The organism is Cryobacterium sp. M91 (genome assembly GCF_002929615.1).
Classification (GTDB): domain Bacteria; phylum Actinomycetota; class Actinomycetes; order Actinomycetales; family Microbacteriaceae; genus Cryobacterium; species Cryobacterium levicorallinum.
Window position 1 is genome coordinate 170,486 of record NZ_PJJT01000091.1, and the last position, 57,671, is coordinate 228,156.

51 protein-coding genes, 2 pseudogenes and 1 riboswitch (2 of these 54 running past the window's edge) are annotated in these 57,671 nt (G+C 65.3%); of the genes and pseudogenes, 21 read left to right on the forward strand and 32 right to left on the reverse strand.

The window, feature by feature from the left end:
* The 4 genes from CXY80_RS18125 to CXY80_RS20490 all read right to left on the reverse strand — a co-directional run.
* Positions 1-354, reverse strand: partial view of a class I SAM-dependent methyltransferase gene (locus CXY80_RS18125; RefSeq protein ID WP_092448891.1) — the 5' portion only. It extends 345 nt beyond the left edge of the window; only the first 354 of its 699 coding nucleotides appear in the window; it begins with the start codon at positions 352-354; its stop codon lies off the left edge, out of view.
* Positions 355-1,569 (reverse strand): type III polyketide synthase, encoded by a 1,215-nt coding sequence (locus CXY80_RS18130; RefSeq protein ID WP_104133298.1) that lies wholly within the window; start codon positions 1,567-1,569, stop codon positions 355-357.
* Positions 1,570-1,744: 175 nt separating this feature from the next.
* The gene (locus CXY80_RS18135) at positions 1,745-2,650 is read right to left on the reverse strand and encodes a phosphatase PAP2 family protein (RefSeq protein WP_158251704.1); all 906 of its coding nucleotides are present in this window, start codon (positions 2,648-2,650) and stop codon (positions 1,745-1,747) included.
* Positions 2,651-2,806: 156 nt separating this feature from the next.
* Positions 2,807-3,406: a zinc-binding dehydrogenase gene (locus CXY80_RS20490; RefSeq protein ID WP_104133392.1), complete on the reverse strand. Its 600-nt coding sequence runs from the start codon at positions 3,404-3,406 to the stop codon at positions 2,807-2,809.
* On the opposite strand from CXY80_RS20490, the gene CXY80_RS18145 reads away from it, so the two are divergent.
* Positions 3,368-4,306 (forward strand): phosphodiesterase, encoded by a 939-nt coding sequence (locus CXY80_RS18145; RefSeq protein WP_104133300.1) that lies wholly within the window; start codon positions 3,368-3,370, stop codon positions 4,304-4,306. The two genes, CXY80_RS20490 and CXY80_RS18145, sit on opposite strands and share 39 nt — an antisense overlap.
* Here the strand turns inward: CXY80_RS18145 and CXY80_RS18150 are convergent.
* The 6 genes and pseudogenes from CXY80_RS18150 to CXY80_RS18170 all read right to left on the reverse strand — a co-directional run bounded on the left by CXY80_RS18150 (position 4,236) and on the right by CXY80_RS18170 (position 10,610).
* Positions 4,236-6,044, reverse strand: coding sequence for a stealth family protein (locus CXY80_RS18150; RefSeq protein WP_092448895.1), 1,809 nt, complete (start codon positions 6,042-6,044; stop codon positions 4,236-4,238). The genes CXY80_RS18145 and CXY80_RS18150 overlap by 71 nt on opposite strands.
* Before the next feature lie 288 nt (positions 6,045-6,332).
* On the reverse strand, positions 6,333-6,566 hold the full coding sequence (locus CXY80_RS20865; protein WP_369828725.1) for a DUF1761 domain-containing protein: 234 nt from the start codon (positions 6,564-6,566) through the stop codon (positions 6,333-6,335).
* Between the two features lie 59 nt (positions 6,567-6,625).
* Positions 6,626-6,760: pseudogene (locus CXY80_RS20870) on the reverse strand (DUF1761 family protein); the annotation flags it as partial.
* A 52-nt stretch (positions 6,761-6,812) separates the two neighbouring features.
* On the reverse strand, positions 6,813-8,939 hold the full coding sequence (locus tag CXY80_RS18160) for a thioredoxin domain-containing protein (protein WP_104133301.1): 2,127 nt from the start codon (positions 8,937-8,939) through the stop codon (positions 6,813-6,815).
* Positions 8,940-8,981: 42 nt separating this feature from the next.
* Positions 8,982-9,647 (reverse strand): nicotinamide riboside transporter PnuC, encoded by a 666-nt coding sequence (gene pnuC, locus CXY80_RS18165; RefSeq protein ID WP_092448898.1) that lies wholly within the window; start codon positions 9,645-9,647, stop codon positions 8,982-8,984.
* A 129-nt stretch (positions 9,648-9,776) separates the two neighbouring features.
* The gene (locus tag CXY80_RS18170) at positions 9,777-10,610 is read right to left on the reverse strand and encodes an aldo/keto reductase (protein WP_104133302.1); all 834 of its coding nucleotides are present in this window, start codon (positions 10,608-10,610) and stop codon (positions 9,777-9,779) included.
* A gap of 133 nt (positions 10,611-10,743) precedes the next feature.
* On the opposite strand from CXY80_RS18170, the gene hrpA reads away from it, so the two are divergent.
* Entirely contained in the window at positions 10,744-14,823 is a 4,080-nt protein-coding gene (gene hrpA / locus CXY80_RS20360) for an ATP-dependent RNA helicase HrpA (RefSeq protein WP_233195451.1), read from the forward strand.
* 261 nt (positions 14,824-15,084) lie between these two features.
* On the opposite strand, the gene CXY80_RS18185 is transcribed toward hrpA, so the two are convergent.
* The 3 genes from CXY80_RS18185 to CXY80_RS18195 are packed head-to-tail and all read right to left on the reverse strand — an operon-like array spanning position 15,085 to position 17,793.
* Positions 15,085-15,861, reverse strand: a complete 777-nt coding sequence (locus CXY80_RS18185) for an amino acid ABC transporter ATP-binding protein (protein WP_092448900.1) — start codon at positions 15,859-15,861, stop codon at positions 15,085-15,087.
* A complete protein-coding gene (locus tag CXY80_RS18190; RefSeq protein ID WP_104133303.1) occupies positions 15,861-16,880 on the reverse strand; it encodes an amino acid ABC transporter permease in 1,020 nt (339 codons plus the stop codon). The genes CXY80_RS18185 and CXY80_RS18190 overlap by 1 nt, the downstream gene beginning before the upstream one ends.
* Before the next feature lie 19 nt (positions 16,881-16,899).
* Positions 16,900-17,793, reverse strand: a complete 894-nt coding sequence (locus CXY80_RS18195; protein ID WP_104133304.1) for an ABC transporter substrate-binding protein — start codon at positions 17,791-17,793, stop codon at positions 16,900-16,902.
* Positions 17,794-17,953: 160 nt separating this feature from the next.
* Here CXY80_RS18195 and CXY80_RS18200 point away from each other — a divergent pair, with 160 nt between their 5' ends.
* On the forward strand, positions 17,954-18,466 hold the full coding sequence (locus tag CXY80_RS18200) for a GNAT family N-acetyltransferase (protein ID WP_199182291.1): 513 nt from the start codon (positions 17,954-17,956) through the stop codon (positions 18,464-18,466).
* Positions 18,467-18,694: 228 nt separating this feature from the next.
* On the opposite strand, the pseudogene CXY80_RS20365 reads toward CXY80_RS18200, so the two are convergent.
* The 6 genes and pseudogenes from CXY80_RS20365 to CXY80_RS18230 all read right to left on the reverse strand — a co-directional run.
* Positions 18,695-18,832 (reverse strand): annotated as a pseudogene (locus CXY80_RS20365) (pyridoxal-phosphate dependent enzyme); the annotation flags it as partial.
* 179 nt (positions 18,833-19,011) lie between these two features.
* Positions 19,012-20,052, reverse strand: a complete 1,041-nt coding sequence (locus CXY80_RS18210; RefSeq protein WP_104133306.1) for an iron-siderophore ABC transporter substrate-binding protein — start codon at positions 20,050-20,052, stop codon at positions 19,012-19,014.
* A 30-nt stretch (positions 20,053-20,082) separates the two neighbouring features.
* Positions 20,083-20,988, reverse strand: a complete 906-nt coding sequence (locus CXY80_RS18215) for an ABC transporter ATP-binding protein (protein WP_104133307.1) — start codon at positions 20,986-20,988, stop codon at positions 20,083-20,085.
* Positions 20,988-22,064 (reverse strand): iron chelate uptake ABC transporter family permease subunit, encoded by a 1,077-nt coding sequence (locus tag CXY80_RS18220; RefSeq protein WP_104133308.1) that lies wholly within the window; start codon positions 22,062-22,064, stop codon positions 20,988-20,990. The genes CXY80_RS18215 and CXY80_RS18220 overlap by 1 nt, the downstream gene beginning before the upstream one ends.
* Complete coding sequence (locus CXY80_RS18225) at positions 22,064-23,116, reverse strand: iron ABC transporter permease (RefSeq protein WP_104133309.1); 1,053 nt, start codon at positions 23,114-23,116, stop codon at positions 22,064-22,066. The genes CXY80_RS18220 and CXY80_RS18225 overlap by 1 nt, the downstream gene beginning before the upstream one ends.
* A complete protein-coding gene (locus CXY80_RS18230) occupies positions 23,113-24,081 on the reverse strand; it encodes a siderophore-interacting protein (protein WP_104133310.1) in 969 nt (322 codons plus the stop codon). The genes CXY80_RS18225 and CXY80_RS18230 overlap by 4 nt, the downstream gene beginning before the upstream one ends.
* Positions 24,082-24,184: 103 nt before the next feature.
* Between CXY80_RS18230 and CXY80_RS18235 the strand changes: the two genes are divergently transcribed.
* Positions 24,185-25,393 (forward strand): MFS transporter, encoded by a 1,209-nt coding sequence (locus tag CXY80_RS18235; protein WP_104133311.1) that lies wholly within the window; start codon positions 24,185-24,187, stop codon positions 25,391-25,393.
* A 9-nt stretch (positions 25,394-25,402) separates the two neighbouring features.
* A complete protein-coding gene (locus CXY80_RS18240) occupies positions 25,403-26,218 on the forward strand; it encodes an aldo/keto reductase (protein ID WP_104133312.1) in 816 nt (271 codons plus the stop codon).
* 23 nt (positions 26,219-26,241) lie between these two features.
* On the opposite strand, the gene CXY80_RS18245 is transcribed toward CXY80_RS18240, so the two are convergent.
* From CXY80_RS18245 to CXY80_RS18285, 9 genes are all read right to left on the reverse strand, one after another.
* On the reverse strand, positions 26,242-27,228 hold the full coding sequence (locus CXY80_RS18245; RefSeq protein WP_092448912.1) for an aldo/keto reductase: 987 nt from the start codon (positions 27,226-27,228) through the stop codon (positions 26,242-26,244).
* A 467-nt stretch (positions 27,229-27,695) separates the two neighbouring features.
* Complete coding sequence (locus CXY80_RS18250) at positions 27,696-29,000, reverse strand: thymidine phosphorylase (protein ID WP_092448913.1); 1,305 nt, start codon at positions 28,998-29,000, stop codon at positions 27,696-27,698.
* 67 nt (positions 29,001-29,067) lie between these two features.
* Entirely contained in the window at positions 29,068-29,481 is a 414-nt protein-coding gene (locus CXY80_RS18255; RefSeq protein ID WP_104133395.1) for a cytidine deaminase, read from the reverse strand.
* Positions 29,482-29,486: 5 nt separating this feature from the next.
* Positions 29,487-30,779 (reverse strand): ABC transporter permease, encoded by a 1,293-nt coding sequence (locus CXY80_RS18260; protein WP_104133313.1) that lies wholly within the window; start codon positions 30,777-30,779, stop codon positions 29,487-29,489.
* A complete protein-coding gene (locus tag CXY80_RS18265; protein ID WP_233195452.1) occupies positions 30,776-32,047 on the reverse strand; it encodes an ABC transporter permease in 1,272 nt (423 codons plus the stop codon). The genes CXY80_RS18260 and CXY80_RS18265 overlap by 4 nt, the downstream gene beginning before the upstream one ends.
* The gene (locus CXY80_RS18270) at positions 32,044-33,564 is read right to left on the reverse strand and encodes an ABC transporter ATP-binding protein (RefSeq protein ID WP_092448915.1); all 1,521 of its coding nucleotides are present in this window, start codon (positions 33,562-33,564) and stop codon (positions 32,044-32,046) included. The genes CXY80_RS18265 and CXY80_RS18270 overlap by 4 nt, the downstream gene beginning before the upstream one ends.
* Positions 33,565-33,662: 98 nt before the next feature.
* Entirely contained in the window at positions 33,663-34,769 is a 1,107-nt protein-coding gene (locus tag CXY80_RS18275) for a BMP family protein (protein WP_092448916.1), read from the reverse strand.
* Positions 34,770-34,910: 141 nt separating this feature from the next.
* Positions 34,911-35,972 (reverse strand): BMP family protein, encoded by a 1,062-nt coding sequence (locus CXY80_RS18280; protein WP_104133314.1) that lies wholly within the window; start codon positions 35,970-35,972, stop codon positions 34,911-34,913.
* Positions 35,973-36,016: 44 nt separating this feature from the next.
* Positions 36,017-37,138: a mannose-1-phosphate guanylyltransferase gene (locus tag CXY80_RS18285; RefSeq protein ID WP_104133315.1), complete on the reverse strand. Its 1,122-nt coding sequence runs from the start codon at positions 37,136-37,138 to the stop codon at positions 36,017-36,019.
* Between the two features lie 82 nt (positions 37,139-37,220).
* On the opposite strand from CXY80_RS18285, the gene CXY80_RS18290 reads away from it, so the two are divergent.
* The 9 genes from CXY80_RS18290 (at position 37,221) to CXY80_RS18330 (ending at position 45,779) form a co-directional block, all read left to right on the forward strand.
* On the forward strand, positions 37,221-38,393 hold the full coding sequence (locus tag CXY80_RS18290) for a glycosyltransferase family 1 protein (RefSeq protein WP_104133316.1): 1,173 nt from the start codon (positions 37,221-37,223) through the stop codon (positions 38,391-38,393).
* 110 nt (positions 38,394-38,503) lie between these two features.
* Complete coding sequence (gene sdhC / locus CXY80_RS18295; RefSeq protein WP_092448920.1) at positions 38,504-38,917, forward strand: succinate dehydrogenase, cytochrome b556 subunit; 414 nt, start codon at positions 38,504-38,506, stop codon at positions 38,915-38,917.
* 12 nt (positions 38,918-38,929) lie between these two features.
* Positions 38,930-39,382, forward strand: a complete 453-nt coding sequence (locus tag CXY80_RS18300; RefSeq protein WP_092448921.1) for a succinate dehydrogenase hydrophobic membrane anchor subunit — start codon at positions 38,930-38,932, stop codon at positions 39,380-39,382.
* A 17-nt stretch (positions 39,383-39,399) separates the two neighbouring features.
* Positions 39,400-41,220, forward strand: coding sequence for a succinate dehydrogenase flavoprotein subunit (gene sdhA, locus CXY80_RS18305; RefSeq protein ID WP_092448922.1), 1,821 nt, complete (start codon positions 39,400-39,402; stop codon positions 41,218-41,220).
* Positions 41,220-41,981, forward strand: coding sequence for a succinate dehydrogenase iron-sulfur subunit (locus CXY80_RS18310; protein ID WP_092448923.1), 762 nt, complete (start codon positions 41,220-41,222; stop codon positions 41,979-41,981). The genes sdhA and CXY80_RS18310 overlap by 1 nt, the downstream gene beginning before the upstream one ends.
* Positions 41,982-42,046: 65 nt before the next feature.
* On the forward strand, positions 42,047-43,120 hold the full coding sequence (locus CXY80_RS18315) for a YihY/virulence factor BrkB family protein (protein WP_134495349.1): 1,074 nt from the start codon (positions 42,047-42,049) through the stop codon (positions 43,118-43,120).
* 9 nt (positions 43,121-43,129) lie between these two features.
* A complete protein-coding gene (locus tag CXY80_RS18320; RefSeq protein WP_092448925.1) occupies positions 43,130-43,987 on the forward strand; it encodes an exodeoxyribonuclease III in 858 nt (285 codons plus the stop codon).
* On the forward strand, positions 43,984-44,988 hold the full coding sequence (trpS, locus tag CXY80_RS18325; protein WP_104133317.1) for a tryptophan--tRNA ligase: 1,005 nt from the start codon (positions 43,984-43,986) through the stop codon (positions 44,986-44,988). Before CXY80_RS18320 ends, trpS begins: the two co-directional genes overlap by 4 nt.
* 95 nt (positions 44,989-45,083) lie before the next feature.
* Complete coding sequence (locus CXY80_RS18330) at positions 45,084-45,779, forward strand: HAD family hydrolase (RefSeq protein WP_233195453.1); 696 nt, start codon at positions 45,084-45,086, stop codon at positions 45,777-45,779.
* 68 nt (positions 45,780-45,847) lie between these two features.
* Here the strand turns inward: CXY80_RS18330 and glpK are convergent, their stop codons facing one another.
* The 3 genes from glpK to CXY80_RS18345 form a co-directional block, all read right to left on the reverse strand.
* Complete coding sequence (glpK, locus tag CXY80_RS18335) at positions 45,848-47,362, reverse strand: glycerol kinase GlpK (protein WP_104133318.1); 1,515 nt, start codon at positions 47,360-47,362, stop codon at positions 45,848-45,850.
* A 71-nt stretch (positions 47,363-47,433) separates the two neighbouring features.
* Complete coding sequence (locus tag CXY80_RS18340) at positions 47,434-48,168, reverse strand: MIP/aquaporin family protein (RefSeq protein ID WP_092448983.1); 735 nt, start codon at positions 48,166-48,168, stop codon at positions 47,434-47,436.
* Positions 48,169-48,357: 189 nt separating this feature from the next.
* Positions 48,358-50,100: a glycerol-3-phosphate dehydrogenase/oxidase gene (locus tag CXY80_RS18345; RefSeq protein WP_092448929.1), complete on the reverse strand. Its 1,743-nt coding sequence runs from the start codon at positions 50,098-50,100 to the stop codon at positions 48,358-48,360.
* 111 nt (positions 50,101-50,211) lie between these two features.
* Here CXY80_RS18345 and CXY80_RS18350 point away from each other — a divergent pair, with 111 nt between their 5' ends.
* The 7 genes from CXY80_RS18350 (at position 50,212) to CXY80_RS18380 (ending at position 56,848) form a co-directional block, all read left to right on the forward strand.
* Positions 50,212-51,186 carry a sugar-binding transcriptional regulator gene (locus tag CXY80_RS18350; protein ID WP_255411870.1) on the forward strand — a complete coding sequence of 325 codons (975 nt, stop codon included), beginning with the start codon at positions 50,212-50,214 and terminating at the stop codon, positions 51,184-51,186.
* Positions 51,187-51,261: 75 nt separating this feature from the next.
* Positions 51,262-51,399, forward strand: a riboswitch (FMN riboswitch).
* 87 nt (positions 51,400-51,486) lie between these two features.
* Entirely contained in the window at positions 51,487-52,518 is a 1,032-nt protein-coding gene (gene ribD / locus CXY80_RS18355; protein ID WP_233195454.1) for a bifunctional diaminohydroxyphosphoribosylaminopyrimidine deaminase/5-amino-6-(5-phosphoribosylamino)uracil reductase RibD, read from the forward strand.
* 7 nt (positions 52,519-52,525) lie between these two features.
* Positions 52,526-53,176 carry a riboflavin synthase gene (locus tag CXY80_RS18360; RefSeq protein WP_092448930.1) on the forward strand — a complete coding sequence of 217 codons (651 nt, stop codon included), beginning with the start codon at positions 52,526-52,528 and terminating at the stop codon, positions 53,174-53,176.
* Positions 53,173-54,432 carry a GTP cyclohydrolase II gene (gene ribA / locus CXY80_RS18365; protein ID WP_092448931.1) on the forward strand — a complete coding sequence of 420 codons (1,260 nt, stop codon included), beginning with the start codon at positions 53,173-53,175 and terminating at the stop codon, positions 54,430-54,432. Before CXY80_RS18360 ends, ribA begins: the two co-directional genes overlap by 4 nt.
* Positions 54,432-54,899, forward strand: a complete 468-nt coding sequence (gene ribH / locus CXY80_RS18370; protein WP_104133319.1) for a 6,7-dimethyl-8-ribityllumazine synthase — start codon at positions 54,432-54,434, stop codon at positions 54,897-54,899. The genes ribA and ribH overlap by 1 nt, the downstream gene beginning before the upstream one ends.
* Before the next feature lie 34 nt (positions 54,900-54,933).
* Complete coding sequence (locus tag CXY80_RS18375) at positions 54,934-55,290, forward strand: hypothetical protein (protein ID WP_104133320.1); 357 nt, start codon at positions 54,934-54,936, stop codon at positions 55,288-55,290.
* 205 nt (positions 55,291-55,495) lie between these two features.
* Positions 55,496-56,848, forward strand: coding sequence for an MFS transporter (locus CXY80_RS18380; RefSeq protein ID WP_104133321.1), 1,353 nt, complete (start codon positions 55,496-55,498; stop codon positions 56,846-56,848).
* 54 nt (positions 56,849-56,902) lie between these two features.
* Here the strand turns inward: CXY80_RS18380 and CXY80_RS18385 are convergent, their stop codons facing one another.
* Positions 56,903-57,671, reverse strand: the 3' portion of a protein-coding gene (locus CXY80_RS18385; RefSeq protein WP_104133322.1) for an ABC transporter permease. 74 nt of this gene lie beyond the right edge of the window; the window shows 769 of its 843 coding nt (coding positions 75-843); its start codon lies beyond the right edge, outside the window; its stop codon occupies positions 56,903-56,905.

Genomic DNA, 57,671 nt, shown 5'->3' on the forward strand with positions numbered 1-57,671 from the left:
CGCCCGCCGAAAAGTCAGCCCGGCAATCTTCGGCTGCGACGTCGCGAACACGTGCGCGCGGGCATCCGGGTCGATGCCGGTCACCCTCAGCCGCAGGCCGTCACGCACCGCCCAGCCGGCCAGCGCCCGCGACACATCGCCGCCGCCCGATCCGACATCGAGCAGCGTCAGTTCGGTCGTGGTTGACAGGGCGGGGCGGATGCTGCGGCGATAGATCCCCCACCAGCCCGAGACGACCGCATTGACCACCCGAAAATCCTGATAGGTGCGGGTGAGCATGGTCGGGTCACAGAGCGGGGAATCCATGATCTCCACCGCGTCGTGGGCGCGCACGCGCAGGGAGGGAAGGACCATTCAGCCCTCGATCACGGTCATCAGGCCGGACTCCACGGTGAGTCCGGGGCCGAACGCCATGGCGCAGACCCGCTCGCCGTCGGCCGTGGCCGGACCGTCCAGAATAGCCTTCATCACGAACAAAATGGTCGCGCTGCTCATATTGCCGTTGGTGCGCAGCGTCTGGCGCGAAGGCAGCAGCTGGTCGGGGCGCAGCTCGAGCTTCGCCTCGGTCTTGTCGAGAATGCTGCGGCCGCCGGGGTGGATCGCCCAATGCTCGATCACCGAACTGAGCGAGGCGGGGGGCGCGAGGGTGAGCACTGCCGCGCCCAGAGTCGAGCCGACGGCATCCGCTTCGAGGGAAGCAGTGGCTGCGAGCTGCCCGGTGATCGACACATCGCGGGCGAACAGTGGGGCGAGCGCGCCCTCGATGTGCTCGTCGATGATGTGCGGAACGTAGGTGCTCAGAATCATCTCGAAGCCCTCGTCGCCGATTTTCCAGGCCATGTCGCCCTCGCCGACCGGCGTGATCACCGTTTCGAACAGGTCGAGGCCCAAGGCCTTCTCGCCCGCGAGCGGGGCCCGCGCGCTGACGATGCCGGCGGCCGCGCCGTCGGAGAATAGCGAGGAGGCAACGATGGTATCTGGATCGCTCGAGGTACGCAGGTGCAGCGAGCAGAGTTCGGCGCTGACCACCAGCACGACCGCGTTCGGGTCGGCCTCAACGAACTGCTTCGCGATGCGGAGGGCCGGCATCGCTGCGTAGCAGCCCATGAATCCCAGGTGATAGCGCTGCGTGCTGGCGTTCAGGCCAAGCTCCCGCACGAGCATATAGTCGGGGCCGGGCGCGTAGAATCCGGTGCAGGAAACGGTGACAACGTGCGTTATGTCTTCGGGACGAATGTCGGGGCAGGCGGCGAGCGCCCGGCGGCCGGCCTCGACGAACAGTTTGGTGGCCTCTTCGATGTAGAGCTCGTTGCGCACCCGGGTGCTCGGCATGAGCAGCAGCTGTTTGTGCGCGTCGAAGAACTGCGGTTCGGTCGAATCGTTGTCGAGGGTCAGCTCGGCGATCACGGTATGTCGCGTCTCGATACCCGACACGTTGAAACTGGTGCTGACCAGCCGTTGAGCTAGTCGGCTAAGTCCGGGCTGGGCGGCGAAGATATCGCGCACCTGCTCTTGGATCAGAATCGTCGGGGGTACTACGGTCTGGAGCGCTCTCAGCGTGACGGCCATAAATCAGTGTTGCACGCGACTTCTGTTCCGTACAGCCCTAGTGCGCCGAAAAATCGGCCCGCCACAGCTTTTCGGGGGCGCCAGGCCACAGAATTCCCAGCTGCAGTGCATAACTGCGGAGATTGTCGGAACACCCTCTGCGTCAAGCTGGTTGTGAACGGGCAGCGAGCGAAATCTACGGAAGGCGGGCGAACAGCCGCGTTCCGCTGAGCGCAAGCAGCAGGCCTGCGGTAACGATGGCCGCGACGCCACCGAAATAGGCGACGACGGTGTTCAGCGTTCCGACGCTGTCGAACAGGCTGCTGTTCACCACGAGGGTAGCGACAAAGGCCAGCACGGAGACAGCACCGAAGCCGACCGACAGCCAGCGAATAACGCGAATGGTGGATCGGCGCAGGCCGATGAAGGCGGGCCACCGTGAGCTGGAGCCGTCGCCGGCGGCGCGGGGCAGCGCCCCGACCCGCGGCCAGGCCAGCACGGCACCGGCCAGGCAGCCCCAGAAGGCAACCCAGAGCAGCCCGGCAATCACGTCACTGGGCCGATGCCACTGGTTGGCGAGCGTTGCGACCCCGGCCAGCACGGCGAAGGCGGTGCCCCAGCCGGCGACTATTGGCCGGGTGCGCGGGCTCGCCACCAGAAACACCACGAGAGCGGATGCCGCCGCCACCGTCGTATGCCCCGACGGGAAAGAGTTTCCGGCGTAGCCCTCGACGGCCAGATCGGGGCGGGCCAGGATGCCGTACTTGAGCAGCTGCGCGGTCGCCGTCGCTGCCCCGGCCGCCACCAGGGCGACGAGCAGGGTGCGCCAGTTGCGGCGCACGAGCGCGATGATCGCGGTCAGTACGACGCCGAACACCACGGCCACATCGGGCACAGAGTCGAGCACCCGACCGGTGAACGGGGTGATGCTGCGGCGGCCGAATTCGGCGCCGTTATAGGCGAGCTGGTCGGCCTCCTGGCCGGCATGGCCCCGCACGAAAAATAGGTAGAGACCGACGAATACGAGCGCGATCAGCGCGGCTCCGGCGAGGTAGCCATACGCCCCCTGTAGCGGAGCGTTCGGTTTGAATCTGGTGCGCACGGTCAAGCATGCCACAACCGGCTGGGAGCCCGAGCGGGTCGGCCTGGAGCGGCCACGTCTCCGGAACAAATCGCAGACCAGCCAGCGCGCCGCGCCGGCGAGCCCCTTTCCCGGCCAGGAACGGCCGGACCGCGGCCCCGAGCACCCGGGACTCGCCTACCGGGTCGCGAGCACGACCTTGCCGCGCAGGTGCCGGGCCATCAGGTGACGGTAGGCGCCCTGCACCTGCTCGAGCGGGAACACCCGGTCGATCGGCAGCACGATCTCCCCGCTCGCGATCAGCGCGGAGAGGGCACGGAGGTCATCAATATCCGCGGCCTGTCCGCCCACCTCGGTGATGCCGGCGCCAGCCCGGTGGCCACGCGCGGCGATCGTGTTGATCCGACCGCCGGGAACGCCCAGCTCGAGTGCCGCATCGATGGTCGCTGCGCCTTTGCAGTCGAGGGCGGCAGTCACAACCGGCGCGGCTGCTCGTCGTGCACGATGCTCAGAACGCTGGGCCACCAAATTCCTCAATGCGTACGTATCGAGCCATGCGGCCAGCCTCGGGTACGGATCCTGAGCACGATTCAATGACGGCACTTGCCCATTTACCCCGACCGATGCAGGATTAAGGTGTGGCGTACACCGGTTGTTCAAGTACATCTGATCGAATAGGTCCAAACATCGTGAAAGCGCGCCGGCAAAGCGCGTCCGCGACAAACGAATGGACGCTCCGTGAGCTTTCGAACGGCTGAATACCCCCAGCCGGATCATTTCCTGTTACACCTGAGCGACACCCACCTGCTGGCGGGGGGCTCGAAACTCTATGGCAGCGTCAACGTTGAAGCCCACCTGGCCGAGCTGTTCGCCGAGGTCGAGGCCTCCGGAGCCCAGCCAGAGGCCATCGTCGTCACCGGTGATCTCGCCGACAAGGGTGAGCCCGGCGCCTACCAGCTGCTGCGTCAGATCGTGGAGCCGGTCGCTGAGCGTCTCGGCGCCCGAATCGTCTGGGTCATGGGCAACCACGACAATCGCTCGGCTTTTCGCATCGAACTGTTCGGTGAGGTGGCCAGCGACGCGCCGATCGACCGGTCCTACGACCTCAACGGCCTGCGCCTGATCACCCTCGACACCTCGGTGCCCGGTCACCACTACGGAACAGTGACCGACCAACAGCTGCAGTGGCTCGCTGAAGAGCTGCGCGTACCGGCCCCCGACGGCACGATTCTGGCGATGCATCACCCGCCCATTCCGAGCGTGCTCGACCTGGCCACCGCCGTCGAGCTGCGCGACCAGGACCGTCTGGCCGACGTGCTGCGCGGCACCGATGTGCGCAGCATCATTGCCGGCCACCTGCACTATTCATCGATGGCCATGTTCGCCGGCATCCCCGTGTCGGTAGCGTCGGCAACCTGCTACACGCAAGACCTCAACGTTCCCATCGGCGGAACCCTCGGGCGCGATGGCGCCCGAGCGTTCAACCTGGTGCACGTCTACCCCGGCACGGTTTTGCACTCAGTTGTTCCGCTCGGCCACTACCCAACGCTCGACTACGTGGATGCCGCCGAAAGCGCGCGTCGTCTGCACGCTTCCGGCGTCGAGATTACGCCGTCGGAAACTCTGCCTGCACTGCGTGAGCCGCCAATGACACGGCCGATTCCGGTTCTGCGCTAGCGGCTAGGCTGGTCCGCTCCCACGGTGCCACGATCGGAAAGTACAGGTTCAGAAACGCAGTTACCGCGTCCCGGCGCACATCGGGCGTGATTTCCGGGTGGCTCCCATCATTGAGACAGAACATGTCCTGATCGCGGTGCTTGCGCAAATGGTTCATCTGCCGCAGGGCGATGCGCAGGGTCGTCTCGACGTAGAGCGAGCGCACCTGGGTCTGCGCAACCGCACGGCCGGTCATCAATGCGTAGTAGTGATACAGCGAATTGGTGACCGAGATGTCGGTCGCCGAGCGGAACCGGCTGGCTGCCGTGCGGCTGAAGTCCTCGGGAAACTCCCGCTCCAACTCAAGCAGCACGCTTTTGCGCATAGGCGCCGGCGTGTGCTCAAGGTGGCGGGTAGTGACTTTGCCGAAGCGGCCACGAAGCAGGGCACGGTTTACCCGTGCGGCGTTCTCAAACCCGCTGCGCGTCGGGTCGTTCTCGCCTAGACCGATTCGAGTGGCTGCTTCCACAAACTTGGTCACGCCGCCCGGCGAGAAGAACAGCTCGGGCCCGACCGGACGGCCGAAGAACATGTCATCGTTCGAATACAGAAAGTGCTCCGCAAGCCCCGGAATGTGCTGCAGCTGGCTTTCCACGGCGTGCGAATTGTGGATGGGCAGCACGCTCGTGTCGACGAAGAAATCTTCGCTGCGCATGATCGTCACGCGCGGATGCTCAGCGAGCCACTCCGGTGCCGGAGAATCGGTCGCGATGAAAATACGACGAATCCACGGGGCGAACATGTAAACACTGCGGAGGGCGTACTTGAGCTCGTCGATCTGTCGAAAACGGGCATCCGAATCGTCGCCCTCGCCAACGACATAGGCCTGCATGCGCTTGGCACGTTCCCGCTGAAACTCGTCGCTCGAGCCGTCGACCCAGCTGAATACGAGATCGATGTCAAATGTGACGTCACTCGCCAGGTCGTCGAACATGTTCTGCAGGGTCAGCCAGGTGCGCCCGTACAGGTCGATCGTCGTTTCGCGGGCCTCGGAGCGCGGCAGCCGGGTGCGCATGAGTGCGTTCTCGACCGGCGCGATGATTTCGTCTTCACCGAAACGCCACAATTCGAGCTGAAACGCGGTCTGAGCCCCGTAGCGCAGGCGTCCAATCGGTTCGATCCGCGGGCGGTAGACCCGAAAAACCGACGACTTGCGTAACACCGTAAGAGCGCCGTCGGCGAGGAGAAATTGCTGGTTCACGTTGCCGCCCTGCGGCTTGGCGTAGAAGGGCTCATTGGCGAACGCCTCGCTAAGCACCTGGGTGATTTCCTTGCGACGCTTGCGGTCAACAGCGATGACCGGACGGTTGTGGTCGCCGCGCACGAGCAGAAAGTCGATTCCACCGCGGGTGAGGGCGTCGTAGACGGCGACGAGGTCTTTGACCATGGACTCGTGTGGCGTGTAGTGGCCATTGATCAACGCGATCTCGCCCTTGCGCACGACTACGTCATCCCGGTTGAAGCGGCGGGTGCGGGCATCCGGTGTGATCAACACCAATTCGGGCTCGTTGCTCAGGGAAAGAGTCGGGATCAAGCCGGTGTTCGTTGGCGGTTCGGGTTCGTTCGAGTCGTAGCCGACGGAGTCGGGGCGAAAAGCGTCGGTATCAAAAATGTCACCGCCGGAGGAATCGGGGTAACCGACTTTTGGGGATTCCGTGCGCGCATCCGGTTGTGCGTCTGGAATATCGAGTGTCGCCATGGTCCTCCTTGAAAAAGTGGAGCACTCAAACACGGGGCAATTCGAGCCTGTCCCGGGGAGTGCGGCCGAAAAAGCCGGCATGAACGCTGCTCTGCCTGTGTCTCGAACAGCTGATTCGCAGGAAACATGGTGCCGCCGAGATTCTCGATGAGCGACCAGCGGCCGGTGACACGCAGGGGCGTTCCCCCAGTGTACGTCTCCGATGCCGGTAGTTTGCTGCACCCGCGCAACGGCGGGCGGGGCTCAAAAACGGATGCCGCGGCATCCGTTTCGCACAGTCGGTGCGCGTTAGAGAGCGGAGATGCCGAACAAGCCGATGAGCAAAGCCATGAGCAGAATGGTCACGAGTTCGTGGGTCAGGTTGAGCCCGGTGAGGCCGGTCGGGCGGCGGTCGAAGGCGTCGTGGGTGACCATGCGAGCTGCGGTGAATCCGACCCAGAGGATGAACCCGGTGAGCAGGGTATTGAACAGAAAGTCGCCGCCGTAGAAGTTCTGAGCGATCGCTTCGGCGCCGGCCAGCATGAGGCGATGACGAAGCTGACGATGACCGTGATGATAATAGCGCCGGTGCCGCTGCCCTTCATGCTTTCCTGGGTGTGTCCGACGGCTTTCATCCAGTACCGGCCGAAGACCACGCGGGTGTACCAGATCAAGCCGACGACCATGCTCGATGCGGTGGCCAGGAGCACAGCCCAGATGTTGATTTCGGGAACCATGAGGGATCCTTTCGGCTGGTCCTGAACGTGGGGCGTAGGCGGTATCCCGATGTTAGTGCTTGTGTGGCCCGCCCAATTGTTGCTGTTCAGCGGCAATTTTGGCCAGAAGCGCGGCGGTGGCGTCGATCGGCGGCAGTTGAGCCGGGTCGGTGACCGGCAGTTGGCAGACGAAGTCGCGGCAGAAGTACGCGGTGGGCTGGCCGGTCTGCGCTGTTCGAGCGGCAAAGAGGTCGAATCCCGCGTCGTCGAAGGCGCAGGCCTGCGATTCGGTCACGGCGACGACTACGCCAGCCGGATGGCGCCGGGCGAGGTCGAGCAGGGTGGGGTTGAGGCCGGTGGCGCCGTGGGCGGTGGCGTCAGGGTTGGTGGGGTTGGTGGGGTCGGGGTTGGTGGGGTCGGCGCGGACTCCGTCTGGCTCGTCTGGCTCGTCTGGCTCGTCTGGCTCGACGATGACGAGCTGCTGGATCGGGGCGTTGAGCTCGTCGAAGAGGCGCAGCGCGGCGCCGAAAGCGAGCGGACGCTGCGGAGCGAGGGTGGCGACCAGGCTGAGTCCGGCCGCCGCGGCTCGGCGGTAGCGGTCGTCGCCGGTGAGCTGGTGGAGTAGTACGGCCGCGTCGACCGTGGCGGATAGTCCGGAGGGGTAGGCGCCCTCCGACGGGTCAATGGCGCTGACCAGGCCCTGCGCGGTGAGTACGGTATCCGAGCCGTGCGGCGGGCGAAAAGCGGGGCTCGATGCCGTCGTGCTGACACCGGGGTCGGTCACTGCACCGGCCCGATCAGCAGCGTCGGTGGTGTCCGATAGCGTTCTGTCGAGCAGGTGACGAGCCTGGGTGGCGTATGTGACGTCACCGGTGACGAGAGCAAGTTCAAGGAGTCCCCGTGAGTACATGCCGTAGTCCTCCAACGTGGCCTTCGCATCCGAGGAACGTTCGCCGGAGGCTGATCCGCTGACGGAGGCCCGTACCAGCGTGCCATCAGCGCGCTCGTGGTGCACGCGCAGATAGTCGGCCGCGCGGCGGGCGGCGGCGATCAGGTCGGGCTGGTCGAAGGCGAAGCCGGCTCGGGCCAGTGCTTGGATGGCGAGGCCGTTCCAGCCGGTGAGTACCTTCTCGTCGCGGGCTGGCGGGGTCTGCCGGAGGCGGTCGCTCGCTTCGAGGGCGTAGTAGCCGCCCTCGACGCGCTGGCCGTCGACTGCGCTCTCCGAATCCTGGGCACTCGCGAAACCGCCGCTCGGCAGCTGCATCACGTCGCAGAGAAAGCGTGCGATTCCCTCGGCGACGTGGCGTGCCCACGGCGCTTCGGTGAGCATCCAGGCGCGGGTGTAGAGGCCGAGCAGTTGAGCGTTGTCGTAGAGCATGCGTTCGTAGTGCGGATCGCTCCAATCGCGATTGACGGCGTACCGAAAGAAGCCGCCCTCGATCGGGTCCCGCAGGGGTGACGCTCCCATGAGTTTGAGCGTGCGCACGGCGAGCTCGGGGCCTGGGTCGTCGATCCCACCGTGCCCGAGCAGAAAGGAGAGTGCCGGCGCCACCGGAAACTTCGGCGCGCCGCCGAAGCCGCCGAACGAAGCGTCCTCGTAGGCGACCAGTTCGGCCACCGCCTGGTCGAGCCGGTCGGCATCGGGTCCAGCGCCGGGCCCGCCGCCGGACGCGGAGCCGACTCCCGCGGCCAGGTCACGCGCCGACTCGGCGAGCATCTCTGCGACCCGAGCCGCGCCCGCCGTCAGGTCCGCGCGGCGCGTGAGCCAAGCATCCGTCACCGCGGTCAGTACGTCGCGAAATGACGGATGCCCCGGCTGCCCGACCGGCGGAAAGTAGGTTCCGGCATGAAAGGCCCGGCCGTCGGGCGTGACGAACACGTTGAGCGGCCAGCCGAGCCCATCGATAAACGCGCTTGCCGCGGCCAGGTAGCTCGCGTCGACGTCCGGGTGCTCCTCACGGTCGACCTTGATGCTCACGAAGTGGGCGTTGAGGTACTCCGCGATGGCCGGGTCGCTGAAGCTCTCCCTGGCCATGACATGACACCAATGGCAGGTGGAATAGCCGATCGAGACGAGCACCGGAACGTCCCGCTCGCGCGCTTCGGCGAAGGCCTGCTCGCCCCAGCCGAACCACTCCACCGGGTTGTCAGCGTGACTGCGGAGGTAGGGACTGATGGCGTCGGCGAGGTGATTGGGCATGTTCCATTCTGCTCCCGCTTGCCCAATTCCAGCGATACGGGCCTAAACGACGCCGAGCAGTGCACTCCGGCGGCGTTGTACCCGCACCCAGACGATGAACCCGATGATGGTGAATGCCCCGTAGAACAGATACAGCACGGCGGACGCATAGTAGCCGGCGCTGATCAGCAGCGGCACCCCGACTACGTCGACGGCCACCCAGATCAGCCAGAACTCGGTCCACCCCTTGGCCATACCGTAGGTCGCGAGCAGCGAACCGGTGAAGATCCAGGCATCTGCCCAGACCGGTTCGAACGAGCCGAGCGCACGAAAAATCGGGGTGAGCACGAGGGTGCCGGCGATCAGCCCAGCGGCGAGCAGAATGCGGGTGCGGTTGCCAGCCCAGTGCGGGGCGACGGCAACGTGCACGGCGGAATTGCGGCTGCGCTGCCACTGCACCCAGCCGAAGATCGACACGACGATGAACATGATCTGACGCCCGGCCTGCCCAAGCAGGTTGACCGGGTTCGGCGTCCCGAACACGGCGCCGAGGAACACTGTGAACAACAGCACGTTGCCGACGATCCCGACCGGCCAGGCCCAGATCTTGCGGCGCATGCCCCCGACGGCGCTCGCAATTCCGAAGGCGTTGCCGATGACCTCGCGCCAGAGAATGGTCTGGGTGCCAAGCTGCAGCTGCGCGTCGAATAGCCATTCAATAGGATTCATGGGTTCTTTCTGCGGGGCGGCGCGCAACCGCGCTCAAGGGAGCACAGCACACCCCAATGTACGCCGTTGCACACCCGTGGCCCCACAGACCGTCGATCGCCGGGGCCACGCATAAGCGGATGCTGCGGGCTAGTTCACCTCGTTGGGGTGAGCCGAGACTCGGCCGGCGCGCTCGAGCGCGGAGATCATGGTCACCTCGGTGTGGGTCAGTTCGAAGTCGAACACGTCGAAGTTCTCCGTCATGCGCGCGAGGCGGTTCGACTTGGGGAACAGAATGTTGCCGATCTGCAGGTGCCAGCGAATGACGACCTGCGCTGGCGACTTGCCGTGCGCGTCGGCAGCATCCGCTATCACCTGCTCGTCGAACAGGGGGTACTTGCCCTGGCCGAGCGGGCCCCAGGCTTCAATGTTGATGCCGTTTTCGCGAGCGAAAGCGATGACCTCCGGCTGCTGGTGTGCCGGGTGCAGCTCGATCTGGTTGACGGCGGGCACGATGCTGGTCTCGTGCAGCAGCCGGTCGAGGTGCGGCACCAGAAAGTTGGACACGCCGATGGAACGGGCACGGCCCGACTCCTGAATCTTTTCGAGGGCCTTCCAGCTCTCGACAAACTTGTCGTTGGCCGGAGCCGGCCAGTGAATGAGGTACAGGTCGACGTAGTCGAGGCCGAGCTTCTCGAGGCTCTCCTCGAAAGCGTCAAAGGCTGATTGGGTGCCCTGACGGTCGTTCCACAATTTGGTTGTGATGAACAGCTCGGAACGGTCGATGGCCGAAGCGGCGAGTGCCTTGCCCACACCCTCCTCGTTACCGTAGATGGCAGCGGTGTCGATGTGGCGGTACCCGACCGACAGCGCGTCGGCCACAATGCGGGTGGTTTCGTCGGGCTCGACCTTGAACACGCCGAAACCGAGCTGAGGAATCGTGTGGCCGTCGTTGAGGGTGATGGTGGGAACAGATTTCGTCATCGCCCCAGCCTATAAGCCGGGGTCCTCGACACTCTCTCCCAACCCCCAATGTTCACTGACCGCGAAAGCGCCCGCGCTGGCCAGCACGGGCACTTTCACGTCGCGGGTGGGGGCGAAGTAATATTGAGACTTCATGGAAACGCTCAATATCACCTTCCCGCCCGAACTGCCGGTCAGCCAGCGCCGGGAGGACATCGCCCGCGCGATTCGCGACAACCAGGTCGTGATCGTCGCCGGATCGACCGGGTCGGGCAAGACCACCCAGCTGCCCAAGATCTGCCTCGAGCTCGGCCGCAAGAACATCGGCCACACCCAGCCGCGCCGGCTCGCCGCGCGCACCATTGCCGAGCGCATTGCCGAGGAGCTCGGCCAGGAGGTCGGGCAGCTCGTCGGCTACCAGGTGCGGTTCACCGACAAAGTCGGCGCGGATACCCGCATTAAGTTGATGACCGACGGCATCCTCTTGAATGAAATTCACCGCGACCGGATGCTGCGCAAGTACGACACGATCATCATCGACGAGGCGCATGAGCGCAGCCTCAATATTGACTTTCTGCTCGGGTATTTGCGGCAGTTGCTGCCCAAGCGACCCGATCTCAAACTCATCATCACCTCGGCGACGATCGACCCGGCCAGTTTCGCGAAGCATTTCGCGGCCGCCGACGGTACCCCGGCGCCCGTCGTCGAGGTGTCAGGGCGCACCTTCCCGGTGGAGATTCGCTACCGCCCGCTCGTGGCCGAGCCCGGCATCGACGACGACGACGATGACGACACGACGGATGCCGCTCCCCCGGTTGACCGCGACTACATCGAGGGCATCACCACGGCTCTCGACGAGCTCGAGCGGGAGTCGAATGGTGACGTGCTGGTCTTCCTTTCCGGCGAGACCGAGATTCGCGACGCCGCCGACGCGCTGCAGGGCAAGTACGCCTCCTCGGCCAGCCGCAATCCCACCGAGGTGCTGCCGCTGTACGGCCGGTTGTCGTCGGCGGACCAGCACCGGGTGTTCCAGCCGTCGACCGTGGCCGGGGTCAAACGACGCATCGTGCTCGCGACCAACGTGGCCGAGACCAGTCTGACGGTGCCGGGCATCCGTTATGTGATCGACGCCGGAACGGCGCGGATCAGCCGCTACAGCGTGCGGTCCAAGGTGCAGCGGTTGCCGATCGAAGCGATCTCGCAGGCCTCTGGCAACCAGCGCAGCGGCCGCAGCGGCCGCACCAGCGACGGTATTGCGATTCGGTTATATTCCGAAGAAGACTATATGCGCCGCCCGGAATATACCGAGCCGGAGATTCTGCGCACGAACCTCGCCGCGGTCATTCTGCAGATGATCTCGCTCGGCCTCGGCGATATTGCCTCGTTCCCGTTTCTCACCCCGCCGGACAGCCGCAATATCAAGGACGGCCTCGACCTGCTCGCCGAACTAGGCGCCATCGAGGCGGAGGGTACCGGTCGCACCAAGAGCGGTCGCCGCCCGGTTGAAACGGATGCCGCCCCCGCCGCCGGCCCGGCCACCCCGCGCCTGACCCGCATCGGCCAGCAGCTCGCGCAGCTGCCGATCGATCCGCGCTTTGGCCGCATGGTGATCGAGTCGAAAACGCAGGGCACCAGTAGGGAAGTCATGGCGATCGTCGCCGGGCTGACCATTCAGGATCCGCGGGAGCGCCCACTCGAACGGCGCGCGCAAGCCGACCAGTTTCACGCTCGGTTCGCCGACCCGACGAGCGACTTTCTCAGCCTGCTCAACCTTTGGAACTACCTCGAGAAGCAACAGTCCGAACTCGGCTCGAGCGCCTTCCGTCGACTGTGCAAGAACGAGTACCTGAACTACCTGCGGGTGCGCGAATGGCAAGACGTCTTGCGCCAGTTGCGCCAGCTCGCCAAGCCGCTCGGCCTGCACCTCGGTGAACCGAGCGCCAACCCCGACGGCGTGCACCGATCGCTGCTGGCCGGGCTGCTCTCGCACATCGGGCTGAAGGACGTCGCCAAGAAGGACTACGTCGGCGCCAGACAGCAGCGCTTCGTGCTGTTTCCCGGCTCAACCCTGGCCAAGAAGCAGCCGAACGCGGTGATGAGCGCCGAACTGGTCGAAACCAGCCGGTTGTTCGCCCGCATGAACGCGGTCGTCGACCCAGCCTGGGCCGAACCGCTCGCCGGCAACCTGTGCAAGCGCAGCTACTCCGAACCGCACTGGGAGATGAAGCAGGGCGCCGCCGTCGTCTACGAACGGGTCACCCTGTACGGCGTACCGATCGTGGCCCGCCGCCGGGTGCAGTTCTCCCGGATCGACCCGGCGTATGCCCGCGAGCTGTTCATTCGGCACGCGCTGGTCGAGGGCGAGTGGGACCGCGCGTCTGGACCGCAGTCTGCTTCGGCCGAGAAGGAAGCGGATCGCGGCTCCCGCGGACCATCCCGCAACGAACGCGTCAGCATCGCAACCGACGGCGGCGACGCCAGCGGTGGGCGCGGCGCTGGCCGCGCACCCGCCGTTGGCTCGAGCGCCAGCCGCGGCGGACGGCCCGGCCAGACGGGCGACCCCGGCATGTGGGCGTTCGAACGGGCCAATGCTCGGCTGCGGGAGGAACTGGCCGAGTTGGAGGAGCGCACCCGGCGCCGGGACATCCTCTTTGATGATGAAGCGGTGTTCGACTTCTATCAGCGTCGCATTCCGGCCGACGTGTCGTCGACCAAGAGCTTCGAGGGCTGGTGGCGCACTGCCCGGTTCGACACCCCCGACCTCCTGACCATGACCGCCGACGCGCTCGTCGCCGAGGACTCCCCCGAGATCGACGAGGGACTCTTTCCGCCGAGCTGGCAGCAGGGTGACCAGCGTCTGACCCTCGGCTACCGTTTCGAACCCGGCGAAGAAGACGACGGCGTGACCGTGCGCATTCCGCTCGCGCTGCTCGCCCGCCTCTCGCCGAACGGTTTCGACTGGCAGGTGCCCGGCCTCCGCGCCGAGCTCGTGACCGCCATGATCAAGTCGCTGCCGAAAAGCATCCGGCGCAATGTCGTACCCGCCGCCGACTGGGCTGCTCGGCTGCTCGGCGAGCTGCCGAGCGAGCCCGGAATCGTGGAGGCACTGCCGACGCCGGTGCCGCAAGGCTCGTTCGCCGAGACGCTCGCCGCGCTGATTCAGAAGCTCACCTATGTGCCGGTTTCCGCGCGCGACTTCGAGCTGGGCCGGGTTCCGTCGCACCTGCGCATGACCTTCGTCGTCACCGACGAACGTGGGCGCACGGTCGCCGCCGACAAGGACCTCGCCGACCTGCAACGGCGGCTCGGTACCCGCGTTCGGGAGAGCGTCGCGAAGGCGACGAGCGCCGCGGCTCCCAGCAACGCGATCGAGCGCGGCGGCATCACCACCTGGGACCTCGGCGAGCTCCCGCGCTTTCTCGACACGAAGCAGGGTGACAACACGATTCGCGGGTATCCGACGCTGGTCGATGATGGGGCATCCGTTTCTATTCGCATGATGAGCACCGAGCTGGAGCAGGCGCGCGCGCTGCCCCGCGGGGTGCGCCGGCTGCTGCTGCTGGCGACGCCGTCGCCGGCCGCGTATGTGCAGCAACATCTGACCGCCGCCGAGAAGCTTTCGCTCGCGACCAGCCCGTATAAGAGCACGCAAGCCCTGTTCGAGGATTGCCTCGCCGCCGCGGTCGACGACGTGCTGTTTCGGGTGCGACCCGACGGCCAGGTGTTCATGAAGGCCGAGTTCGACACCATTCGCGACCGGGTCTCCGGCGTCGTGATGGACTCCATGTTCGAAACGGTCGGCCTGGTCGCCCGCATTCTGACCGCTCATCGACAGGCCGACAAGGCGCTCAAGGCCGCGACCAGCATGGCCTTACTGCCCGGAATCAGCGATGCCCGCCAACAGCTGACGGTGCTGGTCTACCCAGGATTCGCCAGCGAGACCGGCCTGGCCCAACTGCGGCACCTGCCGCGCTACCTCAGCGGAATCAGCGCCCGGGTGCCGAAACTGGTTGACAACCCGAGCCGTGACCGGGTCTGGATGAACGAGACCCAGGCCGCGACCACGCGGTTCGAGAACGCCGGCGGCACGATGCCGCTCAAAGCGGATGCCGCGGCGCCGGTCCTGCGCGCCCGCTGGATGATCGAGGAGCTGCGCATCAGCCTGTTCGCGCAGGAGCTGAAGGCTGCGGAGTCCGTCTCGCTGCAGCGGATTCAGAAGGTGCTCGCCGGGTAGTTTGCCGCTACGGCCGTATTCTGCTGCCCGGGCCCACCTTACGGAACCGGGCCCATGATCTACCATGGGCCTACTTTCCGGGCCCGGGCCCGGGAGGCAATGGAAGCGAAGCCGACGGGTAGCGGCACTGTCCGGCCCCACGCGTGTGACTATCGAAGTGCACGCACCGGTAACTTTCTGCCGCTTGGGCCCACCTTACGGAACCGGGCCCATGATCCATCATGGGCCCGGTTTCCGGGCCCGGAAAGGAGAGAGCGGGGGCTAGAGGACCTTGGAGAGGAAGGCCTGGGTGCGGTGGTGCTGGGGGTTGGCGAGCACCTCGGTGGGGATGCCGCTCTCGACGACGACTCCGCCGTCCATGAAGACGAGCGAGTCGGCGACCTCGCGGGCGAAGCCCATCTCGTGGGTGACCACGATCATGGTCATGCCATCGCGGGCCAGGCCCTGCATGACGTCGAGCACCTCACCGACGAGCTCGGGGTCGAGCGCGCTGGTCGGCTCGTCGAACAGCATGAGTTTGGGCTCCATCGCGAGGGCACGGGCGATCGCGACCCGCTGCTGCTGGCCGCCGGAGAGGTGCGCGGGGTAATAGTCGGCCCGTTCGGCAAGCCCGACCCGGGCCAGCAGGGCGCGGGCGTTGGCCTCGACCCCGGCCCTGGACAGGCCCTTGACCCGGATCGGCGCTTCCATCACGTTTTGCAGCGCGGTCATGTGCGGAAACAGGTTGAAGCGCTGGAACACCATACCGATATCCCGGCGCTGCCGAGCGGCCTCCTTGGGGCGCATCTCGTAGAGCTTGTGGTTGGCCTCGCGGTAGCCGATGAGCTCACCGTCGACGCTGAGGCGCCCCGCCGAGACCACTTCGAGGTGGTTGATGCAGCGCAGGAAGGTGGACTTGCCGGATCCGCTCGGCCCGACCAGGCACATGACCTCGCCGCGCTTGACCTCGAGCGAGATGCTCTTAAGCACCTCATTGGAGCCGAAGCTCTTGGAGACACGGTCGGCGACCACCATGGGCGTCTCAATAACAGCGGACATCAGCGGTCCCCCTTCGGCGAGTCGGTCGGCGGCGTTTCGCGCGGCAGCTGCGGCGGCAGGACCACGGTCGGTTGGCCGCTGCCGACGACATGGGTGACGCCGGTCGTGACGCCCGTGATCGACGAGGTGGCGTCATCCGCTTTCTTGTTCGGACGACGGTCACCGATGCCGCGGGCGAACCGCTTCTCGAGAAAGTACTGACCAACCATGAGAATCGAGGTGAAGAACAGGTACCAGATCGACGCGACGATGAGCATCGGCACCGTCTCGAAGGTGATGGCGGCAATGTCGCGCGAGCGCGTGTAGAGCTCGAGAGTGAAGGGGATGGCGACCACGAGCGAGGTCGTTTTCAGCATCGAGATGACCTCGTTGCCGGCCGGTGGAATGATCACCCGCATCGACTGCGGAACGACCACGCGCACCATGGTCTGGAACCAGCTCATGCCGAGGGCCTTGGCCGCCTCTTCCTGCCCACTGTCGACCGAGAGCAGGCCGGCGCGCACGATTTCAGCCATGTAGGCGGCTTCGTTGAGGGCCAGTCCGATGACTGCGAGGATGAAGGCGCTCAGCGCGACCCGGGTCGGGAACGATACCCACGGGTCGGTGAACGGCAGCCCGATGTCGATCGACTGGTAGATCGTGCCGATCAGGCCCCAGAAGGCGAGCTGAACGTAGACCGGGGTGCCCCGGAAGATCCAGAGGTACACCCAGGCCATGCTATTGACCACCGGGTTGGGCGACAGCCGCATGATCGCCAGGGTCACGCCGAGAAGGATCGCGATGACCATCGAGTAGACCGTGAGTTGCAGGGTGACGAACGCCGCCTGCGAGATGCGCTGGTCGAACAGGTACTTGCCGACGGCTGGCCAGTCATAGGCCGGCCGCATCGCCGCATCGGCGATGAAGAGCGCAACGAGCAGCAGTAACACGACCGCGAAGGTGTTGCGCCACGGGTGGCGCAAGCGAATCGCCTTGATTCCGGGCTCCGTCTTGCCGCCGGGCGCGGTCGTGTTCGTCATGATGCGGGTCGCTTATTCTCTAGCCGTTGGATGCGGCGTTGATGGTGATGGTGTCGATGCCACCGTCGGTGACTCCCCACTCGGAGAGGATCTTGCCGTAGGAACCGTCGTCAACCATGGACTGCAGGGCAGCCTGCACGGCTTTGGTCAGTTCCGAACCCTTGTCGACGGTGATGCCGTACGGCGCCACATCGAAGCTTTCGCCGGCGGGCTCCAGCTTGCCCTCGGCCTTGGAAATGGCATACAGGGCGACCGGCGAGTCGGCGCTGAGGGCATCAGCCTTGCCGAGCACGACCGCGTTGGTCGCTTCGTCCTGCGATGGGTAGGGCAAAACCTCGATTGCCTCCAGCCCGGCGGCGGCACAGGCCGCGTTCTTGGCGGGAAGTTCGTCGGTGTGCTCAACCGTGTTGGCCTGTACAGCGACGGCCAGGCCGCAGGCGTTGTCGGGGTCGACGGTACTGCCGACGGGCGCGGCCCAGAGGATGCCGGCGTTGAAGTAGTTGACGAAGTCGACCTGCTTCTCGCGTTCGAGGTTGTCGGTGAACGAGGATTCGCCGATGTCGACGGTGCCGCCGGTAATTTTGGGAATGATGGTGTCAAAGGACGCGATCTCGTACTCGGTGTCCAGGCCGAGCTTGGCCGCGATGCCGTTGGCGAGTTCAATGCCCCAGCCGATCGGTGCGCCGGACTCGTCCTTGTACTCGTTCGGCGGGTACGCCGCGTCGGTTCCGATAATGAGCACGCCCGCGCTCTTGATGTCTTCGGGGAGCAACGCGACGGCTGCGGCATCCGCTTCGATCGTGGTTCCGGAGTCTGAGGGCGTCGTGGCGGTCGTGGTGGTGTTGTCGACACAGCCGGTCAGTAGCAGAACGGCGGTGGCGGCGAAAGCCGGAACGATATATCGTGCGCGCATGGCACTTCCTTCTTGATTTGGTCGAAAATGCGCGGATTCTACGGTGAATCCACACGCGAGTAAGACCTAACGAGCCTAGTGCAACCGCAGCCGACTGTTTTCGAGCCCCTGGAATTCAGGCGGTTTTGACCAGCGGATGCTGCGGATCTATCGTCAAAAGGTGCCCAACCTGAGACCGAACATCCTGTACACCTCACCGACCGACCCGCTCGCGGCAACGCTGGTGGCCGAACTCTCGCGGGAGTATGACGAGCGCTACGGCCTGAACAACGGGATTCCCTCGTCGGTCGAGCTCAGCCGGTATCCGGCCCGGCGCTTTCAGCCGATCGATGGCGGCACCTTTTTGCTGCTCGTCGAGAACGGAAAAGCGATTGCCGGCGGCGCGTTCATGCGGGGCGAGAATGATTCCGTCGAGGTGAAGAGAGTCTGGACGCACTCCGCGCATCGCCGCCGTGGCCTGGCCCGCCAGGTGATGGCCGAGCTGGAGGCCGAGGCGGGGCGGCGGCGCATCCGTTCTATTGTGCTGACCACGGGAGCACGACAACCCGAGGCCGTGGCGCTGTACCTCTCGCTCGGGTATGAGCCGCAGTTCGACCTTGACGACGATTGGGAATCGATCGGGTATTTGGAGTTTCGCAAGCAGCTCGCCGTGGTCGACGAGCAGTTCAGCTAGAACATGCTGAATACGGAATATGTGTACGAGGCAGCCGATTCGGCGGCTTCGAGCAGCTGCACGGTCTGGTCGACGACCTCGGTGAAGGGCAGGTTGTGCGCCAAGAGTGTGCACAGCGGGCACCAGCCCGGTGGTTGACCGGCCAGCCGGGCCCTGCAGCTATGCGGCGTGCAGCGCCTCGATAGCGAGAATCTCAAGCAAGAGCGCGACGACCCGGTCGGCCGCATTCGAGAGCCGGTCCTTGGCCGAACCACCGGGGTTACGTCCTTCGAGCTTGACCAGCACCCGGGCCGGCAGCCCGGCGGCGAGCACCCGCAGCTCAACCAACGGGGTATTACCCACAAGGTCAGCGACGCTCGCGAGCACGTCTTCGCGCAGCGGTTCTTCCGCCGACGGTATCGGTGCCGCGAGGTGCGCGGTACTGCTCACCTCTCCATGGTAAATCTCCCGGCGCACACTGACCCCAGGGGTGCGACTGTTGCCGGCACGCCGAAAACGGATGCCGCGGCGCCTGCTGGTTTACGCTGCATCCGTTCTGAGAAAAGTTACTGAATTGCGGCGGAGAGCAGGGCGACGTAGTCGTCGAGTCCCCAGCTCAGCGAGAGTCCGGTGGGCGGAGAAACGGACGAGATGAAGGCCGCGCCGACCGGGCTTGCGACCGTACCGGCCTGCACCTGCGGCATGGCCTGGGCGTAGCTCGCGTTCAGGAACGCGTCGGACTCTTTCTGGGTGGAGCCGAAGTTGACGAGCAGGTCACTGTCGAGCTGGTCGAGCTGCTCGTAGCTGAGCGTGTAGTAGAAGCTCGCCTCGTCGGTCGCGAGGTCGTCGACGGCGGGAGCGCTGACGAAGCCGAGGTCGAGGGTGAAGTCTACGCGCGGGTCTTCCTTCTTATAGATGTAGAAAGTTCCGGCGCTGTCGCTTGTGAGGGCGATGGTCTTGCCGGCGAACTCGGGGTGCGCGGCGGCCTGATCGGCGATTTCGGTGTCGATCGATGCGAGCAATTTGTCCGCCTCGTCGGTCTTGCCGAGCGCGGTTCCGGTCATTTCGATCAGTTCGCGCCACGGGGTGGCCCAGGCGTCGCCCGGGTAGGCGACGACCGGGGCGATCTCGCTGAGCAGGTCGTATTCCTGCTCGGTGATGCCGGAGTACGCGGCGAGAATCACGTCCGGCGCGGCCGCGGCGATGTCTTCGTAGGGCGGCTCCTGGGTGTCGGGCAGAATGACGGGCATCTCTTCGCCTTCGAGCGCCTCGTTGATCCACGGCAGCACGCCGTTTTCATCGCCGGCGTAGCTTTGGAACGGCATCGCCACCGGAATCACGCCGAGCGCGATCGCGTCGTCGGCGCTGCCCCAGCCCCAGGTCACGACGCGGGTCGGCTGCTCGTCGATCGTGGTTTCGCCGAACGCGTGCTCGATGGTGACGGGAAAGCTGCCGGATGCCGCGGTGTCCGCGGCAGGGTCGGTCGCGTCATCCGCGGCGGCCGTGCAACCGTTCAGGGTCAGAGCGAGAATGCTGGCGGCGGCAGCCAGTGTGACGGTGAGGCGTCGGGACACGAAAATCTCCAGTTCGTCGGGCGCGGGCGACATTCTCGCCCTGCGTGATAAGGGTAGCCTACCCTAAATACATACGCGTTCGATTTGTCGAGATTCGGGCGCAGCCTCTGGGACCGCTGTCGGAGGGGCAGCAGGCGAAGCGCTGGGGACAGCGCTGTCCGACCCCGAAGCCGGCGCCCGGCCGTGGAACCGACCGATCGGTACGACCATGGGCGAGCCGCAGACCGGGTCGGGTCTGATGAGCGCCTCGAGGTCGAAGGCCTCGCGCACGATCTCGGCCGTGAGCGTCTCGGCCGGCGCGCCATTGGCGACGATGCGTCCAGCCCGCATAACGACAAGGTGATCGGCATAACGGGCGGCCAGGTTGAGGTCGTGCAGCACCATCACAACGGTCGTACCGCGCTCACGATTGCGTTCGAGCAGTAGGTCGAGCACCTCGATCTGGTGGGTGACATCGAGAAAGGTGGTCGGTTCGTCGAGCAGCAGAATCTCGGGATCCTGCGCAAGCGCCATGGCAATCCAGACGCGTTGGCGCTGGCCGCCGGAGAGGTCCTCAAGGCGGCGGGAGGCGAGCTGGTCGGTGTTGGTGGCGGCCATGGCCGCGGCGACGGTCTCTCCGTCGGTGCTTGACCACTGCCGAAACCAGCCCTGGTGCGGGTAGCGTCCACGCCCGACGAGGTCGGCCACGGTGATGCCGTCCGGGGCGACCGGCTGCTGGGGCAGCAGGCCCACGACGGTCGCGACCTTCTTGCCGGGGAGCGCGGCGATGTTGCGACCATTCAGGGTGACCTGGCCGGCATCCGGCTTCAGCAGCCTGGCGAGGCCCTTGAGTAGTGTGGATTTGCCGGACGCGTTGGCCCCGACGATGACGGTGATCGCGCCGGGAATCACCTCGAGGTCGAGGTTGTCGATGATGCGGGTCTGGTCGTAGCCGAGGCTGACGCCCTCGGCGCGCAGGAGCTGGGTCATCAGGCGCCCTTTCCGGTTTTATTGCTGGTGGCGAGCAGCCAGAGCAGGTAGGGGGCGCCGATCGCGCCCGTGATGATTCCGGCCGGCAGTTCAAGCTGCCCCGGCAGCAGGTGTTGGGCGGCGAAGTTGGCGACCGTGGTGATCAGCGCTCCGATCAAGGCGGCCGAAATTAAGACGAGCCCCCCGGAGCCAACGATGCGACGGGCGATCGGCGCCGCGACGAACGCCACAAAGGCGAGCGGGCCGACCGCCGCTGTCGCCGTCGCGGCGAGGGCGACCGCGATCACGAGCAGCACGAGTCGGGTGCGTTCGGCGCCAACGCCGAGGCTCGTCGCAAGATCGTCACCAAGCTGCAGGGCGCGCAGGCGGCCGCTCAGCAGCCGAATGATGGGCAGCAGCACGAGCAGCACCACGGCGACGACCGAAATATCCTGCCAGCGGGCACCGCTCACACTGCCGACCAGCCAGAGCAGGGCGCCCTGCGCGTCGTTCAGGTCGGCGCGGGAGAGCAGATAGCCGAGCAGCCCCTGCACCATGAACGCGACCCCGACACCGATCAGCACAAAGCGGTAGCCGACAACTCCGCCGCGCCAGGCCAGCAAATAGATAGCGCAGGCGACGATAATGGCCCCGGCAAACGCCGCGAGCGAGGTGGCGACGGCACCGAAGCCGAGAATGAGCATGCCGAACACTGCGGCAGCGCTCGCTCCCCCGGTCACTCCGATAATGTCGGGGCTCGCGAGCGGATTGCGCACCACGGTCTGGAACAGTGCGCCCGAGATTGCGAACGCCACGCCGACGAGCACGGCGAGGGTCAGCCGCGGCAGACGCAGCGACAGCACGATGAAGTTCTCGCTCTGCGTTCCCTGCCCGGTCAGCGTGCGCAGCAGGTCGGGCACGCTGAGCGAATACGCTCCGATCGCGAGGCTGAAGGCACCGACGATGACGAGGGTACCGAGCAGCCCGAGCACGATCCGGCGCTCGCGTCTGCGGAGCTGCGCGCGCGTGTGGGCCAGCGGTGCGGCATCCACTGCTTTAACGGACGCTGCCAAAACGGATACTGTCGTCAGGGCCATCACAGGCCGGCCAGTTTCACTCGGCGCACGAGCGCAATGAGTACCGGCGCGCCGAGGAAGGCGACGACGAGGCCGGCCTCGATTTCGCCGGGCTGGGCGATGATGCGGCCGAGCACATCCGCCGCGACGAGCAGGGTGGGGCCGAACAACGCGGAAAACGCAATAATGAGGCGGTAGTCCGGGCCGGTGATCCAGCGTGCCACGTGCGGCACAGCGAGTCCGACGAACACAATCGGGCCGGCCATCGCGGTCGCCGAGCCGCACAGCAGCACGATCGCGACGGCGCAGACGATGCGAGCGGTGACCAGATTTTGGCCGAGACCACGGGCGAGATCGTCCCCGAGGACGAGGGCATTGAGCATACGTGCGGCCACGATGGCGAGAATCGCGCCGACCAGAATGAACGGGGCCAGCGGCAGGGCAGCGTCGAGGCCACGCGCGACGAGGGAGCCAGCCGCCCAGAACCGGTAGCGGTCGAAGGCCTCCGAGTCGGCCAGCAGCACGATGGTAATGAGCGAGGTGAACGCCGCCGTCAGCGCGGTTCCGGCGAGGGCCAGCTTGACCGGGGTGGCGCCTTCACGGCCGAGCGAGCCGATTAGATAGACGATCGTCGCGGCCACCGCGGCGCCGGTAAAGGCGAACCAGACGTAGCCGAGCGCGGTGGTGACACCGAACCAGCCGATGCCGGCGACGACGAACAGGGAGGCGCCGGCGTTGACGCCGAGCAGACCCGGGTCGGCGAGCGGGTTGCGAGTGACACCCTGCATGAGGGCCCCGGCCAGGCCGAGGGCCAGGCCGGCGAGCAGTCCGACGACGGTGCGCGGCACGCGCAGGTCCAGGATGACGGTGCGGTCAGTCAGCGCAGTGTCGGTCAGGGTTCGATCGGGGTCGATCAGGGCATCGAGCACGGTGCCGAGGGCGATCTCCCGGGTGCCGACGACGAGCGACGCGGCGATGGTCAGAACGAGCAGCGCGAGCGCGAGGGCGAAGCCGATGACGACGCGGCGCGGCCGGGTTCGGGTTCGCTCCGGCCGTGCCAGAACCAGAGTCACTGAGCTTCGGACCGGCCGAGCCGCCAGTAGCCCATGAAGGCCACGCTCTTTCGGTCGATGCCGGTTTCACTCACCAGAAAACGGCGCAGCAGCTTGATCATGCAGGATTCACCCGCGAGCCAGGCGTAGAAACCGGTGCCGGTTTCGTCGTTGGGCGATTCCCAGAGCAGGTCGCAGTCCACGTCGATGTCCGCCCAGGGCTGCGGGGTGGCGGCGACCGCCGTCTTGACGAGCGAACGATTGTTCGCCACCCAGCCGCGCACCGCGGCGTCGAGTCGCTCACCGTGCGGGGCGGTGTCGCGAGCCAGCCAGGTGATTTCGCAACGGGAGGGGAGGTCGAGGGGTGGGGCATCCGCTTCGGTGGGCACTTCGATGAAGGCGCGCGCGCGGCGGCCGGCCGGGAGACTCTCGAGGATGCTGCAGATGGCTGGAGCTGCGGTTTCGTCGCCGGCCAGCAGCAATTCGGTCGCCTGCGCCGGGTGCCAGTCGAGGCCGATGGCGCGGCCCGGGCTACGCTCGTCGGGCCCGATGATGAGCACGTCACTGCCGACCGACGCGGTGTACAGCCAGCGCGCAGCCGGGCCGAGCGAGCCGTGACCGTTGTGGGTGACGAAATCCACGTCGATTTCACGCAGTTCGGGGCGCACAGCGCGAACCGTGTAGGTGCGAAACGGGTTGCGATCGGCGTCCGGCAGCGCGCGCCAGCGGGCGTACCAGCTTCCGTCGGCGATGGTGGACTCGTCGTTTGCACCAATGTCGGACAGGCCACGGCCGAGCAGCGGCAACACGATCTTGACCCTCTGGTCGAGCCCGGCGGTACTGAAGGTGTCAAACTGCTCACCGAAGAAGGTCACCCGAGTGAAATGCTTACTCAGGGAACGGATGCCCACTACCGTGGCCCGATAGGGTCGATAGGCCGGACGATCCAGGACCGCAGTCGCACTCTCGTTCGGTAAGGTAAGCATTGCCTTAGTATGGCATGCCTTAGCTGGGGTTTGTCCAGCACCGCAATTTTCGCGGTCAGCTGCCCGCCCCGGTTTTCAATCGGCCCCGCCGTAGACTGAAATCGTGAAAAGCTACTGGACCCTTCTGCGCACGCCCGGCGTATCCCGCCTTATCGCTGCGCAGTTGACGGCCCGTTTTCCCTTCGGAATGCTCTCCCTCGCTTTTCTCATTCACATTGAGCGGATCTTTGATTCCTACGGCGCGGCCGGACTGGTTCTCGGTGCCATGAGCATCGGTCAGGCCATCGCCGGGCCGCTCACCAGCCGACTGATGGGCCGACTCGGTATGCGCCCGGTGATTATCGCCACCATGTTCATCTGCGCGGTGTCGATCATCGTGATGGCGCTGATTTCGCTGTCGGTGCTGAACCTCATGCTGATCGGATTCGTCGCCGGCCTGTCCACCCCGCCGATTCAACCGGCCGTGCGCACGATTTACCCCAAAATCGTCAACTCCCGCCAGCTCACCCCGCTCTTCTCGCTGGATGCCTCGGCGCAGGAGATCATCTGGGTGCTCGGCCCGGTGATCGCTACCTTCGTGGCGCTGCAGGTATCGACGACCGCGGGCATCCTGCTCGCCGCATTCTTCCTGGTCGCCGGCGGAATCTGGTTCGTCGCCCTGCCCGAGGTAGGCCGGGTGCGCATCCCGCGCAGCCGCCGCAAGCTCGGCGTTGTGCTCAAAAAACCCGAGGTGCTGCTCAGCACGGTCGTTGGTTTCACGCTCGTTGCCGCCTGCGCCGCGGTCGAAGCCGGTGTGGTTGCGGTGTTCGGCCACGGCAGCGCCGACGCCGGCTGGGTGCTCGGCATCTTCGCGATCGGTTCGCTCATCGGCGGCCTGGCACTCGGACACGCTCCGATCGGCCCTTGGGCCCTCGCCACCCGCATGCTCATCGTCACCATCGGGTTAATTCTGGCCAGCCTGTGGCTCACCTTTTGGTGGCTCTCCCTCGCGCTGCTCCTGGCCGGGGTCGGCATCGCGCCCGCCTTCGCTGTTCTTTTCGGCATCGTCTCGGCGAGCGTGAAATTCAGCGACACCGCCGAAGCCTATGGCTGGGTCGGTACCGGCCAGCTGATCGGCGCAGCCATGGGCTCCGCCATCGCCGGGTTCTCGATCGACCATTCCGGCCCGGTGTCGGCGATCTACGTCGCCGCCGGTTTCGCGGGCCTCGGCTGCATCATCCCAGCGCTCGGCCGCCGCTGGCACCCGGACCTGCGCGGGCGCGATATCAGCCCCATTCCCGACACCGAGCCCATCCAGGTGCAGGTCTCGTAACATTGAGGGATGACTTCCCTCAGGTTCAATGACGGCCACGTGATTCCGCAGCTCGGTCTCGGGGTGTACAAGGTAGCGGATGCCATCGCCGCCGACACCGTGCAGGTCGCGCTCGAGGCCGGGTACCGTCACGTCGACACCGCAGCACTCTATGAGAACGAGGTCGGCGTCGGGCAGGGGCTCGCGCGTTCCGGGGTGCCCCGGGAGGACGTGTTCGTCACGACCAAGGTGTGGAATGACCGCCACGGCTACGACGAAACGATGAAGGCCTTCGACGAGAGCCTGGCCAAGCTGGGCCTGGACTACGTCGATCTGTACCTGATCCACTGGCCGGCACCGCAGCAGAACCGCTACGTCGAAACCTATCGCGCCCTCGAAGCCCTGCGCGCCGACGGCCGGGCCCGCTCGATCGGGGTCTCGAATTTTCACCCGCACCACCTCGACCGACTCCTGGCCGAAACCGACGTCGTGCCGGTGCTCAACCAGGTGGAGTTGCACCCGTGGCTGCCGCAAACGGAGGTTCGCGCTTATGACGCGGCCCACGGCATCCGTACCGAAGCGTGGTCGCCTCTGGCCCGCGGGCGCGCAATCGGCAACCCGATCCTCGATGCGATCGGCGCCCGGCACGGCAAATCAGCCGCGCAGATCGTGATCGCCTGGCACCTCGCGCTCGGCAACATCGTCATTCCCAAGTCGGTCACCCCGGCGCGCATTCGCGCCAATATCGACGTGTTCGACATTGTGCTCGAGCCGGACGATCTTGCGCAGATTGCGGCGCTCGAAAGCGGCGAGCGCACCGGCACGGACCCCGACGACCTCGACTGAACTAAAGGCGATCGGCCGACGTATTACCAGCGCGGGTGAATCTGCTCCCGCAGGAGCCGGTCATAGATGTCCTGAACGCCCTCGTTGAAGGCGATGTCGAGCGGTTCGGCTACGCCAGCGGTCGCGTTTCCCTGCGCCTGGGCGACCGAGCGGGCTCCCGGAATGACGGCGCTCACCCCGTCGATCTGGGCTACCCAGGCCAGGGCGGCCTGGGCTGGCGTGAGGCCGACGGGGGCCAGGGCCGCGAACTCCGTGGCGGCCTGCAGGCCCACCTCGAAGTCGACGCCGGAGAAGGTCTCCCCGACGTCGAAGTGGCTGCCGTCCCGGTTGAAGTTGCGGTGGTCGCTCTCGGCGAAGACCGTGTCGGCGGTGTATTTGCCGGTCAGCAGCCCGCTGGCCAGCGGAACCCGGGCGATGATGCCCACCCCGGCGGCGCGTGCGGCCGGCAGCACCTCGTCGAGCGGTTTGAGGCGAAAAGCGTTCAGGATGATCTGCACCGTGGCGATGCCGGGGTGGCTGATAGCGGCGAGGGCCTGGTCGCAGGTCTCGACGCTCACCCCGTAATTGGCGATGACGCCCTCGTCGACGAGGGTGTCGAGCGCGTCGTAGACCTCGCCGGAGTCGAACACCGCGCTCGGCGGGCAGTGCAGCTGCACCAGGTCGAGGGTGTCCATGCCGAGGTTGACCCTGGACCGATCGGTCCACTCGCGAAAGTTAGCGAGAACGAAGTTCTCCGGCACCTGTTGCGCGCGACGACCCATCTTCGTGGCGACCGTGATCTCTACGCCCGGGGCATCATTCGCGAGAAAATTCCCGATCAGTCGCTCGCTGCGGCCGTCACCGTAGACATCCGCTGTGTCAAAAAAGGTGATGCCGGCATCAGCGGATGCAGCCAGCACGCCGGTCGCGTCGGCGTCAGAAACGGCGCCCCAGTCGGCGCCCAGCTGCCAGGTGCCCAGGCCGATCACGGAAACGGTGCGGCCGGTACGTCCAAGGGTGCGTTTTTGCATATCCCTAGCTTAGGCACCCGCCGCACATCGCTGCCGCACCATTTGGCCGTAGCGACGCAATGTGACGCGGTCACACGCGGTGCGCCACGACAACGCGAACCCTACGGGCGCCACCCCCTGGACCGCAGCGCCGCATCAACTGGCACCACGCCGAGATCGGCTCGAGCACCGGCAGCCCCGCCACGCTGCTCAATCCCGGAGGATTCGCCGCGCGGTGTCCGCTGACCCCGGCTGTTTGCAGAGTCCGATCCGCGTCAACCAACTGAGGTGCCACCTTCTGCCCCATCGACCTCACCTCCCCACGCGAGGTGCCACCTTTAGCCCCATAAACGCTCGTTAAGGGGCTCGTCGAGGGGCTCGTCGAGGGGCCAATAGTGGCACCTCACAAAATACCAAGGGGCCAAAGATGGCACCTCACACCCTGAGACTCGTGTGGCGAGCCCCCCATATGTTTCGAGCGGACGCTGCTAGCGACTCCCGATCCGCTCCGCGATTAGCGAACCGCCATCCTGCACGGGCTCCCCCACGTCGCCGATGCGCCAGGCACCCTCAACGGCCTCGAGCGCACGGGCGAACCGGGCGGGCTCGTCGGCGCTCAGCGTGAACAGCGGCTGGCCCTTCACCACGGTGTCGCCGGGCTTGGCGTGCAGGTCGATTCCGGCGGCATGCTGCACCGGATCCTGCTTACGGGCGCGCCCGGCACCGAGTCGCCAGGCACCGATACCAAAAGGCAGCGCCTGCTGTTCCACCAGCACGCCGCTCCGCTCGGCGAGCACAACGTGAGTCTCGCGCGCGACCGGCAACGCGGCATCCGGGTCGCCACCCTGCGCGCGAATCACGGCCCGCCATTTGTCCATGGCTCGGCCATCCTTCAGAGCCGCGCCCACATCGACACCGGTGATTCCGGCGAGCGAGAGCATCTCCTCGGCCAGCGCCACGGTGAGTTCAACCACGTCGGCGGGCCCGCCGCCGGCGAGCACCTCCACCGACTCGCGCACCTCGTTGGCATTGCCGATGGCAAACCCAAGCGGAACGTTCATATTGGTCAGCATTGCGGATGTCGCCACCCCGGCATCCTCGCCCAGCTCGACCATCGTGCGGGCCAATTCCCGCGACCGCTCGATGTCCTGGAGAAAGGCGCCCGAGCCGAACTTAACGTCGAGTACGAGGGCCTGAGTACCCTCGGCGATCTTCTTCGACATGATCGACGATGCGATCAGCGGGATCGCCTCGACCGTTCCGGTGATGTCACGCAGGGCGTAGAGCTTGCCGTCGGCCGGCGCCAGGCCGCTGCCGGCCGCGCAGACCACGCCGCCGAGCTCCTGCAGCTGCTGAAGCATTTCGGCGTTGCTCAGGTTGGCGCGCCAGCCCGGAATCGACTCGAGCTTGTCGAGCGTTCCGCCCGTGTGACCGAGGCCACGGCCGGACAGCTGCGGCACGGCCGCGCCGAAGACGGCGACGAGCGGCATCAGGGGCAGCGTGATCTTGTCACCGACGCCTCCGGTGGAGTGCTTATCGGTGGTCGGCTTGCCGAGGCCGTCGAAGCTCATCCGCTCACCGCTCGCGAGCATTGCCATGGTCAGAGCCCGAATCTCGCTGCGGCTCATGCCGTTCAGAAAGATCGCCATGGTCATGGCGGCCATCTGCTCGTCGCCGACGTAGCCACGGGTGTAAGCGTCGATCAGCCAGTCAATTTGCGGTGTGGTCAGCTCGCCGCGGTCGCGCTTGGTGTGAATTAGGTCGACGGCGTCAAACGCTTCGATGGTGCTCATGGTGCACTCCTTCAGAGCTGATTACACAATGGAAAATCCTCACGACCGGGCTGAACGAGCCCAACGGCTACGACGAAGCTGCGCTGGCGCGATAGTCGGCGAGTTGGCGCGGCCCGAAGGCACCCGGCAGCACCTCGTCGATGGTTTTGACGCCGGAGACCGTTTCGAGCAGCATGCCCGGCGCGGAGTGTTCGTAGAGCAACTGGCGGCAGCGGCCGCACGGCATGAGGATGCCGCCATTTCCGTCGACACAGGTGAACGCGACGAGCTGGCCGCCACCACTGAGGTGCAGCGCGGAGACCAGGCCGCACTCCGCGCAGAGGGTGAGGCCGTAGGAGGCATTCTCCACGTTGCATCCGCTGATCACTCGCCCGTCATCGACGAGCGCCGCGACGCCGACCGGAAACTTCGAGTACGGCACATAAGCTGTGGCCATAGCGGCGAGGGCTTGCGCGCGCAGCAGCGGCCAGTCGATGCTCACATCACTCACTTGATGTACGGCTTTCCGTCAGCGGCGGGTGCCCTTGAGCGGCCGACGAACCCGGCAACGGCGAAGATCGTCACGACGTAGGGCAGCATGAGCATGAATTCGCTCGGTACCGGCGAGCCGATGATGCCCAGTACGTTCTGCAGGTTCGTCGCGAATCCGAACAGAAGCGCTGCGAGGGTCGCCTTGATCGGATGCCACTGGCCGAAGATCACCGCGGCGAGGGCGATGAAGCCCATGCCGTTGGTCATCTCCTTGTTGAACGCACCGACCGCGCCGAGGGTGAAGTACGCCCCGCCGAAGCCCGAGATGACACCGCCGAGGGTGACGGCAACGAAGCGAGTGCGGTTGACGTCGATGCCAACCGTATCGGCGGCCTGTGGATGTTCACCCACGGCGCGCACGCGCAGGCCCCACTTGGTGCGAAACAGGGCAAAGAACACGAGCGCGACCGCAACGTACATGGCGTAGACGATGATGGTCTGGCGAAACAGCACCGGGCCAATGATGGGGATTTCGCTGAGCAACGGAATGTTCAGCCGGGGAAAGACGTCCGGTGAGTTGAGGGTGGCGCTGGGTGCGAGCACCTGCGAGTACAAAAAGCTGGTGAGCCCGATCACGAGAACGTTGAGCACGACACCGACGATGACCTGGTCGACGAGGTACTTGAGCGCGAACCCGGCCAGCACCATGGAGACGAGCGCCCCAGCCACCATCGCCGCAAGCAGGCCGAGGTAGGGGTTCCCCGTGGCGGATGCGACGACCGCGGAGCTGAAGGCTCCGGCCAGGAGCTGCGCCTCAATGGCCACATTGACGACGCCGGCGCGTTCGGACAGCACCCCGCCGAGGGCACCGAAGATGAGTGGGGCGCTCAGGGTGACCGTTCCGATCAGCAGTCCGGGCACCGGAATGGTCGAACCCGATGCCGCCCAGGCCAGAAAGCCCACCAGGAATAGCAACGCGAACAGGATGGTCAAAACGATCGGGATCTTGGTGTGACGATAGACCAGCCAGGCCGACGCCGCAGCCATGAGCACGAGCGCGATGGCCACGAACACTCCGGTAGCCAAGGTTGGCAGGGCCACCTCTGGCAATTGGATCAGGTCGCGCGCTTCCGAGAGGCGGAACGTGCTCAGCTCACCGCGCTGGCCGCGTCCGAGGAACACGAACAGGATCAGCGACAGCGCGGCAAATCCGCCGAAGGTGATCGGAATCTTCCAGCTGCGAATCTGCGCCGTCAGCTTCACGATCGGGGCCGAAGCCGGAGTGGGGGTCTGTGTGATCGTGCTCATTTCGCCACCACCTCGTTGGTCTTGCGAATCCTGGGTTTCTTGGTGGTGCCCGGTGTCGGAAGGTGGAACATGGCACGCACCAGCGGCGGCGCGGCGATGAACAGCACGATCAGCGCCTGCACGACGACGACGATGTCGATTGGCACACCCTCAGCCGCCTGCATGGCGAACCCGCCGGCCTTGAACGCACCAAAGAGAATGCCGGCGGCGAAGATACCCCAGGGCTTTGAACGACCGAGCAGGGCGACGGTGATGGCGTCGAAGCCGATGCCGGCGTCGATTCCGGAACTGAAGCCCGTGGTCAGGGTCCCCAGCACCTGGTTGACGCCGGCCAGGCCGACGAGCGCTCCCGAGATGGCCATGGCGTAGAAGTAGACGTTCTTCACGTTGATGCCGGCGACCCTGGCTGCGCCGGGGTTCTGCCCGACGGCACGAAACTGAAACCCGAGGTTTGAGCGGCTGAGTAGCCACCAGACGAAGATGGTGGCCGCGATGACGGTGAGAAAACCGGCGTGCAGGTTGTAGCGCGGCCCGAACAGATCGGGGAACACCGCGGTCGCTGCCATGGCCGGTGTCTTCGGGTTGTTACTGCCAGGCGCCTGCAGCGCACCGGGGGTGCGCAGCAGGAACTGAATCAGGTACAGCGCGACGAAGTTGAGCATGATCGTGACGATCACCTCGTGGGCACCGGTACGAGCCTTGAGCAAGCCCACGATGCCGCCCCAGATAGCCCCACCAAGCAGGCCGGCCAGAACGGCGACGATCAAGTGGATACCGGCTGGCAGCTCAACCGCGAAAGCGACCCAGCCAGCGGCCCCAGCGGCGATGAGCATCTGCCCACGACCACCGATGTTAAACATGCCCACGCGAAAAGCGAGCCCCACACCGAGCCCGGCCGCGATCAGCGGCGTCGCAAAGGTGAGTGTCTCGGTCAGCGGGCGAATCGCGGTGAGAAAGCTGCTCGCCCGGAAGTTGTAGATTGCCCCCTGGAACAGCGCGGAATAGGCGCCCGCGACGGAGTCCCAGACAGCCTGCAGCAGGTCGGTCGGTCGGGAGAAGAAATATCCGGCCGTCTCCTGCACGCGTTCGTTGGTGAACGCGATCAGAATCGCCCCAACCACGAGAGCGACGAGGACGGCCAGTACAGAGATCATGGCGCTGCCGCCGGTGATGTCGCGCAGGGTTTGGTTCCAGCGCTCGGACCCATCCTTCCTTCCCTCGCCGGACCCGGGAGCGACCGGAGCCGCCGGTACGGTGGCGTCGCTCACAGCGCGCCCTCCATTTCCGGAGCGTGCTCTCCGGCCATCATGAGGCCGAGCGTGGCGCGGGGGGTGTTGCCTGGCACGATTCCAACGATCTCTCCTCGATACATCACCGCGATGCGGTCTGCGAGAGCGACGACCTCGTCGAGCTCGGTGGATACCACGATGACCGGAATTCCGGAGTCGCGAGTTTCGATAATACGGGTGTGCACGAATTCGATCGAACCCACGTCAAGACCGCGGGTCGGCTGGGCCGCAACGAACAAACGCAGATCACGGCTCAGTTCACGAGCGAGCACGACCTTCTGCTGGTTACCACCCGAGAGCCGTCCGGCCTCCATATCGCTGCCCTGCGATCGAATGTCGAACTCCGCAATTTTCTCGGCGGCGAACCTCGCTCGAAACCCCAGCTGCAGGTTGCCCGCCTTCACGAACGGCGCTCCGGAGCTGCGGTCGAGCATGAGATTCTCGGCGATGCTGAAGTCGGCGATGAGGCCGTCTTCGGTGCGGTCTTCGGGCACGAAACCGACTCCGGAATCGAGGATGTGCCGCACGCTGTAGCCGCGCAACGGCTTGCCGTCGAGTTGGATCGACCCGGTGACGTGCTGCTGTAGTCCAAGCAGCGCTTCGGTGAGTTCGGTTTGGCCGTTGCCTTGGACGCCGGCGATGGCAAGTACTTCACCAGCCTGGACGTCGAAGCTCACGTTGTTGACGACGATCTGGTTGCGGGCATCGATCACCGAGAGGTTTTTCACCGACAGGGCGGTTCCACGCAACTCTGGCGCGTTCTTGTGTACGGTCAACTCGACAGCGCGCCCGACCATGAGCGAGGCCAACTCCGCGTTAGTCGCGGCCGGCGACGCCTCACCGACGACGGTTCCCAAGCGGATGACCGTGATACGGTCCGCGACGGCGCGCACCTCCCGCAGTTTGTGCGTGATGAACACGATCGAGGTGCCAGACTCGGCGAGCTGGCGCATGATGGTCATGAGCTCATCGGTCTCCTGCGGGGTGAGCACCGCCGTCGGTTCGTCGAACACCAGCACCTTGGCGTCCTGGGACAGTGCCTTGATGATCTCGACGCGCTGCTGCACGCCGACCGGCAGGTCTTCAATGACGGCATCCGGGTCGATGTCGAAGCCGAACCGGTCAGAGATCTCCCGCACCTTGGCTCGGGCCGCACTGAGGTCGAGGCGGCCGCCGAAGGTGGTCTGTTCGTGGCCGAGAACGACATTCTCAGCAACGGTGAACACCGGAACGAGCATGAAATGCTGGTGCACCATACCGATCCCGGCTTTCATGGCGTCGCCCGGCCCGGCGAATTTCTGCACCACGTTATCGAGCAGGACCTCGCCCTCTTCGGCGACGTACAGGCCATACAGCACGTTCATGAGCGTGGACTTACCAGCGCCGTTCTCGCCCAGGAGGGCATGAATTTCACCCGACTCGACGACGAGCGAAATGTTGTTGTTGGCGACCAGCGCACCAAAGCGCTTTGTGATGCCTCGAAGTTCGAGCTTCATTGATCCTGAATTCCTGGGTCGAGCGCGACGGGGGAAAAGCGCGGGGGAACTGAAATGGGGAGGCCGACAATCCGGCCTCCCCAGGTCACTACAGCGTATTACTGCTTCGGCGAGGAAGGCGATTCGACCGTGATCGAACCGTCGATGATTCCTGCTCTGATGGCGTCGAGCTCGTCGGCCAGGGTCGCGGGGACCTTGGATTCGAAGTCGTGGAACGAGGCAATGCCCACGCCGTCGTTGTCCAGAGTTCCGATGTACGGGGTGGCGTCGAAGGTGTCGTCGGCCGCGCCGGAAACGACGTCGAAGACGCTGACCTTGATCCCCTTGAGGATGCTGGTGAGGAACAGGCTCTTGTTCGTCGCGTCGGTCTCATAGAGGTCAGCGTCAACGCCCAACATGGCGATGTCCTTGCCCGAGCTCTTGATCGCTTCAATCGCGCTCAAAAAGATCGGTCCACCAACGGGCAGCAGCACGTCGGCATTCTGGTCGATGAGGCCTTGCGCATTGGCAAGCGATTCGACGCCGGCGGCGAAGCCACCCGTGAACGAACCGGTCTGCGAGGCGACGTCCCAGCCGATGGTCTTGACGGAGGTGCCGTTCTGCTCGTTGTAGTACGCAACGCCGTCAGCGAAGCCATCCATGAAGATGGTGACGGTCGGAAATTGCATTCCGCCGTAGGTTCCAACGACGCCGGTCTTGCTGTAGCCGGCTGCCGCATAGCCGGCCATGAAGGCGGCCGGGGCGGTGTCGAAGATGATCGGCTTGATGTTCGGGGCGTCGACCTTGCCGTCGAAGTCGAGGTCGGCATCATTGTCAATGATGGCGAAGTTGACTTCGGGGTTAGCCAAGGCAGACTCAACGGTCGCCGCGGCGAGGTTGAATCCGACGGTCACGATGAGGTTGCAGCCCTGGTCGACAAGGTTCTGCACGTTGGACTGGTAGTCGGTCTCGGACGTTGACTCCACGGTTTTCGGCGTCACACTGAGTTCGGCCGCAGCCTCAGTGAGGCCCTCGAAGCCGAGCTGGTTGAACGACTTGTCGTCGAATCCCCCGGCGTCCGACACCATGCAGGGCAGAAAGTCGCTCGCGGCGGCGGAGCTGGTGTCGTCGGTCGTTGCGGGTGCCTGAGCACAAGCGGCGAGCATCGCCACGGTACCGAACATTGCAAGACCGGCAAGTACGGTCTTACGGGTCGAAATTGTCAAGATGACCTCCAGGGTGCTGCCCAGCGAGATCGCACGGGCGTGGTGCGATCCACGTTACCCAATGAGACGCTGCGCAGATGAGCATTGTGCGTGCGCGACCGAGTCGTTACCAAGCCGCGACATTGGCAAAACAAATTTTCCCTATTGGGGTGAACTGGGGCCGGTCACTGTGATGATCCCCGCTATAATCGCGGCACGAATCTGTTCGAGTTCGTCCACCAATTCGGCTGAGACCAGGGCGGACTGATCGTGGAAATCGGCGATCTCGACGCCGCCATTCTTGAGCGTGCCGACGAAGGCCTCGTTGTCAAAGCTGCCCTCGAGGTCAGCCCCGATCGTCTCGACGACCGCCGCTGACGTGTTTTTCAGCACGCTGGTGAGCACGACCGACTGAAACTGGGCCGGCAGGGTGACATACCCGTCGTTGTCGACCCAGATGATCGATACGCCCGGGTTCTCGATGGCAGCGGCCGCCGCGCCCTGGCCGACCTGACCGGCCACCGGCAGAATGATGTCCGCGCCCTGATCGATCAGCGTCTGGGTCAACGACTTGCCCTTGTTCACGTCCTCAAAGTCGCCGGTGAAGGAGCCGTCCTGGGTGTCCTTGTTCCAGCCGAGTACCTCAACCGTCGTCTCGTGCTTGTCGTTGTACATGGCTACACCATCGACGAAACCGTCCATGAACAGCGTGACCGGTGGCTGGTTGCCGCCGCCGAATGTTCCAACCTTGCCGGTTTTGGTGACGCCGGCCGCGAGGTACCCGGCTAGGAACGAGGCCTGGGCGGTATCAAACACGATCGGCTTCACGTTCGGCGCGTCAACGAACTCGTCAACGATCGCAAAGTGCACGTCGGGATTTTTGGTGGCTTCGGCGAGGGTCGCATCGGCGAGCTCGAAACCGACGGTGAGCACGAACTGGCATCCGGTCGCTACGGCCTGGCTCACGTTCGGTGCGAGGTCGGTCTCCGCCGTCGACACGATCGCGTCGGTGTCAATGTTGTACTTCGTCGCCGCTTCCTGCAGCCCCTCCCAGGTGGACTGGTTGAAGGAGCGGTCGTCGAGACCGCCCGAGTTTGTGACCATGCGCGCGCAGTACTCCGGCTCCGTCACATCCGGTGTCGCAGTCGGTGTCGGTGCGGGCGCGCAGCCGACCAGCAGCACAGCGGATGCCACGAGGGCAAAAACGGCAATCAAGCGGCGCATAGACACTTCCTTTAGCATGAACTGGAATTCTAGTCAGGTTGGGCCTAGAGCACGTCGCTCGAACCCGACAGCTTGAGCGCGTCGACGACCGCCTTGACCTTCTGGGCATTGGCACTCGTCGTCACCAGCAGGGCGTCGGGGGTGTCGACGACGACGATGTCCTCGACGCCGATCAGCGCGATCATGCGCCCGGTGTGGCTGACCACGATGCCGCTCGACGAGTCGGCGAGCACCCGGGCACCCTCACCCAGGATAGCGAGGTTGGCTTTGCGTCCGCCGGAGTGCAGCTTGGCGATCGAGGCGAAGTCGCCCACGTCGTCCCAGTCGAACTGGCCGGGAATGACGACGAGTTTGCCGGCGGCGGCGGCGGGTTCGGCCACCGAGTAGTCGATGGCGATCTTCTTCAGGCGTGGCCAGACCTGGTCGACGACGGCGCCGCGGGCCGGTGTGTCCCAGGCCTCGGCGAGTTGTATGAGGCCGGCGTGCAGTTCCGGCTCTGCCGCTTCGATTTCCGCGAGCAACCGGTCGGCGCGGGCAATAAAGATGCCGGCGTTCCAGAGGTAGTTGCCCTCGGCGAGGTAGCCTTCGGCGATATAGGGGCTGGGCTTCTCCACGAAGGAGTCGACGGCGAGAGCGGTCGACGCACCTTCAATATCGAGCGAGGCTGCGCTCTTGATATAGCCGAAGCCGATTGCAGCCTCGGTCGGCTGAATGCCGATGGTGACGATGTAACCGGCGTCCGCCGCGGCGACAGCCTCGGTCACAGCCGACCGGAACTGGGCATCGCCCTTGATGACGTGGTCAGCCGGAAACGACCCGATGATGACGCCGGGTTCGCGCAGCTGCAAAATCGCGGCCGCGAGGCCGATCGCAGCGGTCGAGTCGCGCGGTTCGCTCTCCAGCACAACATTCGGGTCGGCCAGTTCGGGCAGCTGCAGCTCGACGGCGGCGCGGTGGGCGCGCCCGGTGACGACCATGATGCGCTGCTCCGTGGAGAGCGGAACGAGGCGATCCCAGGTATCGCGCAGCAGGGTATGACCGGAACCGGTGAGGTCATGCAGAAATTTCGGGGCATCCGCTCGTGACAGCGGCCAGAGCCGGGAACCGATGCCGCCGGCGGGGATCACGCTGTACAGGCGATCGAGGGGCTCACTGGACGTAATCATCGCCCCAGACTATCGCTGAGGTCGCTACGACTGTTCACCCACCGGCCACCCGACGGCAACGCCCGCGGCCTACTTTCGAACCATGCGGATCGCAGTCATCAGCGAAAGTTTCCTCCCCACCATCAGCGGGGTGACCACGAGCGTCTGCAAGGTGCTCGAGCACCTCGCGGCCACCGGGCACGAGGCTATGGTGATCGCACCCTACGGCGCCCCGGCGGAATACGCGGGCTTTCCCGTGCACACCGTTTCAGCGCTCAACTACCGCCAGTTTCCGGTCGGTATCCCCAGTCCCCAGGTGCAGAAACTGCTCGCCGATTTTCGGCCGGACGTGCTGCACGCGGCCTCCCCCTTTCTGCTCGGAGCACAGGGCATCAGCGCCGCGAATCGGCTCGACATTCCCTCGGTCGCGATTTTTCAAACGGATGTCGCCGGTTACGCCCACCGCAATCACCTAGGCCCGGCCACCGCGCTCGCCTGGCGCTTCGTGAAGTGGGTGCACGAGGGCGCCACTCGAACTTTGGTGCCGTCGTCGTCGTCGATGGCCGCCCTGCTGCGGCTCGGCGTACCACGCCTGGCGATGTGGAACCGTGGCGTTGACCTCAACGGGTTCCACCCGAACGTCAAGAACGACCCGGCCGTCGCGGCGCTGCGCGAACGCATTTCGCCAACGCCCCCCATCGGCGCACGGCGCGACGTGATCGTCGGCTACGTCGGTCGGATGGCTCCGGAGAAACAGGTCGAGCGGTTGCGCGCCCTGCGCGGGCTGCCGGGCATCCGTTTGGCGCTGGTCGGTGACGGGCCGAGCGTACCGTCTATAGGTCGAGCGCTGGCCGGCATGTCCGTGACCTGGCTGGGCCGGCTCTCGGGCGCAGAGCTGGCCGTTGCCTACGCGAGCTTCGACCTGTTCGTGCATGCCGGTACCGAAGAGACCTTCGGGCAAACCATCCAGGAGGCCCACGCCGCCGGGCTGCCGGTGGTCGCGCCCTACGCCGGTGGGCCGATCGACCTGGTCGCCCACGGAGAAAACGGCTACCTGTTTCGGCCGGACGACGACCGGGACCTGAGACACTGGGTATCTCAGCTGGTCGGCGACCCGGCGCTGCGGGCGCGCATGGGGGAAGCCGGGCGCCGCGCCGTGCTCGGACGCTCCTGGCCGACGGTCTGCGCGGACCTGGTCGACTACTACGAACAAGCCATTGACGAGCGTCGTGCGGTGCGGGCCCACACGCATGTACCCCCGTCTATGCAGCGTTAGGGTAACCTAACCGGCACGATGTGGCGGCGCACTTGTAGACTAACGATATGTGCTCACAGCACATTCTCGGTCTCACTAAAGAGCCATAATTCAGCCAGGGAGGGTTGTTCATGCCACAGAAGGCAGGAACCCTAGATTCTCAGCAGAAGACGACATCACGTCGCCCCGCCGGCACCCTGTATCGGGGTAACACGGGCATGTGGTCTTGGGTCTTACACCGCATCACCGGTGTCGCGATCTTCTTCTTTCTGCTCGTCCATATTCTCGACACGGCACTCGTGCGGGTCAGCCCCGAAGCGTACAACGCGGTCATCGGGCAGTACCAGACGCCGATCATGGGTCTCGGTGAGGTCGCACTCGTCGGCGCCATCGTGTTCCACGCCTTCAACGGGCTGCGCATCATTCTGATCGACTTCTGGAACGCCAAGTACCAGCGCGTACTGTTCTACGTCGTCATCGGCCTGTGGGTCGTCACCATGCTGGCCTTCGTGCCGCGCCACCTCATCAACGTGTTCAGCCACTAGGGGGCGATCGACATGACTTCAACAATCGAAGCTCCCCGCAGCCCGTACACCCGTTCTACCAGGAAGAGCGGCGTCAACTGGGAAAAGTGGGGCTGGATCTACATGCGCGTCTCCGGCGTCGTGCTGGTCGTGCTCATCTTCGGCCACCTGTTCGTCAACCTCATGATCGGTGAGGGCGTCAGCGCCCTGAACTTCGCGTTCGTCGCCGGTAAACTGACCAACCCGTTCTGGATGGTCTGGGACATCATCATGCTGTGGCTCGCCCTAATTCACGGCGGCAACGGCATGCGCACCCTCGTCAATGACTACGCGACGTCACGGATCAGCCGCGGCATCCTGAAAGTCGCGATCCTGGTCAGTGTTGTTTCGCTGATCGTGCTGGGCACCCTCGTGGTGTTCACCTTCGATCCTTGCCCCGCCGGTGCGCCTGCCGACCTCGTGGCCTCGTTCTGTAAGTCCCTATAGGAGCTGCACACAAAAAAATGACATCCTCCACAGCACCCGCCGGCGCAAACCCGGAGTCCACCGTCGTAGACGGTGTGCACTACCACCAGCACGACATCGTCATTGTGGGAGCGGGTGGAGCTGGCATGCGCGCCGCCATCGAAGCCGGCCCCCATGCCAGCACGGCTGTCATCTCCAAGCTCTACCCGACGCGTTCGCACACCGGTGCGGCCCAGGGCGGCATGGCCGCGGCGCTGGCCAACGTCGAGGAAGACAACTGGGAATGGCACACCTTCGACACGATCAAGGGTGGCGACTACCTGGTTGACCAGGACGCCGCCGAGATCCTGGCCAAGGAAGCCATCGACGCGGTCATCGACCTCGAGAACATGGGCCTGCCGTTCAACCGCACCCCAGAGGGCAAGATCGACCAGCGGCGTTTCGGTGGCCACACCCGCGACCACGGCAAGAGCCCGGTGCGCCGGGCCTGCTACGCCGCGGACCGCACCGGCCACATGATTCTGCAGACGCTGTACCAGAACTGCGTCAAGCGCGGCATCAACTTCTTCAACGAGTACTACGTGCTGGACCTCGTCATGACCAACGTCGACGGCGTCGACCAGCCGTCGGCCGTGGTCGCCCTCGACCTGTCGAGCGGCGAGCTGCACGTGTTCCAGGGCAAGGCGTTCATTTTCGCCACCGGTGGTTTCGGAAAGATCTACAAAACCACCTCGAACGCCCACACCCTCACCGGTGACGGCGTCGGTATCGTCTGGCGCAAGGGCCTGCCGCTGGAGGACATGGAGTTCTTCCAGTTCCACCCGACCGGCCTGGCCGGGCTGGGCATCCTCCTTACCGAGGGCGCCCGCGGTGAGGGAGCAATCCTCCGCAACGCCTCCGGTGAACGCTTCATGGAACGCTACGCGCCGACCATCAAGGACCTCGCCCCGCGTGACATCGTCTCACGCTGTATGCTCAAGGAGGTCGCGGAGGGTCGCGGTGCCGGTCCGGAGAAGGACTACCTCTACCTGGATTGCACCCACCTCGGCAAGGAACTGCTCGAGACCAAGCTGCCCGACATCACCGAGTTCGCCCGCACGTACCTCGGCGTCGACCCGGTCACCGAGCCTGTCCCGGTCATGCCGACCGCGCACTACGCGATGGGCGGCATCCCGACCAATGTGAAGGCCGAAGTCTGGCGCAACAACGAGGTCGTCGTCCCCGGGCTGTACGCCGCCGGCGAATGCGCCTGCGTCTCGGTGCACGGCTCCAACCGCCTCGGCACCAACTCGCTGCTAGACATCAACGTGTTCGGCAAGCGCGCCGGTATCAATGCGGTCGAGTATGTGAAGACGGCGTCATTCGTTCCGCTGCCGACAGACCCGGCCGGGGAAGTGCGCGAACTGCTGGAAGGCATCCGTTCATCGACCGGAACCGAACGCATCGCCGTGCTGCGCAAGATTCTGCAGGAGGAGATGGACAAGAAGGCTCAGGTGTTCCGCACCGACGAGTCCCTGGCCGAGGTCACCGAGACCATCCACCTGCTGCGTCAGCGCTACAAGAACATCGGTGTGCAGGACAAGGGCCGCCGCTTCAATACCGACCTGCTCGAGGCCGTCGAACTCGGCTTTCTGCTCGACCTGGCCGAAGTTGTCGTCTATTCCGCCCGCAACCGCAAGGAAAGCCGCGGCGGCCACCAGCGTGAAGATTACCTCGTTCGCGATGACGAGAATTATCTGAAGCACACCATGGCGTACCTCAAGGGTGACGCGATGTCGGCGGACGCCGCCGACCACATCAAACTCGACTGGAAACCGGTTGTCATCACCCGTTACCAGCCGATGGAGAGGAAGTACTAGTGAGTACCGCCACGATCGACAACAAGCCCATCGTTCCCGAAGAGATCAAGTCGTTCACCGCCACGATCATCGTGCGTCGGTTCAACCCCGAGGTCGACGACGAACCGCACTGGCAGGACTTCGACGTGCAGCTCTACCCGACCGACCGGGTGCTCGACGCGCTGCATAAGATCAAGTGGGAGCAGGACGGTTCACTGACCTTCCGTCGTTCCTGCGCGCACGGGGTCTGCGGTTCGGATGCGATGCGCATCAACGGCCGCAACCGCCTGGCCTGCAAGACGCTCATGAAGGACCTCGACGTCACGAAGCCGATCTACGTGGAGGCCATCAAGGGCCTTCCGCTGGAGAAGGACCTCATCGTTGACATGGAGCCGTTCTTCGCGTCGTTCAAAGAGGTGCAGCCGTTCCTCATGAACAGCGTCACCCCGGTCAAGGGCAAGGAACGCATTCAGACCGTCGCCCAGCGCGCGCGCTTCGACGACACGACGAAATGTATTCTCTGCGCCGCCTGCACCTCGGCCTGCCCGGTGTTCTGGACCGACGGCCAGTACTTCGGCCCGGCCGCCATCGTGAACGCCCACCGCTTCATCTTCGATTCGCGGGACGATGGCGCCCAGGTGCGCCTCGACATCCTCAATGACAAAGAGGGCGTGTGGCGTTGCCGCACGACCTTCAACTGCACGGATGCCTGCCCTCGCGGCATCCAGGTGACCCAGGCTATCGCCGAGGTCAAGCAGGCCATCATGCGCGGCAAGGCTTAACTGCCTTCTTATAGGAAAGACACCCCCGTCACTTCGACGGGGGTGTCTTTGGTTAAGCTGACACTGTGAAAGAGCTTGTAGCCCGCATCCTCACCTGGCGACCCGTGCGGGTGGTGACCCACTTCAACAACGTGGGTGGCAGCATCCTCGCCGCTGGAATGTCCTATCAGGCGATCTTCGCCATTTTCGCGGCTGTCTGGGTGGGCTTTTCGATTGCGGGGCTCTTTCTGACCGCGAATCAGGGTCTGCTGAACGCGCTCTACGCGATCATCAACCAGTCGATTCCGGGACTGATCGGCACCGACGGCATTATCGACCCCGAGCTACTCGCCACCGCCGGCATTCTCACCTGGACCGGAGCAATCGCCCTGGTCGGACTGCTGCTGACCGCGCTCGGCTGGCTGTCGGCGACGGCGCAGGCGGTGCGCACCGTCTTTGACATGCCGCAGCAGACGACGTTCTTTTTGCTGGTCAAGCTGCGCGAGCTCGGCCTCGGGCTGGTCTTCGGCCTGGCCCTCGTGTTGTCGGCGATCGTCTCGCTCGCGAGCACCGCGCTGCTCGGCCTGCTCTTTGGCATCTTTCAGATACCGCAGGACTCGTTCTTCTACGAAGCCTCGGCCCGCGCCATCGGCCTGGCCGTCGTGCTCGTCATCGATACTTTCACCCTGGCGGCCCTGTTCCGGGTGTTGTCGCGGGTACGCATTCCGGTACGGCGGTTGTTCGCCGGCGCGCTGCTGGGCGGGTTGGCGCTCGGCCTACTCAAAATTCTCGGTGGTGCGCTACTCGGCGGCGCCAGCCGCAACCCGCTGCTGGCGACCTTTGCGGTAATCATCGGGCTACTGATCTGGTTCAACCTGGTGAGCACGGTCACGTTGATCGCGGCGTCGTGGATTGCGGTGGGGATGGACGATGCGGGGATTCCGCCCCACACGCTCAGCGCCGATGAGGCGGCGGAAGACCAGGCGCAGCGGATGCACGATGCCCTGAGGCTGACCGCGCAGGCCGAGCTCACCGCCGCCAGAGCGGATCTCGATGCCTCGCCCTGGTATGCCCGGTGGGGTGCCCGGCGGCGGCTCAGGGCTGCCGAAGCTGTCGTCGAAGGCTTTGCCCGGGCAGATGCGGCGGACACCCCAAACTAGACTTGACCCATGTCTGCAGCCAAACCTCTCCGCATTGCCAGCATCAACACGAACGGGGTACGAGCCGCGTACCGCAAGGGAATGGGCGACTGGCTGAATGCCCGTGACATCGACATTCTGGCCATCCAAGAGGTGCGTGCATCCACCGAAGACCTCGAGGGGCTGCTCGGTCCGGACTGGAATATTCTGCACGACGCCGCCACCGCCAAGGGCCGCGCCGGGGTTGCCCTGGCAAGCCGCGCGGGGGCATCCATTCATCGCGTTGCCCTCGGTGCTGAGGAATTCGACAGCGCCGGCCGCTGGCTCGAAGCCGACTACGAGGTCAACGGCCAGATCATCACCGTGGTGAGCACGTATGTGCACTCCGGCGAGACGGACACTCCCAAGCAGGTGGAGAAGTACAAGTTTCTGGACGCCATGATCGCTCGGCTGCCGGAGCTGAGCACGCACAGCCCGCTCGCGCTCGTGCTCGGCGATCTCAACGTCGGGCACCGCACGCTCGACATTAAGAACTGGCGCGGCAACAAGAAGCATGCCGGTTTTCTGCCGGAGGAGCGTGAGTATTTCGACCGTATTCTCGGCGCTGAAGGCGACGATTTGTACAACGCGGGCGCCGGACTCGGCTGGGTGGACGTCGGACGCAAGTGGGCCGGCGAGGTTGAGGGTCCATACACCTGGTGGTCTCAGCGCGGCCAGGCATTCGACAACGACACCGGATGGCGATTGGACTACCACCTGGCCAGCCCGGAGCTGGCGGCATCCGTGGTGTCGTATGCGGTCGACCGGGCCGCAGCGTACGACCAGCGTTGGAGCGACCACTCCCCCGTCGTTGTCGACTATGACCTTTCTGGAGCGTTGAACTCATGACCAAACCCCGCCTCTATTCGGGCATGCAGCCCTCCGCCGAGTCCCTGCAGATCGGCAACTACATTGGCGCGCTGCTGAACTGGAAGTCGCTGCAGCAGACCCACGACGCGTTCTTCAGCATCGTCGACCTGCACGCGATCACCGTCGCGCAGGAGCCTTTGAAGCTGCGGGAGAACACCCGCGGCACGGCGGCGCAATACATTGCGGCCGGGATCGACCCGTCGGCGTCGACGCTGTATGTGCAGTCGCATGTCGCGGCGCACGCGCAGCTGGCCTGGGTACTGAACACCATCACCGGGTTCGGTGAGGCCAGCCGCATGACCCAGTTCAAGGACAAGTCCGCGCGGCACGGCGCCGACGCGACGACGGTGGGCCTGTTCGCCTACCCGACACTGATGGCGGCGGATATTCTGCTCTACCAGACCACGGTGGTGCCGGTCGGAGAGGACCAGCGCCAGCACGTTGAACTCACCCGCGACCTCGCGCTGCGCTTCAACTCACGGTTCGGCGACACCTTCACGATTCCCGAGGTGGCGATCGTGAAGGAGACCGCGAAGATCTACGACCTGCAGAATCCCACGTCGAAAATGTCGAAGTCGGCCGAGTCGCACGCCGGAGTGATCTGGCTGCTCGACGAGCCCGGGGTCACCAGGAAGAAGATCATGCGGGCCGTGACGGATGCCGACGGCGGCGTGGTCTTCGACCGCGAGAACAAGCCGGGCGTGGCGAACCTGCTCACGATTTACTCCGTGTTGGCCTCCCGCACGATCGAGTCGCTGGAGAACGAGTACGCCGGGCGAGGCTACGGCGATCTGAAGAAGGGTCTCGTCGAAGTTGTACTCGGCACCTTCGACCCGATTCGCGAGCGCGTCGCCGAGCTGCTCGGCGACCCGGCCGAACTCGACCGGGTGCTGGCGTCGAACGCCGCCCGGGCTGACGCTGTAGCGAACGAAACCCTGGCCACCGTCTACGACCGCGTCGGCTTCCTCCCCCGCCGCTGATGCCCGTCCCGAGCTCTGCGCCTGCTGGCGAGAGCGCAAAAAGTGCCCGATTGGACCCGTCAAACGGGCACTTTTTGCGCTCTCGGCGACCTGGGGTGGTGCTGTTCGACCTCGACGATACCCTGTTCGAGCACCGCGGAGCTGTTGCAGCGGGAATCCTGCTGCACCTCGACCGGATCGGCGGTGCATTCGCGACCGGCGACCGCAATGCAGCAATCGTGCTCTGGGACGCGCTCGAGGAGGAGCATTACCACTCCTACCTCGCCGGCGCTCTGGACTTTGCCGGCCAGCGGCGCGCCCGGGCCCAGGACTTCGCCGCATCGTTCGACATCTCGCTGACCGACGCCGAGGCCGACGCCTGGTTTGACGAGTACTTTCTGAGCTACCGGGCCAGTTGGCGGCTGCACGACGACGCGCTCCCCTGCCTCGACGCGCTGGCGGAGGTTCTGCCCGGGGTGCGCTTTGGCCTCATCACGAACGGCGACCCGGTGTTTCAGGGCGAGAAGATTCGGCGGGTCGGGCTGACCCACCGGTTCGAGCACGTCGTCACCTCCGGTGCTCTCGGCTTCGCCAAGCCGGACGCGCGCATCTTTCAGCACGCCTGCGCGCTGTTCGACATTCCGGTGGAGGGGGCGGTGTACGTGGGCGATCGGCTTCGCACGGATGCCGTGGGCGCGGCCGCTGCGGGGCTGACGGGTGTCTGGCTGGACCGCGCCGGCGCATCCGCTGCCCCCGTTGGAATCCTCCGTATCGAATCCCTCCACGACCTTCCGCCCCTATTGGCACAGTAACGCGAGAGCGCAAAAAGAGCCCGATTGGATAGTCCAATCGGGCACTTTTTGCGCTCTCGCGAGAAGAGCTAGCGCACGTCTTCGTCTACCCAGTCGAGGGTCTTCGTTACGGCCTTCTTCCAGTTGCGCAGGAGGCGATCGGCCTCGTCCTTGTCCATGGACGGCTCCCAGCGGGAGTCCTCCTGCCAGTTGGCGCGGAGGTCGTCGAGGCCACTCCAGAAGCCGACGGCCAGGCCGGCCGCATACGCGGCGCCCAGGGCGGTGGTCTCGGCGACGACCGGGCGCACGACGGGCACGCCAATAATGTCGGCCTGGAACTGCATGAGCAGGTCGTTGGCCGTGGCACCACCGTCGACCTTGAGTTCGGTCAGCGGAACCCCGGAGTCGGCGTTGACCGCATCGAGCACCTCCCGCGTCTGGTACGCGATAGCCTCGAGCGCGGCGCGGGCGATGTGGCCCTTGTTCACGTAGCGGGTGAGACCGACCAGGGCGCCACGGGCATCCGACCGCCAGTACGGTGCGAACAGACCCGAGAAGGCCGGCACGAAGTACGCCCCGCCGTTGTCCTTGACCGTCTTGGCGAGGTCTTCGATCTCGGAGGCGTTCTTGATGATGCCGAGCTGGTCCCGCATCCACTGCACGAGCGAACCGGTCACGGCGATCGATCCCTCGAGCGCGTAATGCACGGGGGCGTCGCCGAGCTTGTAGCCCACGGTCGTGAGCAGGCCGTTCTTGGAGTGGATGATCTCGGTGCCGGTGTTGAAGATCAGAAAGTTTCCGGTGCCGTAGGTGTTCTTGGCCTCGCCCTGGTCGAACGCGGCCTGGCCGAAGGTCGCGGCCTGCTGGTCACCCAGGATGCCCGCAATCGGTACCTCGCGCAGCAGGCTGTGCCCGCTCGCGATGCCGTAGACCTCGGACGAGCTCTTGATCTCGGGCAGCATCGACTTGGGCACGTCGAAGATGGCCAGGATCTCGTCGTCCCACTGCAGGGTTTCGAGGTCCATGAACATCGTGCGGCTGGCGTTGGTGACGTCGGTCGCGTGCACGCCACCCTCGATGCCGCCGGTCAGGTTCCAGAGGACCCAGGAGTCGGTGGTACCGAACAGGAGGTCGCCGGCATCCGCTTTCGCGCGGGCGCCCTCGACGTTCTCGAGGATCCAGACGATCTTGGTGCCGGAAAAATAGGTGGCCAGCGGCAAGCCGACCTTCTGCTTGAAACGCTCGACACCGCCGTCGGCCGCGAGGCGGTCGACGATTGCCTGGGTGCGGGTGTCCTGCCAGACGATGGCGTTGTAGACGGGCACGCCGGTGTTCTTGTCCCAGACGACAGCGGTTTCGCGCTGATTGGTGATGCCGATGGCCTCGATGTCGTGCCGGGTGATGTTCGCTTTGGACAGCGCCTGGCCGATGGCCTCACGGGTGTTGTCCCAGATTTCTTTCGGGTCGTGCTCGACCCAGCCGGCCTGCGGCAGAATCTGCTCGTGCTCAAGCTGACCGGTCGAAATGATCGACCCGGCCTTGTCGAAGATGATCGCGCGGGAGCTCGTGGTTCCCTGGTCGATGGCGAGAACGTACTTGGCCATTTGTAACTCCTTTGTTGTTCCAGGTGGGATGAATCAGTTTAAAGCGGATGCTGCAGAATGCGTCGACAGGGTTAGCCCAGGATGGGCAGCAGCACACCAGAGGAGGCACCGGCGAGCACGCCGCCGATGATCGGGCCGACGACGGGTACCCAGGAATACGACCAGTCGCTTGAGCCCTTGCCCTTGATCGGCAGCAGGAAGTGCGCGATGCGGGGGCCGAGGTCACGCGCCGGGTTGATGGCGTAGCCGGTGGGCCCACCGAGCGAGGCGCCGATCGCGATCACGAGCAGGGCCACCGGCAGTGCACCGAGGGCCGCGAGCCCGCCGCCGTCGCCGTTGCGGCCGAAGCCGATGACGACGAAAACCAGCACGAAGGTGCCGATGATTTCGGTGACCAGGTTCCAACCGTAGGAGCGGATGGCCGGCCCGGTCGAGAAGACACCGAGCTTGTTGGCGGCTTCCGGCTCCTGATCGAAGTGCTGCTTGTAGGCAAGCCAGACCACGACAGCACCGAGGATCGCGCCGATCATCTGCGCGCCGATATAGGTCATGATCGACACGAAGTTGACCGGAACGCCGGAGCCGAACGTGTCGGCGCCGCTCGCGACAAGGCCGAGCGTGACGGCCGGGTTCAGGTGCGCGCCCGAGTTGTACGCGGCGATGACACCGGCGTAGACCGCGAGGCCCCAGCCGATGGTGACCATGAGAAAACCGCCGCCAAAGCCCTTGTTCTTGGCGAGCGCGACGTTGGCGACCACGCCACAGCCGAGGAGTACGAGGATGGCCGTTCCCACGACCTCTGACATAAATACGACACCGAGATTGTCCACATTGACCTTTCAGATGGGGTGCTGCCGACTGACCTAATTGTCGAGTGCGACGGTCGTGCTGTTTGTTACCTGTGTAAAAACGTATCGGCGCCCGGCCCGGCGATGGTCGCTTTGAGCTGCACGTTTGTGCAGATTGTCGGCAATCGCCGGCCAGGGCCGAACGCGTCAGGCGACGCGAATGGGAGTTTGGCTGACCGGGGCCAGCGTGACCCCGTGCACGTCGCTCAGGATGCTGCGGGCCAGCTCTATCTCTTCGGCCAGCCGCCCAGCATCCCACCCCAAAACCGGGGCGACGACACCGCTGAGCTCCTCGATCAGCGGCGTGGTGACGTATCCGACGAAGGCCATGCTGGTGCGACGCAGCAGCACGTCGATCAGGCGCACGACACTCTCGGTTGAGGCCAAAAACTCGATCTCGCGCCGGCTATAGGCGGAGTTTTGTACGAGCGGGGCATCCGCTGGAGCGGTCGGGTCGGTGAGAAAGTCGATGACCTCGCTCGCGCGGGTGCCGTACCGGGCGAGCAGGGCTGCGGCGCGGTCTGCGCCCACTTCGTCACCGTGGGCGGTGACCCAGACCTGGTGGGCGGCATCCGTTGCAGGGAAGTTACGTCCGCCGCCGATGGCCAGGCCCTCGGTGGAGACGGTGCGCGGCAGGCCGAGCAGCTTCAGGATGTCGGTACTCAGGTGCTCGGCCAGGGCGCGGAAGGTGGTCCATTTGCCGCCGACCAGGCTGAGCAGGGTGCCGTCTTCGGTACCGGCGCGGGGCAGCGGACGCGACTCGATGCGGTAGTCGCGGGAGACGAATCCGGGGGCTTCTTCGTCGTGGCGCGGGAGCGGGCGTACGCCGGCGAAGCGGAACACGATGTGCGAACGGTCGACCTTCACGGTTGGGAAAACGTGCGCGACCAGGTCGAAGAAGTAGTCGATCTCGTCTTCGGTGCAGCGAATCGGCTTGCTCATGTCGTGTTCGAGGTCGGTGGTGCCGACCAGAACGCGGCCCTTGAGCGGGTAGATCAGCACGATGCGGCCGTCTTCGTGTTCGAAGAAGATCTCGCGGCCACCGGTCGCCGCGAGCAGCTCCGGGTTGTCGAGGACGATATGGGAGCCCTTGGTGCCGCCCATGAACGTGCTCGGCTGCCCGAGAGCGGTGTTGGTCAGGTCGGTCCATGGCCCGCTCGTGTTGACGACGACATCTGCTGTGAAGGTGAACTCTTCGCCGGTGATGCTGTTGCGCAGCAGCACGCCGTTCTCACTCATGCCCGCGGCTTCGACGTAGTTGGCGGCGCGAGCATGCGGGCCAGCGTCGAGGCCGTCGCGCAGCACGTCGAGGGCGAGGCGCTCAGGGTCGTGCATCGCGGCGTCGTAGTACGTTGCCGTGTACTTGAGGCCGGGGTTCAGCAGCGGCAGAGCGGCGAGCGCCTGACCGCGACCCTTGAACTCGTGACGCGGCACCGAACCGCCGTCGCGGGAGAAGGCGTCGTAGATCATCATGCCGAGTTTGATCAGCAGGGCGCCACGCTCCACGTGCTTGGAACCCTGCTTGTGGGTGAGGAAACGCAGCGGCGCGGCCATCACTCCGGAGAAGGTGGAAAAGATGGGGATGGTGGTCTGCAGCGGCTTGACGTAGTGCGGCGCGATCTTGAGCAGGCCGTTGCGCTCGGTCACCGACTCCTTGACCAGGCGGAACTCGCCGTTTTCGAGATAGCGCACCCCGCCGTGGATCATGTGCGAGCTCGCCGACGAGGCGCCGGAGACGAAGTCGTTCTTCTCGACGATGACCACGTCAACGCCCTGCAGGGCCAGATCGCGGAAGGTTGCGATGCCATTGATGCCGGCGCCGATAATGAGCACCTGGGCGTTGGGACGATCGTTGAGTGCCGACGAAGTTTGTGAGTTTAAGAACGACATTGTTGTCACCTCTGTCTGGGGCTTGCATTGCGACAAGCCATATGAATAGATACAGTCTGACAGTCCGACACAATTTCTCAACCGGATTGAACATACGTGCAAGGAGCCGTTGTGACCCTCGATATTGATCCCGTGCAGTCCGATCGCAGCCGCGACGCCCTCACCGCGGCGCACCTGTACTATCTGCAGGACCTCACCATGGATGCCATCGCTCGGGAGCTGCACACCTCCCGCTCCTCCGTCTCTCGCCTGCTCAGCCATGCTCGGGAGACCGGCTTGGTCGACATCCAAATCAAGTCGCCATTGGATGCCCCGAGTCACCTCGAGCAGCAGCTCGAGGCTCGATTTCGGATCGAAGCGCACGTCGTTCCGGTGCCAGACAGCGCGAGCGACGTCGATCGCCTAGAGCGCGTAGCCCTGTCTGTTGCACGGATTCTCGGTCAATACTTCGACTCGAACATGACCATGGGCATCGCCTGGGGCTCCACCATGAACGCGATCAGCCGACACGTGACGCCCAAACAAACCCACAACTCGCAGATCGTGCAGCTCAACGGTGCCGGAAACATGCGCACGACCGGCCTCGGCTACGCGAGTGAAATTCTCGGACGCTTCGGCACGGCGTTCGGCGCACACATTCAACAGTTTCCGGTGCCGGCGTTCTTCGACGACCCGGCCACCAAGAAGGCGCTGTGGCGGGAGCGCAGCATAAGCCGCCTGATCGACATGCAAGCCACCATGGATATCGCCCTGTTCGGCCTCGGCTCTCCGTTTTCCGGTGTGATCAGCCGTGTCTACGCCGGTGGCTACCTGGAAAAAGCCGAATTCGATGCACTCAGCGCCGCTCAGGTGGTCGGCGACGTGGCCACCGTGTTTTACCGCGCCGACGGTTCGACAGACGGCATTGCTCTGAACGAGCGTTCAACCGGCCCGGAATTCACCGTATTGCGCCGCACCCCGCGCCGCATCTGCGTCGTGGCCGGCCGCTCCAAGCTCGCGAGCCTGCGCGGGGCCCTCGCCGCCCGGCTGATCACCGACTTGTTCGTCGACGAAAGCACGGCCCGGGCCCTGGTCGAGGCCTCCTGAGCCCCTGACCGGAACAGCGGATGTCGCCGGGAATAGTACTGCGCGCGGACTGTTGCACTATAACTAGAAGTAGTACACGTGCTCCGGGGTCGGTGTGATTCCGAACCGGCGGTTAAAGTCCGCGACCCGTTAGCCCCTCGAGAGAGAGGCGAAACGGTTGAGCTGGTGAAACTCCAGCACCGACGGTCAAAGTCCGGACGGGAGGCGCACGAGTCGGTTGGCCCCTACGGTCGACCGGCGGGATTGTGCAGGTCTGCACCCCCATACCCCCGGAGCTCGTCCAATACGGATGAGGGCGGGATGACCAACAACGCGGCAGTGCACATCCTGCACAGCGCCATGCGTCGCGCGCTCGAACTTGCCGCCCAGGGTCCGTCCACCGGCGTCAACCCCCGGGTCGGCTGCGTCATTGTGAACGCTGAGGGCGACACCCTCGCCGAAGGCTGGCACCGCGGAGCCGGCAGCAAGCACGCCGAGGTCGACGCGCTGTCCCAGCTCGCCCCCGGCGCTGCGCGCGGCAGCACCGTCGTGGTCACCCTGGAACCCTGTAACCATGTCGGCCGCACGGGACCCTGCGCCGAGGCCCTGATCGAGGCCGGCGTCGCTCGCGTCGTTTACTCGGTGACCGACTCCGGCGAACGTTCCTGCGGCGGAGCCGACCGGCTGTGCGCTGCCGGAGTCGACGTGCAGGGCAGCCTGCTCGTGGCGGAGGGCGAAGAATTCCTGGGCGACTGGCTCGTTGCCGCCCGCCTCGGGCGCCCGTTCGTCACGCTCAAGTGGGCGTCGAGCCTCGACGGTCGTGCGGCAGCGGCCGACGGCTCCAGCCGTTGGATCACCGGCGGCGCAGCCCGCGTCGACGTGCACCAACGGCGTGGTGCCGCCGCCGCGATCCTGGTCGGCACCGGGACCGTGCTCGCCGACGATCCGGCCCTGACCGCGCGCGACGCCGATGGCGCGCTGCTCAAGCAGCAACCGGTGCCCGTGGTGCTGGGCCGACGTCCGCTGCCGGCATCCACTGCCCTGATCAACCACCCGCAGTCACCGCTGTTTTTTGACGGACGCGACCTTCCCGGCGTTCTCGCCGACCTGCACGGCCGAGGTCTGCGCAGCGTGTTCATCGAGGGTGGACCGACCGTGGCGAGCGCCTTCGTCGCCGCCGGGCTGGTCGACGAATACCTCATCTACCTGGCTCCGACGCTCATCGGCGGCCCCCGGCTCGCCCTCACCGACATCGGTGTGGCCGCGATCGGTGAGCAGCGCCGCCTCGCCATTCTTTCCCTCGACCGCCTCGGTGACGATGTTCTCATCGTCGCCCGACCGCAGACTAACTAAGGAACCCATGTTCACCGGAATCATCGAGGAGCTCGGCCAAATCGTGCGCATCGAGCAGACAGCGGATGCCGCCCGCCTCACCATCCGCGGCCCGCTCGTGATCGACGGCGCGCTGCGAGGCGACTCCATCGCCGTGCAGGGCGTCTGTCTCACCGTGGTCGAGCGCACCGCCGAAACCTTCACCGCCGACGTGATGGCGCAGACCCTGTCGATGTCGACACTGTCCGCGGCCCTCGTCGGCTCCCCGGTCAACCTCGAACGCGCCGCCCTCGTCGGTGGACGCCTCGGCGGCCACATCGTGCAGGGCCACATTGACGGCACCAGCACGGTGCTTAGCCTCACGCCCGGTGATGCCTGGCGAGTGCTGCGGTTCAGCCTCAGCGCCGAACTCGCGCCGCTCGTCGTCGGCAAGGGTTCGATCGCCATCGACGGCGTCTCCCTCACGGTGAGCAACATCAGCCCCGCCACCGAGACGGATCAGTGGTTTGAGGTGTCGCTCATTCCCGAGACCCTCACGGTGACCACCCTCGGCGAGCGCGCCGTCGGCGACCGAGTCAACATTGAGACGGACATTCTGGCCCGCCACGTTGAACGGATGCTCGCCCTGACGGCGACCCACAATTCCCAGCACGTCACCACCCCAAGGAGCGCATCATGAGCCTCGCCGATATTCCCTCCGCACTCGACGCCCTACGCCTCGGTCGACCGGTCATCGTCGCCGACGACGAGGGCCGCGAAAACGAGGGAGACGTCATCATCTCGGCCCAGCTCGCCACGCAGGAGTGGATCGCCTGGACCGTGCGCTACTCTTCCGGCTTCATCTGCGCGCCGATGACGAATGAGATCGCTGACCAGCTCGACCTGCCGGTGATGGTCTTGAACAACGAAGACCCGCTCGGTACCAACTACACCGTGAGCGTCGACGCGGCCGATCGGCTGTCGACCGGGATCAGCGCCGCCGACCGGGCCCACACCTTGCGAGTTCTGGCCGATCCGGCGTCGGCACCGGCCAGCCTGCACCGCCCCGGCCACATCCTGCCGCTGCGCGCCCGCGACGGCGGTGTGCGCGAGCGCAGCGGCCACACCGAAGCCGGCGTCGACCTGATGAAACTAGCCGGTCTGGTTCCGGTCGCGGCGATCGCTGAGATCGTCGCCGAAGACGGCGAGATGATGCGACTGCCCGGCCTGCTCGAACTCGGCGAGCGCGAGGGGCTGCACGTCATCACGATTAAAGACCTGATCAGCTACCTCGACGAGTTCCACCCCAACGCAGCGCTGCCGACGATCGCGCCACTGATCGAGGCGCCGCGGGTCGACTTCGAGGTGGAGACCACCGTCCCCACCCGGCACGGCCTCTTTCGGGTGCGCGCCTACCGAGACCGTTCCACCGGCGCCGACCACGTCGCCTTCGTCGCCGGCAACCCGGCCAATGGCGCCATCGTGCGGGTTCACTCCGAGTGCCTCACCGGCGAAGCGTTCGGCTCACTCAAGTGCGAGTGCGGACCACAGCTCGACGCCTCACTCGACATCATCCAGGAGGAAGGCGGCGTGGTCGTCTACCTGCGCGGCCAGGAGGGGCGCGGCATCGGCCTTATCAATAAGCTGCGCGCCTACGAGCTGCAGGAAGACGGCCTCGACACCCTCGACGCCAACGTGGCGCTGGGTTTGCCCGTCGATAGCCGCGAGTACGGCGCGGCCACCAGCATCCTGCACCAACTAGGGTTGAGTTCGGTGCGGCTGCTCACCAACAACCCCGAGAAGGTACGTCAACTCGAACTGCACGGCGTCGCTGTGACCGAGCGCGTGCCACTCGTCGTGGGGATCGGCGAATACAACGAGGAATACCTCGCCACCAAGCGCGACCGCATGGGGCACCACATCACCGACACCGAAATCATGAACGGAATCGCCTAATGGCCGGCACAGGACCCACCCTCAGCGTTGACGGCACCGGCTTGCGCGTCGTCATCGTCGCGGGCCTCTGGCACGACGTGATCACCGACGGCCTCATCGCCGGCGCAACCCGCGTGCTCGAAGCGAGCGGAGCCTCCTGGTCGCTCGTGCGCGTACCGGGCAGCTTCGAACTGCCCGTTGCCTGCAAGGTCGCGCTCGAAAACGGGGCCGACGCGGCCGTCGCCCTCGGCGTGATCATCCGGGGCGGCACTCCACACTTCGAGTTCGTCTCCAATGCGGCAACGGATGGTCTCACTCGCGTTGCGCTCGACACCGGCAAGCCCGTGGGCTTCGGCGTGCTGACCCTCGACGACGAACAGCAGGGCCTCGACCGGGCCGGACTGCCCGGATCGCAGGAAGACAAGGGCGAGGAGGCGGCATCCGCTGCCCTGGCCACCGCAATTCTGCTGCGCGAGCTGCGCAGCTAGCTTGTAGCGCATCGTCGTCACCTAGGCTGAACGCATGGACCTTCTGCGCAATATTCTGCTCATTCTGCACTTCGTCGGCCTCGCCTCGCTACTCGGCGGCTTTCTGGTGCAGATCAAGGCGATCATTGCCGGCAAGGGCACGATCGTCGCCGCCATGTTCCACGGTGCGCTGACCCAGCTGGTCACCGGCCTGCTCCTCGTCGGCGTCATCCAGGTGGGTACCCTCGGTCACATCGACAACACCAAAATCGGCATCAAGCTGCTCGTGCTCATCGTGATCACCGTGCTGGTCATCGTGAACCGCAAGAAGCCGAGCGTCTCATCGGTCGTGCTCTGGGCCATTGGAGCCCTCACCCTGGTCAACGTGGTCATCGCGGTACTCTGGAAATAGCTTTTTCTCCGCGAAAGTCGGCACACCAGTGCTTCACGCGTAGTATCCGCTGTCGCGCGTTGACCCAGACCCCCCGGGGGTAGGGTAATTGGTGACCTCTACACGCGGCCACACCATCATTCGTGCGTAAACGCTACCGCGGGAAGTCCGATCGACTTGCGGGTTTCGTTGGCGCTCAGCCATCACACCGGAGCGTTCCACCCCCATGTCAACAACCACAGCGTCAATTCCGACGCCGACCAGACCGCTCAATCCGAAGAGCCGCGTCATCATGGCGAGCCTCATCGGCACGACCATTGAGTTCTACGACTTCTACGTTTACGCCACCGCCGCCGTCCTCGTGTTTCCGCACCTGTTCTTTCCCACCGGCAACGAGACCACCGCGTTGCTCGCCTCCTTCGCCGTGTTCGGCGCCGCCATGGTCGCCCGCCCGATCGGCGCCCTGTTCTTCGGCCACTTCGGTGACCGCAAGGGACGCAAGGCCACCCTGGTCGGTGCACTGCTCACCATGGGCATCGCGACGTTTTTGATCGGCCTACTGCCGACCTACGACATGATCGGCTGGTGGGCACCGTTCATGCTCGTCATTCTGCGCCTGGCCCAGGGCTTCGCCCTCGGCGGGGAATGGAGCGGCGCTGCACTCGTGGCAACCGAAAACGCCCCGGTCGGCAAGCGTGCCTGGTACGGCACCTTCCCCCAGGTCGGCGCCCCGCTCGGCTTCATCATCGCCAACAGCCTATTTCTCGGCCTCGCGCTCGCACTGCCGTCGACCGACCCGACCCGCCCGTCCGAGGCATTCCTCGAATGGGCCTGGCGCATCCCCTTCCTGTTCTCGGCCGTCATGGTCATCGTCGGACTCTGGGTGCGTCTGCGCCTGGTCGAAAGCGAGGTCTTCACGAAGGTCGTCCAGGCCAAGCGTGTCGAGAAGCTGCCGCTCGCTGCGGTATTCAAGTCGAACTGGCGCGAACTCATCCTCGGCACGTTCATCATGCTCGCCACCTACGTGCTGTTCTATCTGATGACCACGTTCACTCTCAGTTACGGCCGTGCCGCAACGGATGCCGCGCTGCCGGGGCTCGGATTCAGCTACAACACCTTCATCCTCATGATGATTCTCGGCGTGGTGTTCTTCGGAATTTTCACCCTCGCCTCCGGCCCGTGGGCCGACAAGCACGGGCGCCGCAAGACGCTCATCATCGTGACCATGTTCATCATCGTGTTCGGGTTTCTCTTCGTGCCCCTGCTCGGTGCCGGCGACCTCAGCGTCATGCTGTTCCTCATCGTCGGATTCTCACTCATGGGCATGACCTTCGGGCCGATGGGCGCGCTGCTGCCCGAGCTGTTCCCGACCAGCGTGCGCTACACCGGCTCCGCGTTCGCCTACAACATGAGCTCCATTCTCGGCGCGGCCGTCGCCCCGTTCATCGCCGTCTGGCTGTGGACAATCGGCGAGGGCAGCCCGTTCTGGGTCGGCATCTACCTCTCGATCATGGGCACCATCACCCTGATCGCGCTGATCCTGAGCCGCGAAACGAAGGACCTCGACCTGCACCGGTAGGTCCAGCCGCACCAGCATCCGCTCCCCCTTGCCGCTGGCGAGGGGGAGCGTTGTCTATGTCAGGAACAGGGCCTTCAGGCGACGGGTGGTCATGACCACGCCGATCACGATCATGACGGCGTAGTAGAGCACGTGCCAGAGCAGGCCAGCATCCACCTGGCCGGTGGTCAGGCCGCGCACGAGCTCGACACCATGCCAGAGCGGCAGCGCCTGAATCACATACTGAACGCCCGGCGGATACACGCTCAGCGGGTAGAACGTGGCCGAGAACAAAAACATCGGTAGCAGCACGAAGGTGATCCAGTCCATCTGCTGGAACGTGTTCATATAACTGGTCACCGCCATGCCGACGGATGCGAATCCAAACGCGATCAGCAGCACCGCCGGCAGCGCGAGCAGCGCCCACCAGGACAGGTTCAGGCCGAGCGCCTGCATCACGAGCAGGAATCCGGTCGCGTAGAGCAGCCCCCGCGCCAGGGCGAGCGAGATCTCGCCGAGGGCCACGTCGAGCGGGCCAAGCGAGGTGGCCAGCATCCCCTCGTAGAGTTTGGCGAATTGCATCTTGAAGAAGACGTTCCAGGTCGAATCGTAGATGGCACCGTTCATCGCGGCGACGGCGAGCAGCGCCGGGGCGATGAAAGCGGCGTACGGCACGCTCTGGCCGTCGTCGGTCTGTACCTGGCCGATCAGCGCCTCCAGGCCGAGGCCCATCGACAGCAGGTAGAAGATCGGCTCGACCATTCCGCTGAGCACAACGAGCGAGTTGGTGCTGCGCGTCGCACGCCAGCCGCGCGCCATCACGCTGCGCGCATTACCGGCGTAA

What these genes read in the sequence shown, in the direction of transcription:
- hrpA (WP_233195451.1), top strand. Translation starts at nt 10,744, where the DNA reads ATGGAAACGCTCAATATCACCTTCCCGCCCGAACTGCCGGTCAGCCAG.
- CXY80_RS18185 (WP_092448900.1), bottom strand. Translation starts at nt 15,861, where the DNA reads ATGTCCGCTGTTATTGAGACGCCCATGGTGGTCGCCGACCGTGTCTCC.
- CXY80_RS18300 (WP_092448921.1), top strand. Translation starts at nt 38,930, where the DNA reads ATGACTTCAACAATCGAAGCTCCCCGCAGCCCGTACACCCGTTCTACC.
- CXY80_RS18220 (WP_104133308.1), bottom strand. Translation starts at nt 22,064, where the DNA reads ATGGCCCTGACGACAGTATCCGTTTTGGCAGCGTCCGTTAAAGCAGTG.
- CXY80_RS20865 (WP_369828725.1), bottom strand. Translation starts at nt 6,566, where the DNA reads ATGCTGGCCGGCGCCGAAGCGATCGCTCAGAACTTCTACGGCGGCGAC.
- ribD (WP_233195454.1), top strand. Translation starts at nt 51,487, where the DNA reads ATGACCAACAACGCGGCAGTGCACATCCTGCACAGCGCCATGCGTCGC.
- CXY80_RS18160 (WP_104133301.1), bottom strand. Translation starts at nt 8,939, where the DNA reads ATGCCCAATCACCTCGCCGACGCCATCAGTCCCTACCTCCGCAGTCAC.
- CXY80_RS18245 (WP_092448912.1), bottom strand. Translation starts at nt 27,228, where the DNA reads ATGCAAAAACGCACCCTTGGACGTACCGGCCGCACCGTTTCCGTGATC.
- sdhA (WP_092448922.1), top strand. Translation starts at nt 39,400, where the DNA reads ATGACATCCTCCACAGCACCCGCCGGCGCAAACCCGGAGTCCACCGTC.
- CXY80_RS18230 (WP_104133310.1), bottom strand. Translation starts at nt 24,081, where the DNA reads ATGCTTACCTTACCGAACGAGAGTGCGACTGCGGTCCTGGATCGTCCG.
- pnuC (WP_092448898.1), bottom strand. Translation starts at nt 9,647, where the DNA reads ATGAATCCTATTGAATGGCTATTCGACGCGCAGCTGCAGCTTGGCACC.
- CXY80_RS18215 (WP_104133307.1), bottom strand. Translation starts at nt 20,988, where the DNA reads ATGACCCAGCTCCTGCGCGCCGAGGGCGTCAGCCTCGGCTACGACCAG.
- CXY80_RS18380 (WP_104133321.1), top strand. Translation starts at nt 55,496, where the DNA reads ATGTCAACAACCACAGCGTCAATTCCGACGCCGACCAGACCGCTCAAT.
- CXY80_RS18170 (WP_104133302.1), bottom strand. Translation starts at nt 10,610, where the DNA reads ATGACGAAATCTGTTCCCACCATCACCCTCAACGACGGCCACACGATT.
- CXY80_RS18360 (WP_092448930.1), top strand. Translation starts at nt 52,526, where the DNA reads ATGTTCACCGGAATCATCGAGGAGCTCGGCCAAATCGTGCGCATCGAG.
- CXY80_RS18340 (WP_092448983.1), bottom strand. Translation starts at nt 48,168, where the DNA reads ATGTCAGAGGTCGTGGGAACGGCCATCCTCGTACTCCTCGGCTGTGGC.
- CXY80_RS18240 (WP_104133312.1), top strand. Translation starts at nt 25,403, where the DNA reads ATGACTTCCCTCAGGTTCAATGACGGCCACGTGATTCCGCAGCTCGGT.
- CXY80_RS18190 (WP_104133303.1), bottom strand. Translation starts at nt 16,880, where the DNA reads ATGACGAACACGACCGCGCCCGGCGGCAAGACGGAGCCCGGAATCAAG.
- CXY80_RS18130 (WP_104133298.1), bottom strand. Translation starts at nt 1,569, where the DNA reads ATGGCCGTCACGCTGAGAGCGCTCCAGACCGTAGTACCCCCGACGATT.
- glpK (WP_104133318.1), bottom strand. Translation starts at nt 47,362, where the DNA reads ATGGCCAAGTACGTTCTCGCCATCGACCAGGGAACCACGAGCTCCCGC.
- CXY80_RS18285 (WP_104133315.1), bottom strand. Translation starts at nt 37,138, where the DNA reads ATGATTACGTCCAGTGAGCCCCTCGATCGCCTGTACAGCGTGATCCCC.
- CXY80_RS18250 (WP_092448913.1), bottom strand. Translation starts at nt 29,000, where the DNA reads ATGAGCACCATCGAAGCGTTTGACGCCGTCGACCTAATTCACACCAAG.
- CXY80_RS18150 (WP_092448895.1), bottom strand. Translation starts at nt 6,044, where the DNA reads ATGGCGACACTCGATATTCCAGACGCACAACCGGATGCGCGCACGGAA.
- CXY80_RS18195 (WP_104133304.1), bottom strand. Translation starts at nt 17,793, where the DNA reads ATGCGCGCACGATATATCGTTCCGGCTTTCGCCGCCACCGCCGTTCTG.
- CXY80_RS18260 (WP_104133313.1), bottom strand. Translation starts at nt 30,779, where the DNA reads ATGAGCACGATCACACAGACCCCCACTCCGGCTTCGGCCCCGATCGTG.
- ribH (WP_104133319.1), top strand. Translation starts at nt 54,432, where the DNA reads ATGGCCGGCACAGGACCCACCCTCAGCGTTGACGGCACCGGCTTGCGC.
- CXY80_RS18280 (WP_104133314.1), bottom strand. Translation starts at nt 35,972, where the DNA reads ATGCGCCGCTTGATTGCCGTTTTTGCCCTCGTGGCATCCGCTGTGCTG.
- CXY80_RS20490 (WP_104133392.1), bottom strand. Translation starts at nt 3,406, where the DNA reads ATGATCCGGCTGGGGGTATTCAGCCGTTCGAAAGCTCACGGAGCGTCC.
- CXY80_RS18320 (WP_092448925.1), top strand. Translation starts at nt 43,130, where the DNA reads ATGTCTGCAGCCAAACCTCTCCGCATTGCCAGCATCAACACGAACGGG.
- CXY80_RS18270 (WP_092448915.1), bottom strand. Translation starts at nt 33,564, where the DNA reads ATGAAGCTCGAACTTCGAGGCATCACAAAGCGCTTTGGTGCGCTGGTC.
- ribA (WP_092448931.1), top strand. Translation starts at nt 53,173, where the DNA reads ATGAGCCTCGCCGATATTCCCTCCGCACTCGACGCCCTACGCCTCGGT.
- trpS (WP_104133317.1), top strand. Translation starts at nt 43,984, where the DNA reads ATGACCAAACCCCGCCTCTATTCGGGCATGCAGCCCTCCGCCGAGTCC.
- CXY80_RS18210 (WP_104133306.1), bottom strand. Translation starts at nt 20,052, where the DNA reads ATGTCGCCCGCGCCCGACGAACTGGAGATTTTCGTGTCCCGACGCCTC.
- sdhC (WP_092448920.1), top strand. Translation starts at nt 38,504, where the DNA reads ATGCCACAGAAGGCAGGAACCCTAGATTCTCAGCAGAAGACGACATCA.
- CXY80_RS18345 (WP_092448929.1), bottom strand. Translation starts at nt 50,100, where the DNA reads ATGTCGTTCTTAAACTCACAAACTTCGTCGGCACTCAACGATCGTCCC.
- CXY80_RS18375 (WP_104133320.1), top strand. Translation starts at nt 54,934, where the DNA reads ATGGACCTTCTGCGCAATATTCTGCTCATTCTGCACTTCGTCGGCCTC.
- CXY80_RS18290 (WP_104133316.1), top strand. Translation starts at nt 37,221, where the DNA reads ATGCGGATCGCAGTCATCAGCGAAAGTTTCCTCCCCACCATCAGCGGG.